This is a genomic window from Bartonella vinsonii subsp. vinsonii, assembly GCF_902825235.1.
GTDB classification, from domain to species: domain Bacteria; phylum Pseudomonadota; class Alphaproteobacteria; order Rhizobiales; family Rhizobiaceae; genus Bartonella; species Bartonella vinsonii.
In genome coordinates this window covers 65,096-122,766 of the sequence record NZ_CADEAJ010000001.1, presented here as the reverse complement: position 1 = coordinate 122,766, position 57,671 = coordinate 65,096, and the positions used below count along the sequence as shown (strand labels likewise).

The 57,671-nt window shown below is 38.7% G+C and carries 47 protein-coding genes and 1 pseudogene (1 of these 48 cut by a window edge); 20 read left to right on the top strand and 28 right to left on the bottom strand.

Annotation, left to right across the window (positions count from 1 at the left end; all coding sequences use genetic code 11):
- Positions 1-51: the beginning of a magnesium transporter gene (gene mgtE, locus J7R12_RS00545; RefSeq protein ID WP_126602400.1), read on the bottom strand. The gene continues 1,326 nt to the left of window position 1, outside the view; the window shows 51 of its 1,377 coding nt (coding positions 1-51); it begins with the start codon at positions 49-51; the stop codon falls past the left edge of the window.
- A 353-nt stretch (positions 52-404) separates the two neighbouring features.
- Here mgtE and J7R12_RS00540 point away from each other — a divergent pair, with 353 nt between their 5' ends.
- Complete coding sequence (locus tag J7R12_RS00540; RefSeq protein WP_126602402.1) at positions 405-2,429, top strand: M3 family metallopeptidase; 2,025 nt, start codon at positions 405-407, stop codon at positions 2,427-2,429.
- 159 nt (positions 2,430-2,588) lie between these two features.
- Here the strand turns inward: J7R12_RS00540 and J7R12_RS00535 are convergent, their stop codons facing one another.
- Complete coding sequence (locus J7R12_RS00535; RefSeq protein ID WP_126602404.1) at positions 2,589-3,656, bottom strand: SGNH/GDSL hydrolase family protein; 1,068 nt, start codon at positions 3,654-3,656, stop codon at positions 2,589-2,591.
- A gap of 15 nt (positions 3,657-3,671) precedes the next feature.
- A complete protein-coding gene (locus J7R12_RS00530) occupies positions 3,672-4,928 on the bottom strand; it encodes a lytic murein transglycosylase (protein ID WP_126602406.1) in 1,257 nt (418 codons plus the stop codon).
- Between the two features lie 273 nt (positions 4,929-5,201).
- Here J7R12_RS00530 and J7R12_RS00525 point away from each other — a divergent pair, with 273 nt between their 5' ends.
- The 3 genes from J7R12_RS00525 to J7R12_RS00520 are packed head-to-tail and all read left to right on the top strand — an operon-like array spanning position 5,202 to position 7,119.
- On the top strand, positions 5,202-5,963 hold the full coding sequence (locus tag J7R12_RS00525) for a UTP--glucose-1-phosphate uridylyltransferase (RefSeq protein WP_370866374.1): 762 nt from the start codon (positions 5,202-5,204) through the stop codon (positions 5,961-5,963).
- On the top strand, positions 5,944-6,087 hold the full coding sequence (locus J7R12_RS09165) for a hypothetical protein (RefSeq protein WP_370866373.1): 144 nt from the start codon (positions 5,944-5,946) through the stop codon (positions 6,085-6,087). The genes J7R12_RS00525 and J7R12_RS09165 overlap by 20 nt, the downstream gene beginning before the upstream one ends.
- Before the next feature lie 39 nt (positions 6,088-6,126).
- On the top strand, positions 6,127-7,119 hold the full coding sequence (locus J7R12_RS00520) for a KpsF/GutQ family sugar-phosphate isomerase (RefSeq protein WP_126602408.1): 993 nt from the start codon (positions 6,127-6,129) through the stop codon (positions 7,117-7,119).
- Positions 7,120-7,642: 523 nt separating this feature from the next.
- On the opposite strand, the gene J7R12_RS00515 is transcribed toward J7R12_RS00520, so the two are convergent.
- On the bottom strand, positions 7,643-8,002 hold the full coding sequence (locus J7R12_RS00515) for a hypothetical protein (protein ID WP_126602410.1): 360 nt from the start codon (positions 8,000-8,002) through the stop codon (positions 7,643-7,645).
- Between the two features lie 250 nt (positions 8,003-8,252).
- On the opposite strand from J7R12_RS00515, the gene J7R12_RS00510 reads away from it, so the two are divergent.
- The 3 genes from J7R12_RS00510 (at position 8,253) to guaB (ending at position 13,233) form a co-directional block, all read left to right on the top strand.
- Complete coding sequence (locus J7R12_RS00510) at positions 8,253-9,638, top strand: sigma-54-dependent transcriptional regulator (RefSeq protein WP_126602411.1); 1,386 nt, start codon at positions 8,253-8,255, stop codon at positions 9,636-9,638.
- A gap of 381 nt (positions 9,639-10,019) precedes the next feature.
- Positions 10,020-11,591 carry a phospholipase D family protein gene (locus J7R12_RS00505; RefSeq protein WP_126602413.1) on the top strand — a complete coding sequence of 524 codons (1,572 nt, stop codon included), beginning with the start codon at positions 10,020-10,022 and terminating at the stop codon, positions 11,589-11,591.
- Between the two features lie 142 nt (positions 11,592-11,733).
- Complete coding sequence (gene guaB, locus J7R12_RS00500; RefSeq protein ID WP_126602415.1) at positions 11,734-13,233, top strand: IMP dehydrogenase; 1,500 nt, start codon at positions 11,734-11,736, stop codon at positions 13,231-13,233.
- Positions 13,234-13,400: 167 nt separating this feature from the next.
- On the opposite strand, the gene J7R12_RS00495 is transcribed toward guaB, so the two are convergent.
- Entirely contained in the window at positions 13,401-13,550 is a 150-nt protein-coding gene (locus J7R12_RS00495) for a hypothetical protein (RefSeq protein ID WP_164713720.1), read from the bottom strand.
- Positions 13,551-14,070: 520 nt separating this feature from the next.
- Between J7R12_RS00495 and J7R12_RS00490 the strand changes: the two genes are divergently transcribed.
- The 3 genes from J7R12_RS00490 (at position 14,071) to J7R12_RS00480 (ending at position 17,944) form a co-directional block, all read left to right on the top strand.
- Positions 14,071-15,357, top strand: coding sequence for an RsmB/NOP family class I SAM-dependent RNA methyltransferase (locus J7R12_RS00490; protein ID WP_126602417.1), 1,287 nt, complete (start codon positions 14,071-14,073; stop codon positions 15,355-15,357).
- A gap of 133 nt (positions 15,358-15,490) precedes the next feature.
- Positions 15,491-17,047, top strand: coding sequence for a glutamine-hydrolyzing GMP synthase (gene guaA / locus J7R12_RS00485; protein ID WP_126602419.1), 1,557 nt, complete (start codon positions 15,491-15,493; stop codon positions 17,045-17,047).
- A gap of 174 nt (positions 17,048-17,221) precedes the next feature.
- Complete coding sequence (locus J7R12_RS00480; protein WP_126602421.1) at positions 17,222-17,944, top strand: glycerophosphodiester phosphodiesterase; 723 nt, start codon at positions 17,222-17,224, stop codon at positions 17,942-17,944.
- A gap of 266 nt (positions 17,945-18,210) precedes the next feature.
- On the opposite strand, the gene J7R12_RS00475 is transcribed toward J7R12_RS00480, so the two are convergent.
- The 7 genes from J7R12_RS00475 to J7R12_RS00445 form a co-directional block, all read right to left on the bottom strand.
- Positions 18,211-19,257, bottom strand: a complete 1,047-nt coding sequence (locus J7R12_RS00475; RefSeq protein ID WP_126602422.1) for a sn-glycerol-3-phosphate import ATP-binding protein UgpC — start codon at positions 19,255-19,257, stop codon at positions 18,211-18,213.
- A 2-nt stretch (positions 19,258-19,259) separates the two neighbouring features.
- The gene (ugpE, locus tag J7R12_RS00470; protein ID WP_126602424.1) at positions 19,260-20,111 is read right to left on the bottom strand and encodes a sn-glycerol-3-phosphate ABC transporter permease UgpE; all 852 of its coding nucleotides are present in this window, start codon (positions 20,109-20,111) and stop codon (positions 19,260-19,262) included.
- 10 nt (positions 20,112-20,121) lie between these two features.
- Complete coding sequence (gene ugpA, locus J7R12_RS00465) at positions 20,122-21,006, bottom strand: sn-glycerol-3-phosphate ABC transporter permease UgpA (RefSeq protein WP_126602426.1); 885 nt, start codon at positions 21,004-21,006, stop codon at positions 20,122-20,124.
- 107 nt (positions 21,007-21,113) lie between these two features.
- Entirely contained in the window at positions 21,114-22,439 is a 1,326-nt protein-coding gene (gene ugpB / locus J7R12_RS00460) for a sn-glycerol-3-phosphate ABC transporter substrate-binding protein UgpB (protein WP_126602428.1), read from the bottom strand.
- A 1,004-nt stretch (positions 22,440-23,443) separates the two neighbouring features.
- Positions 23,444-24,370 carry a metal ABC transporter solute-binding protein, Zn/Mn family gene (locus J7R12_RS00455; protein ID WP_126602429.1) on the bottom strand — a complete coding sequence of 309 codons (927 nt, stop codon included), beginning with the start codon at positions 24,368-24,370 and terminating at the stop codon, positions 23,444-23,446.
- Between the two features lies 1 nt (position 24,371).
- Positions 24,372-25,253, bottom strand: coding sequence for a metal ABC transporter permease (locus J7R12_RS00450; RefSeq protein WP_126602431.1), 882 nt, complete (start codon positions 25,251-25,253; stop codon positions 24,372-24,374).
- 3 nt (positions 25,254-25,256) lie between these two features.
- Positions 25,257-26,009 (bottom strand): ABC transporter ATP-binding protein, encoded by a 753-nt coding sequence (locus J7R12_RS00445; protein WP_126602433.1) that lies wholly within the window; start codon positions 26,007-26,009, stop codon positions 25,257-25,259.
- 695 nt (positions 26,010-26,704) lie between these two features.
- Here J7R12_RS00445 and nrdH point away from each other — a divergent pair.
- From nrdH to nrdF, 4 genes are read left to right on the top strand one after another with little or no spacing between them, the layout of a single operon-like run.
- A complete protein-coding gene (nrdH, locus tag J7R12_RS00440; RefSeq protein WP_004862118.1) occupies positions 26,705-26,929 on the top strand; it encodes a glutaredoxin-like protein NrdH in 225 nt (74 codons plus the stop codon).
- Positions 26,929-27,327, top strand: coding sequence for a class Ib ribonucleoside-diphosphate reductase assembly flavoprotein NrdI (gene nrdI / locus J7R12_RS00435; RefSeq protein ID WP_126602435.1), 399 nt, complete (start codon positions 26,929-26,931; stop codon positions 27,325-27,327). The genes nrdH and nrdI overlap by 1 nt, the downstream gene beginning before the upstream one ends.
- Complete coding sequence (nrdE, locus tag J7R12_RS00430) at positions 27,309-29,459, top strand: class 1b ribonucleoside-diphosphate reductase subunit alpha (protein WP_126602437.1); 2,151 nt, start codon at positions 27,309-27,311, stop codon at positions 29,457-29,459. The genes nrdI and nrdE overlap by 19 nt, the downstream gene beginning before the upstream one ends.
- Positions 29,460-29,471: 12 nt before the next feature.
- Positions 29,472-30,446: a class 1b ribonucleoside-diphosphate reductase subunit beta gene (gene nrdF / locus J7R12_RS00425; protein ID WP_004862111.1), complete on the top strand. Its 975-nt coding sequence runs from the start codon at positions 29,472-29,474 to the stop codon at positions 30,444-30,446.
- Here nrdF and prmC read toward each other — a convergent pair.
- The 4 genes and pseudogenes from prmC to secA all read right to left on the bottom strand — a co-directional run bounded on the left by prmC (position 30,443) and on the right by secA (position 35,710).
- Positions 30,443-31,309 (bottom strand): peptide chain release factor N(5)-glutamine methyltransferase, encoded by an 867-nt coding sequence (prmC, locus tag J7R12_RS00420; protein WP_126602439.1) that lies wholly within the window; start codon positions 31,307-31,309, stop codon positions 30,443-30,445. The two genes, nrdF and prmC, sit on opposite strands and share 4 nt — an antisense overlap.
- Complete coding sequence (prfA, locus tag J7R12_RS00415) at positions 31,306-32,385, bottom strand: peptide chain release factor 1 (RefSeq protein ID WP_126602441.1); 1,080 nt, start codon at positions 32,383-32,385, stop codon at positions 31,306-31,308. Before prfA ends, prmC begins: the two co-directional genes overlap by 4 nt.
- 169 nt (positions 32,386-32,554) lie before the next feature.
- Positions 32,555-33,054, bottom strand: a pseudogene (locus J7R12_RS00410) (Fur family transcriptional regulator).
- Positions 32,993-35,710 carry a preprotein translocase subunit SecA gene (gene secA / locus J7R12_RS00405; RefSeq protein WP_126602445.1) on the bottom strand — a complete coding sequence of 906 codons (2,718 nt, stop codon included), beginning with the start codon at positions 35,708-35,710 and terminating at the stop codon, positions 32,993-32,995. The pseudogene J7R12_RS00410 and the gene secA overlap by 62 nt, the downstream one beginning before the upstream one ends.
- Positions 35,711-36,130: 420 nt before the next feature.
- Between secA and J7R12_RS00400 the strand changes: the two genes are divergently transcribed.
- The 3 genes from J7R12_RS00400 to mutT all read left to right on the top strand — a co-directional run bounded on the left by J7R12_RS00400 (position 36,131) and on the right by mutT (position 38,980).
- Positions 36,131-37,084 carry a peptidylprolyl isomerase gene (locus J7R12_RS00400; RefSeq protein WP_126602447.1) on the top strand — a complete coding sequence of 318 codons (954 nt, stop codon included), beginning with the start codon at positions 36,131-36,133 and terminating at the stop codon, positions 37,082-37,084.
- 114 nt (positions 37,085-37,198) lie between these two features.
- Positions 37,199-38,431 (top strand): bifunctional glutamate N-acetyltransferase/amino-acid acetyltransferase ArgJ, encoded by a 1,233-nt coding sequence (gene argJ, locus J7R12_RS00395; protein ID WP_126602449.1) that lies wholly within the window; start codon positions 37,199-37,201, stop codon positions 38,429-38,431.
- Between the two features lie 135 nt (positions 38,432-38,566).
- Positions 38,567-38,980: an 8-oxo-dGTP diphosphatase MutT gene (gene mutT, locus J7R12_RS00390; protein WP_126602451.1), complete on the top strand. Its 414-nt coding sequence runs from the start codon at positions 38,567-38,569 to the stop codon at positions 38,978-38,980.
- Between the two features lie 332 nt (positions 38,981-39,312).
- Here the strand turns inward: mutT and J7R12_RS00385 are convergent, their stop codons facing one another.
- From J7R12_RS00385 to J7R12_RS00370, 4 genes are all read right to left on the bottom strand, one after another.
- Positions 39,313-40,176 (bottom strand): C40 family peptidase, encoded by an 864-nt coding sequence (locus J7R12_RS00385; protein ID WP_126602453.1) that lies wholly within the window; start codon positions 40,174-40,176, stop codon positions 39,313-39,315.
- A gap of 151 nt (positions 40,177-40,327) precedes the next feature.
- Positions 40,328-41,695, bottom strand: a complete 1,368-nt coding sequence (locus J7R12_RS00380; protein ID WP_126602455.1) for a leucyl aminopeptidase family protein — start codon at positions 41,693-41,695, stop codon at positions 40,328-40,330.
- A 13-nt stretch (positions 41,696-41,708) separates the two neighbouring features.
- Positions 41,709-42,653 (bottom strand): type I pantothenate kinase, encoded by a 945-nt coding sequence (coaA, locus tag J7R12_RS00375; RefSeq protein ID WP_234924823.1) that lies wholly within the window; start codon positions 42,651-42,653, stop codon positions 41,709-41,711.
- Positions 42,654-42,828: 175 nt separating this feature from the next.
- Positions 42,829-43,818: an asparaginase gene (locus J7R12_RS00370; RefSeq protein ID WP_126602459.1), complete on the bottom strand. Its 990-nt coding sequence runs from the start codon at positions 43,816-43,818 to the stop codon at positions 42,829-42,831.
- A 221-nt stretch (positions 43,819-44,039) separates the two neighbouring features.
- Between J7R12_RS00370 and hslV the strand changes: the two genes are divergently transcribed.
- Together hslV and hslU are read left to right on the top strand one after the other, a co-directional pair.
- Complete coding sequence (gene hslV, locus J7R12_RS00365; protein ID WP_126602461.1) at positions 44,040-44,621, top strand: ATP-dependent protease subunit HslV; 582 nt, start codon at positions 44,040-44,042, stop codon at positions 44,619-44,621.
- On the top strand, positions 44,622-45,932 hold the full coding sequence (gene hslU / locus J7R12_RS00360) for an ATP-dependent protease ATPase subunit HslU (protein ID WP_126602463.1): 1,311 nt from the start codon (positions 44,622-44,624) through the stop codon (positions 45,930-45,932).
- A gap of 19 nt (positions 45,933-45,951) precedes the next feature.
- On the opposite strand, the gene J7R12_RS00355 is transcribed toward hslU, so the two are convergent.
- From J7R12_RS00355 to rpsO, 3 genes are all read right to left on the bottom strand, one after another.
- The gene (locus tag J7R12_RS00355; RefSeq protein ID WP_126604009.1) at positions 45,952-46,950 is read right to left on the bottom strand and encodes a class I SAM-dependent methyltransferase; all 999 of its coding nucleotides are present in this window, start codon (positions 46,948-46,950) and stop codon (positions 45,952-45,954) included.
- 72 nt (positions 46,951-47,022) lie between these two features.
- Entirely contained in the window at positions 47,023-49,158 is a 2,136-nt protein-coding gene (gene pnp / locus J7R12_RS00350; RefSeq protein WP_126602465.1) for a polyribonucleotide nucleotidyltransferase, read from the bottom strand.
- A gap of 259 nt (positions 49,159-49,417) precedes the next feature.
- Positions 49,418-49,687: a 30S ribosomal protein S15 gene (rpsO, locus tag J7R12_RS00345; RefSeq protein WP_126602467.1), complete on the bottom strand. Its 270-nt coding sequence runs from the start codon at positions 49,685-49,687 to the stop codon at positions 49,418-49,420.
- Positions 49,688-50,008: 321 nt separating this feature from the next.
- Here rpsO and J7R12_RS00340 point away from each other — a divergent pair, with 321 nt between their 5' ends.
- Positions 50,009-51,637, top strand: a complete 1,629-nt coding sequence (locus J7R12_RS00340) for an MFS transporter (RefSeq protein ID WP_126602469.1) — start codon at positions 50,009-50,011, stop codon at positions 51,635-51,637.
- A 449-nt stretch (positions 51,638-52,086) separates the two neighbouring features.
- Here J7R12_RS00340 and truB read toward each other — a convergent pair whose 3' ends face one another.
- The 5 genes from truB to nusA all read right to left on the bottom strand — a co-directional run.
- Positions 52,087-53,046: a tRNA pseudouridine(55) synthase TruB gene (gene truB, locus J7R12_RS00335; RefSeq protein WP_126602471.1), complete on the bottom strand. Its 960-nt coding sequence runs from the start codon at positions 53,044-53,046 to the stop codon at positions 52,087-52,089.
- 4 nt (positions 53,047-53,050) lie between these two features.
- Entirely contained in the window at positions 53,051-53,458 is a 408-nt protein-coding gene (gene rbfA, locus J7R12_RS00330; protein ID WP_126602473.1) for a 30S ribosome-binding factor RbfA, read from the bottom strand.
- Positions 53,459-53,584: 126 nt separating this feature from the next.
- A complete protein-coding gene (gene infB / locus J7R12_RS00325; RefSeq protein ID WP_126602475.1) occupies positions 53,585-56,107 on the bottom strand; it encodes a translation initiation factor IF-2 in 2,523 nt (840 codons plus the stop codon).
- A complete protein-coding gene (locus tag J7R12_RS00320; protein WP_126602477.1) occupies positions 56,104-56,739 on the bottom strand; it encodes an RNA-binding protein in 636 nt (211 codons plus the stop codon). Before J7R12_RS00320 ends, infB begins: the two co-directional genes overlap by 4 nt.
- Positions 56,740-57,671: transcription termination/antitermination protein NusA (nusA, locus tag J7R12_RS00315; protein WP_208439024.1), on the bottom strand; the 932-nt coding region annotated here is incomplete at its 5' end.

Below are 57,671 nucleotides of genomic sequence, written 5' to 3'. Positions count from 1 at the left end.
AACTTCAGGAGAAGAATTTTTGAAGTCGAAGGTCGTTTTAATTTCAGTCATAATAAAGTACCTTCCGAAGGATTGGAGAATTATAAATTCAAATTATGGATTAGGATAAAACAAAAGTTATGGAAGATTTAAAAAAAGTCCTCCCCGATTGCACTTCTCCAATTGTTAATATTTGAAATAAAGTCAAGGATAGATTGCAGGTTATAAACAATTTCATGAATCGGACATATAAAGCTTCTCATTTTTGTTTATCTCCTAATGATAAAGATATTCTTTATTTCTGTTCTTAAGAGAGAGGTTTGAAAGGCATTTTTGAAATTCACTAAATAGTTTTAGTATATTATCAATTTGTGTCGTAAAGGTAATGATTATACATTAAATTTATAATGGAGATAGAGAGTATTATGACAAAAGCAGCAGTGCTGGACTGGAGAGGATTTTCAGGACTTCCTGATTTTTCTTTAATAAGTGATGAGGATTTTAGACCTGCCTTTGAACAGGCTCTTCAGGAAGCAGAAGAAGAGCTCGAGACGGTTGCAATGGTGCAAGAACTACCAACGTTTGAGAATTTTTTGCAACCTTTTGAGCTTTCTGGCAAAGCGCTTGATCGTATATGTTCAATATTTTTCTTGCGTTCAGGTGCGCATAGTAATCCGTTAATTCAGCAGTTAGAACAAGAATTTGTTGTAAAGCTTTCTCATTATTCTTCGAAAATTATGATGGATGCACGGATATTTGCGAAAATAGATATGCTTTATAAACAGTCGCAGCAAGATATGTATGATAGTGAGACAAAACGTGTACTTGAATTGTGGTGGAAAAAGTTCGTTTGTAATGGTGCAAAACTTGATGAAGATGGTAAAAAACGGCTTGTAGAGATTAATGAGAAGCTTGCTTTTTTAAATGCTACTTTTGGCCAGCATGTCTTAAGAGATGAATCTGAATGGATTTTATTGTTAGAAAAAACAGATTTGTCTGGTTTGCCTGATAATCTTATTGCTTCAATGAAGGAAATTGCGCGCGAAAGGGGGCATGAAGGAGCCTATGCATTAACATTGGCACGTTCAATTGTTGATCCTTTTTTGAAATTTTCTCATCGCCGTGATTTACGTGAAGTCGCATTTCAAGCTTGGTCCAAACGTGGTGAAAATGGTAACGAGAATGATAATCGGTCGATTATTTTAGAGATTGTTGCACTTCGTGATGAAAAGGCTAAATTGCTAGGATATAAATCCTTTGCAGATTTAAAACTTGATAACACTATGGCTAAAACTGTTGATACAGTTATGAATTTGCTCACACCTGTATGGGAACGGGCAAGATCTAAAGCTTTGAGTGAACAAAGTGAATTACAAAATTTTGCACACAATCAAGGAAGCAATGAAACTTTAGAAGCTTGGGATTGGCGTTACTACGCTGAAAAGCTTCGTGCTGAAAAATTTTCTTTCGATGGATCTGAAATTAAATATTATTTTCAACTTGACCGCATGATTGAAGCGGCTTTTGGTGTAGCAAAAAAACTCTTTGGCATTACATTTGAAGAAAAAAGCACTGTGACACTTTGGCATCCTGATGCACGTTTGTGGGAAGTAAAAAAATCCGATGGAAGCTTACTTGGGCATTTTATTGGTGATTATTTTGCGCGTCCTTCAAAACGTTCTGGTGCGTGGATGAGTAGTTTACAATCGCAACATAAATTGAATGGTGGACAGAAGCCCATTATCTACAATGTTTGTAATTTTGCTAAGCCACCAAAAGGGGAGGTTGCTCTTTTATCACTTGATGATGCGCATACGCTTTTCCACGAATTTGGCCATGCATTACATGGTTTGCTTTCTGATGTAACATGGCCTTCTGTCGCGGGAACATCGGTTTCGCGTGATTTTGTTGAACTTCCTTCTCAACTTTATGAACATTGGTTAACTGTACCAGAGGTTTTAAAAACTTATGCTACACATACAAAAACAGGGCTTCCTATGCCACAAGCATTGATGGATAAAGTGATATCGTCACAGACATTTAATGCTGGTTTTTCTGCGGTTGAATTCACCTCGTCTGCTCTAGTAGATATGGCTTTTCATCAGGGAGAAACGATAACGGATTCAACACTCTTTGAGCATCAAGAATTAGAAAAGTTGCAAATGCCCAACACAATTATCATGCGGCATCGTCCTCCACATTTTACGCATATATTTTCAGGAGATGGTTATGCCGCTGGTTACTATTCGTATATGTGGTCAGAAGTACTTGATGCCGATGCTTTTCGGGCTTTTGAAGAAACAGGTGATGTTTTTAATTCAGAACTTGCTAATCGTTTAAAGTGTTTCATTTATTCCGCTGGAGGCAGCCGCGATCCAGAAGAGCTTTATAAAGCATTTCGGGGGCGTTTGCCTTTACCAGAAGCAATGATGAAAAAACGTGGATTGTAATTAAGGGACAACGGTATGGTGTGCGCTATACCGTTGTTATAGTCTTTTCTGCGGGTAAAATTTACGCAATTTTCAACCTATCATGACCTATGAACAAAGGCTTATCATTAGTTTTTAATTTATGAAAAAAATAATGAAGACTCTGTGTTTGAAAAGACATCAGGGAAAAGAAAAATTATCGGCTCGGTCTTTTTGATAACCATTGAGCGGAACCCATGAACTTTTAATGAAGCTTTGATCTATTTTGTTGAGTAAGCCGGTATTTTGTTGTGCGATGTCATCGAGGCTCATTGCGGGTTGGCGTTCAAGAGGATGTGATTTTTGTGTAAGTTTTAGAGTATTGACATTCATTAAAAATGAACTCTCGTCAGAAGATGTCTGAGTATTTAAAATATTTTCCAATTTTTTTTCTAAATAAAAGGCGATTTTTTTCTTTCCTTCAGAGGTAAAATTGATACCATCATGGGTGCGTAATCTAACGACTTTTCCATTTGCATCATAGCTTGAAAAAGAAAATTGGCCTTGTCCGTCAGTAAAACCGTCCAAAATATCGACAAAATATCCTCCTACTCCTTCTATTTCTTGTTTATAGAGTTCATTAAAAATTTTCATTTTTTGTGTCAAATTTTCATTTTTAAAAGCAGGTTGTCCCATCCATATCCATGGTTTTCCAGAAGCATGAAGTATTTCAGCAATTTCGGTAATTCTTTGCTTGTAGTTATTTAACCATTCTGGCTCATTCGTATTAAATATACCCTGAGGTGTTATGATTGGTTGATTATCATTTGCACCTATTACCATGATAATCACATCGGGTTTGTTTTTCTCAATGATTTCAGAAATATTGCTTTTCCAAGAAGTATGATCAGTCCGGACTAAGCCAGAATCTGGGATCGTACTATTTATGATGGTGATATTGCTCTTATCGGTAAAAAACTTCTTAAGTGCATCGGCAACAGCAGAAGCTACAAAATCTCCTAGGATGAGAATGCGTTGTGCATTTTCTTCTTTTAGTTTTTGTACGGATTTTTGTGTTACAGTTTTTTTTTGTGGTTTATATCTCTTTTGTTCTATAATTTGTGGGTGTTGTTGTGTTTTCTCTTGTTTGTTATGTTCTAACAACCATTTAAAAAAGTTCGTTGCTTTGCTTGAAGAAGGTTGCATAACGCTTACAGCGAAGAGAGAAAAAAACAGGAAGATGAAGCGTATCGAGCGGAAATAAGACAAACACTTTGCTCCAGATTATTGTTTGCGCAGAACAGAAAGAACTGCAGGGCTTGGATATCCATCTGCCTCTAAACCATGGCGGAGCTGAAAGGCTTTAAGTGCTTTTCGAGAGACTTTACCGATTTTGCCATCAACTTCTCCTTTATAATAGCCAAGTGCCTTTAAGCGAGATTGCAGTTCTTTACGCTCATGGAAAGTAAGGGGCGGAAAGGGGCGTTGCCAATCTTGAACCAATTTAGGATGTCCAGAAATACGGTTTGCGAGAAGGGCAACAGCGAGAGCATAGCGATCTGCATTATTGTACCGTTTAAGCACAAAGAAATTTTTTGTTACTAAGAATATGGGGCCTTTTGGGCCATCTGGATATTTCAATATTGCTTGTTCAGATGATGAAGGCAAAGGCTGTCCATTTGCCTGTTTTATACCTAGCCTTGTCCATTCTTTAAAGGAATACCAATCTTCAGGAAGATCTTTTCCTTGTGGCAATTTAATCTCTACTCCCCAAAGGAGGTTGGGTTGCCAACCATTCATGTGGAGAAGATTAGCAGCAGTTGCGAGAGCATCTGGAACAGAGGTCCAGATATCACACCGTCCATCCCCATCCATGTCAATGGCATAAGTGAGATAACTGCTTGGAATAAATTGCGTATGTCCCATTGCACCAGCCCAAGATCCAGTAAGTTGTGCGCGTGTAATTTCACCACGTTGGAGAATTTTCATGGCAGCAATAAGTTGCGTCTGTGCGTATTTTGAACGTTTTTGATCAGCATAGGCTAGGGTTGCAAGTGAGCGAATGGTATCACGCATCACACCTTTATGTGCTAAAATTTTTCCATAATTGCTTTCTATTGACCAAATAGCTAAGAGAATATTATGGTCTACACCAAAACGTTTTTCAATTTGAAGAAGCCAGTTTTTCCATTTTTGAGCTTGGTGTTGTCCTTCCAAAATTGCAATATCGTGAACACGATTATCGAAATAGTTCCATGGATGATCGATAAATTCTGGCTGGTAGGCAGCTTTTTCTAAAACTTCTGGATCAATTGCCTTGACGGTTTTAAAAGCCATGTCAAACGTAGAAGGTGAAATATTGTGAGCGAGAGCTGTTTTTTTAAATTCTTTAATCCAATGTTTAAAACCACTATCTGCCTGTAAAAATGATGCAAAAAACATTAAAAAAGCAGAAAGAAAAGCGGCTAAACCTATGATAAGAGTTTTTTGATTTATCAATTTTTTAAAAGAGGAAAAAGTTTTAGATTTTGTTTTTTGCATTTTAAATTCCCCTCAATATTCGAGTATTTTGATGTGCAAGAACTTCACTTTTTTATTTGGTGTTATCGATGATATTATCAAATGAATAAGAAAGGCTGAAACGGATTGTTTATTTTGAAGGAATACTCACAATAAACTATCGTACTCTTGCATCTCTTTCCTGTCCATTATATTAGCAATCAAAAAAATAAGATACCTTTTTTACTATTTAATAAAAAATATGTTAACTGAAATCAGTAAGTTATATGCCTCATGAGGAGCGAGAGGGTGAGAGTGCGTAAAATCCGGAAAGCAGTATTTCCTGTGACTGGTCTTGGTACACGCTTTCTTCCTGCAACAAAAACAATTCTTAAAGAAATGCTAACAGTTGTTGATAAGCCTATTATCCAATATGTTGTTGATGAGGCTCGTGAAGCTGGCATTGAGCATTTTATTTTTGGTACGGGACGCAATAAAGCAGTTATTGAGAATTATTTTGATGCACAAGTTGAGCTATATATAACTCTTGCCGAACGTGGCAAAAGAGAAGAGCTTGAACATTTACACGCTTTACAACCTCTGCCGGGTACAACTTCTTTTACGCGGCAACAGCAGCCTTTAGGGCTCGGTCATGCTCTTTGGTGCGCGTGTGAATTAGTAGGAAAGGAGCCTTTTACTTTGTTGTTACCAGATATGCTTATACAAGCTAAAAAGGGTTGCCTTTCTGAGATAATCAATCTTTATGAAGAAACCGGTGGGAGGAATATTATCGCGGTTCAAGAGTGTGATCTTAGAGAAACGCATAAATATGGTATTGTTGGAAAAGGCAAGCAGATTGCAAATGGTTTTAAAATCACAAAAATAGTAGAAAAACCAACAAAAGGAACAGCGCCATCGAATTTGTATATTAATGGACGTTATATATTGCAACCAGAAATTTTAATATTCTTTCCAATCAAGAACGAGGAGCAGGAAATTCAATTAACAGATGCAATGGTGCAGCTTTCAAATGAACAGGATTTTTTTGGGTTTCCAGTTGGAAGGTCATACCTTTGATTGTGGCTCTAAAGTTGGTTTTATTGAAGCCAACGTTGCATTTTCTTTAGCACGTACTGATATGTATAACCAAGTTTCTCTCTCATTAAAAAATTTACTAGAAACCATTAAAGTTGAAAAATGATGTAGATCTCTTGTTTAATTTCATTTATCAAATTCGATTATGACAATACAAGCTTCTCATATGGCTTTACGAGGTGCCATTTCATCGGCGCTTAAAACACTTGCGAGTGAAAAGCAAGGGCTTGAAGCTCTTGAAGCAGCTCTACTTGGAAATCTCTCTTCATCTTTTGAAACTGCTGTCCAAACAATCAGAAATGCTCGTGGACATGTGGTGATTACTGGTCTTGGGAAGAGTGGTCATATAGGGACAAAAATTGCTGCAACTTTAGCTTCGACGGGGACACCTGCTTTTTTTGTTCACGCTGCAGAAGCCAATCATGGTGATCTTGGTATGATTGGATCTGAGGACGTTATTCTTGCTTTGTCATGGTCAGGTGAAACTTTAGAATTAAGTGGTATTATTAATCATGCTGCGCGTTTTCGTACACCTCTTATTGCCATGACATCGGGTAAGAATTCTGTATTAGGGCGACAAGCTGATATTGTGCTCTTGTTGCCAAAGATAGAAGAGGCTTGTCCCCATGGGCTTGCTCCTACTACTTCAACAGTAATGCAATTGGCAATGGGAGATGCATTAGCTGTTGCTCTTTTAGAAATGCGTGGCTTTACTGCAACGGATTTTAAAATTTATCATCCCGGTGGTTCTCTTGGTGCAAGCCTGAGATATGTACGTGACATTATGCATGAAGGTGATCGTATTCCTTTGGTTGTCCAAGGAACAATGATGATTGAAGCGATGAATGTTTTGGTTGAAAAACATTTTGGTTGTGTTGGTGTTGTGAATCAAAAAGGTGAATTAATTGGGATTGTGACTGATGGAGACCTTGCACGTAACATTCACTTTAATTTATCAAAATTTAGTGTTGATGAGGTAATGACGAAAAATCCTAAAATTGTTGAGCCAAATACACTCGTTGGTGCTGCGACAGCTTTTATTAATGATCATCATATTGGCGCTTTTTTCGTGGTTGAGGATAAGAAACCGGTGGGAATTGTTCATTTTCATGATCTTTTGCGCATTGGTGCTGCGTAATTTGAAGAGTCTATAAAAATAAAATTTTATTTTAGGGTAAAATAAATTCAACAATAAAAAAAGCAAGATTTCATTGGAGTAAGAAGTTGATTTGTTATGATAAACTAATACGTTTCGTTTTAAAACATAACTCCGAATATTGTAGGATTATCTCCTCATAACTCCTCTCATATTGAATCCAAGTAAAATCACTTGTGTGCACGTTATAAGCGGAGTTGGCATGTGGCAAAACTATTTAGAAAGGAATAAATATGCCTCTCATGAATCGCTTTAAGTAAAGACTATCGCAATATTGGGAGCAGGTAAATACAATGATGACGCTGGTCTGTACAGCCATTTTATGAATGTTTCTTAGAAAAGATGGTTATCTTATGTATTCCATGGTATCTACAAGTTTTTCCAGCAAAGGACTGTAGCAGTGTCTTTGCTTAGTTTAAGCAAAACTTCCCTCAAGAGAACAGATTATCACCTCCTGATATGCGTGCACTCACCATTCTAAAAGCAGTTATAGTTTTTCTTTTATTTAAAATTTTCTCGTAAGAGAAAATTGAGTCCCGATATGTGATGTGCAGAGAAGGTGTGTTGCATCACGTGATATCATACAATTTACTCGAGAGATTGTTCCACGGAGAATGGAGCGTATTTCAATTTCTATATGTTGGGCACTGACATAATTATATGTGCCTTCAGATAGTTTTTCTTCTGTATCTGCTGCACGTGTTTCAAAAACTCCATCGCGGAAAGAAGAAATAATACCATTTTCATCAACCCATTTACCATCAATGCCAGTTGGTGTATTTGGGCTATAATATTGCGAAAGACCACAGGCACCTAATACTAAAGCAGTAATTGTAAGACATAAAATACGGTAGGTATGTTTCATTTATTTACTCTATATTTATATTATATTACTTTCTAGCCTTTATAACATTGTGAAATTATTCTCTGAGTCAATATAAAAAATTTGATGAGAATCAATGAAAAAGCAAAAAAATGGAAAAAAATGCCTTAATGTTGTATTTAATTAACAGCTTGGTAAAATTCGTCGATGAGCAAGAGGCAAAATATTTTTTATGATTTACAACAATTTTTACATTAAGCCGTTTAGTAGTTTCAAAGGAGATTATTAAATTATGGTTGGTCCCATTCTTGTTGCGAGTGAAGATTATGGAAGACGTATAGAACTTTCTGCTATGCTCCGAGGTTTTGGTCACCGTGTTATTGAAGCAGAAAATGGTCTCCGTACGATTGATCTTTTACACAGACGTAAAAATATTGTGCTTGCACTCCTTGATGTTGCCATGAGCGATTTGAGTGTAGGTGATTTGATTAAAATGATTAGAGTCGCTGGTGTTTCTGTTCCTATTGTTGTGATAGCACAACAAGAGAACCAACCTTTACTCCAGAAAGCTTTAACAGCTGGAGCTATTGATTATTGGATTCATCCAGTGACATCACTACGGTTGAGAGTGACGTTGGATACTCTTTCTCTTATTTCTGCATTAGAGCGTGAGGTTGGTTATATTCGGCGAAAAAATGAGAATCATTTGCGATTTTCTGACCTCTGTATAAAAAGTAGGGCAATGCAGATAGTTTTGGAACAATCTAGAAAAGCGGCTTCTTCTTTACAGAATCTTTTGATAGAAGGTGAAAGCGGAACTGGTCGTGAAACATTAGCCCGCATTATTCATCATGAGGGTTTATTATCGGAGGGGGATTTTGTTCGCTTTCAATGTTCAGCTATTGTTGATCCAGAGGAAGAAAATCGCCAGTGGTTTCAAGAATTTCTGCCGTTGGTCTCTTCTCTTGAGAAGGGGACACTTTGTCTTTGCGATGTTGATCGGCTTGAGCCCGTACAGCAAAAGCGTTTCGCAAATTATCTTCAAGAGAGGGCAAAAGCAACAAAGAACAATACTCCCTCTTTTCGCATCATGGCCATTTCGACATCGCGGCTTTCAGATCTTGTTAAAGAAGATGGTTTTGCGCGGAATTTATTTGAACAGCTTTCTCAATTATCGATTAGTGTTCCTGCTTTGCGGGAATTGAGGGATGATTTCCCAGAGCTTACACAACGTTTGATTGACCGCATTATTATGGAAACAGGGCGATCACATGTCCATGGTTTAGCTGGATCAGCTCTTTCATTGCTTGTGCAATATGATTGGCCTGGTAACCGTGATGAACTTGAGAATTTTCTCTTTCGAGCGGTTTTACTGAGCGAAGGACCATTGTTAACTGTTCGGGATTTCCCCCAATTAATGGGGAATCCGCTCATAAGTGTTCCCAATATTATTGAGAATAATGTTCAAGAAGATTATGATCAAGAAACGATACAATTTTTAAATGCTGATGGGCATGTGCGCACTTTTGCAGAAATGGAACATGATATTATTGAGAAAGCAGTTCAACATTATAAAGGACATATGAGTGAAATTGCTCGTCGTCTGCATATCGGACGTTCTACGCTTTATCGAAAAACAGAGGCATTAAAAGTACTAAAAAGCCAAGAACGGAAGTAAAATCCACGATAAAGTTTTATTTATAAGAAGCATGAATTGAAAAAGTAGAGTGGTTTTGCCTTTAAAAAGAAATATTATTTATTGCAAGCTTGAATATTAGGGATGATTTTGAAAATGCTTTTATTTGATGGAATTATTTTCAACTCTCTTTTATTGGTTTAGTTTCTTCAACTTTAGCTAAGTTTACATTTACGCTAAAAGAGAGAGCTTACGCTTTTTAGCACTAAAATAAAATTCTATAATCATTTATATTAAGTTTATATTCTCTTAAGCAAGAGATGGCATACTGTCTGTGGTGTGATTAAAATAGGATTATTGATTTTAATGTTGTGTTCGTATCGATGGCGGTGCGATGGCTTAAAAATGGAAAGTTGATCCTCTTTGACTCTGTTACAGCTTGCTATTGGTTTTACCCTATTTTTTTTGGTTGCGTCTCTATTGGCGATTTACACATATGGGCGTTTTGTTAAAAACGCTAGGGGGGAATGTTCTTATGCGTTGGCTGTTAAGAAAGATGAGACCAAGTTTGACCGTATAGTGAGTCAATTAGCAGAAGAAACGGATGGATTAGGAGTTGATAAAGATGCTCTTTCACTTATCATTAGCAATTTGGATGCCTTTTGTGTTCGTGCGATAGGAGCAGCACAGGCTGGGCGTAGCCTTGATCTGATGTATTATATTTGGGATGATGATTTAACAGGGCGCTTGTTGTTAAGTGAAATAGTAGAGGCGGCTGATCGTGGTGTTCGGGTGCGCCTTCTTTTAGATGATATTAATGCTCAAGCACGTGATCCAGCTTATATTGCACTGGATAAGCATCCTCAGATTGAAGTGAGAATGTTTAATCCAGGACGATCACGTAAAGGTGGTCTACGTCGTGGTTTAGAGATTATATTACGGGCAATTACTGTCACGCGCAGAATGCATAATAAAGCCTTTATTGTGGATGGCCGGATCGCTTTTGTTGGAGGACGCAATCTTGCAGATTCTTATTTTGATGCTGGTGAAGAATCACATTTTCGAGATTTAGATCTGATGCTTATCGGTCCCTCGGTTAGAAAAGTGGAAACCATTTTTGATGATTTTTGGAATAGTGCTGTAGTTTTACCGATTCATACTTTGGTTGCTCCTAAAAGTGCAAGTGATCTTGGCTATTGGAAGGATAAATTACGCAATTTTCGTGATTCCAAGATTGCAAAAATTTATTTAGATTATGTCAAGGAGCATATTAATTTTGACTGTTTTATTCAGACAGGCAAGCGATTATTTTTAGCAGATAAAGTTATAGTGCTTTCTGATCCCCCAGAAAAAGCATTGCGCAAAAAAGCAGGCAATTGGCTCATGAAAGTACTCTCACAGGTTATTAGGGATGCCAAAGAAACAGTTCAGATTACATCACCTTATTTTGTTCCTGGTAAGGTTGGTACGCAGAATTTGAGCAATTTGGTTTCAAGGGGAGTTGATGTCAAAATTCTTACGAATTCCTTAGCAGCTACTGATGTGGCATTGGTGCATGGTGGTTATGTACCGTATCGTAAAGCATTATTAAAAAGTGGTGTTAAACTTTATGAGTTAAAACCGGATGGAAACACTTATGGATTGCGGCTCTTTCGATCAAGTAGGGCAAGTTTGCACACCAAAGCTTTTTTAGTTGATCGTAAAACTGCTTTTATCGGATCTTTAAACTTTGATCCGAGATCAGCAGCACTGAATACGGAGATGGGCATTCTTTTTGAGTGTGCACCGATTACAGCGAGGTTAGATTTGCTTTTTTCTGAAGAAACGACGGGTGAAATGAGTTATCATCTTCGTCTTGGTGATAATAACCGTATTTATTGGGATTTTATTGAAAACGAAAAACAGCATAGCATTGATTATGAGCCAGAAAGCAATTTTTGGCGTCGCACATTTGCCAAAATAATAAGTTGGTTACCTATTGAATCACAATTGTAGATTTTATAAACTATAATTGAAAAATTATTTTTCTTTTCATTTTTTTTGTAGCATGGCATAATTCTTTGCCAATCCGCAACTATGAGAACCGCAGTTGTTTTTACAACACCGTGCGGTGTTTTTTTATAAAAGGAATTTGGCTATGGCAAAGATTGTTGAAACAGGGACAGGTGCATTGGCACTGACTTTTGATGATGTGCTTTTACTGCCTGGACATTCTCTTGTTATGCCTAGCCAAGTAGATCTGAGAACGCGTATTGCAGCTGATATTAAGCTAAATTTGCCATTGCTTTCTGCTGCGATGGATACTGTGACAGAATCGCGTTTGGCAATTGCTATGGCTCAAGCTGGTGGTCTTGGTGTTATTCACCGTAATATGTCTCCTGCAGAGCAAGCTGAAGAAGTTCGCCAAGTTAAAAAATTTGAATCTGGTATGGTTGTTAATCCAGTAACAATTGGACCAAATGCAACACTTGAAGAAGCAAAAGCTTTGATGCGCTCTCATGGTATTTCAGGTATTCCAGTTGTTGAAAGTGGTGCCAAAGGCGAGACTGTAGGACGGCTTGTTGGCATTTTGACGAATAGGGATGTGCGTTTTGCATCGGATCCAAAACAAAAAATTTATGAATTAATGACGCATGAAAATCTGATTACAGTGCGTGAAAATGTTCAACTCAATGAAGCAAAATATCTTTTACATCATCACCGTATTGAAAAATTATTGGTTGTGGATGAACAAAATCGCTGTGTTGGCTTGATAACAGTTAAAGATATTGAAAAAGCACAATTGAATCCTAATGCTGCCAAGGATTCCCAAGGGCGTTTGCGTGTTGCAGCTGCCAGCAGTGTGGGGAATGATGGGATGGAGCGGGCTGAACGACTCATTGATGCAGGTGTTGATGTGCTGGTGATTGATACAGCACATGGACATTCTCAACGTGTGCTAGAAACCGTTGAACGAATTAAGAAAATGGCGTTCTCTCCAGCTGTTATTGCTGGTAATGTAGCGACTGCTCAAGCAACACAGGCGTTAATTGATAGTGGTGCAGATGGGGTAAAGGTTGGTATTGGTCCTGGTTCTATTTGCACAACACGAATTGTTGCAGGAGTTGGTGTACCTCAACTTGCAGCTATTATGAATGCAGCAGAAGTTGCTGAAAAAGCGGGTATTCCGGTCATTGCTGATGGCGGGATCAAAGCTTCGGGTGATTTTGCTAAAGCTTTGGCAGGTGGGGCTTGTGCTGCTATGATTGGTTCTCTTTTAGCAGGTACAGATGAAAGTCCGGGTGAAGTATACTTGTATAAAGGGCGGTCTTTTAAAGCCTATCGCGGCATGGGATCAGTGGGAGCTATGGCGAGAGGGTCAGCAGATCGTTATTTTCAGGATGAAGTGCGTGATGAGCTTAAATTGGTCCCTGAAGGAGTAGAGGGGCAAGTGGCTTATAAAGGTCCCATAGCATCGGTTTTACATCAACTTGCTGGTGGACTGCGGGCTTCGATGGGATATGTGGGGGCGGAAAATCTAGTAGAGTTTCGTGAAAAAGCAACATTTGTTCGCATTACCAATGCGGGGCTCCATGAAAGCCATACACATGATGTTGCTATCACAAGGGAGAGTCCAAACTACCGAGGTCCTGTTTGATGCATAAAAGCTTAGAACCATTGTGTATGGTATAAAAGCTTTTGAAAAAATGGAGAGAGACTACCATTTTTCTCTTTGTAATTTGGTTTCATAATTTTAGAAGAAGAGAAAAAGAATTGGAGATTTATACTCCAATTCTTCTCTTGAGTTATATGAAATGAAGTGAATTAGCTTTTTGTAGCCTTCCGCCCCGTCTTTGACGCGCGTTGGCGAGTGTTAGCCTGATCACTTTGGATGGATTTCTTTCCATTGTTTGAGGGTGATGTATTGTTACGGCTTTTAGATGAAGTTGTTTTCTCATTATTATAAGTGTTCATTATTTTCTCCTTTTAAATTACCTAGCTTGAAATGCCAGTACAGTAAAAACGGTCATGCCAAATAGTGGTTCCAAGCGTTTTCTAAAAAGTTAATATTTTGTAGAGGATAAGATGGATGTTCTAGCCTTAGGAGAAGTATTTTTCACCTTTTTAGAAAGAGAATCTTTTCAAGATGTGAAATATTTGTTGGCGCCTGCTGTTTATAGAGAGCTATGAAAACTTAATTTACCAAAGAATAAGGGGATGATGATTTTTACGGACACATATTGAAAGAGAACTTTAAGGATACAAGCTGTTTTGTAGTATCAAATAAGGCATATGTATTTTGGAATGATGGGAATGTAAGTGGAGAGACCATGCAATAATGAATTTGAAATGTTATAAAAAAGTGAGGCCAGAATCATTCAACTTCCAATGAAAGTTTTGCATGATTTTAAAAAAATTCATTAACATGGAGAAAGATAATTTTGTTTTTGCTTATATTGCTTAGAGTCTTGTAAAACTTCAATGGGAGAAATGAATGCGCTTAGGTGGGCGTTTGTGCGCAGCGATAGATATTCTACAAGAGATAGAAACACGGCGTTGCTCAGCAGGTGAAGTTTTAAAATCTTGGGGGCTTTCTCATCGCTTTGCGGGAGCAAGTGATCGTGCAGCAATTGGTACAATTGTTTATGATGTCTTGAGAAGGCGTTATTCTTTACAATGGCGGATGGAGAGTGATGATGTGCGGGATATTGTTTTCGGGACTTTATTAGATACTGGAAAAATGACAATTGCACAAATTGATGGTGAGTTAGAGGGGGATCGATTTGCTCCACAGCCATTAGGAGATAGGCAGCGTCAATCATGGCAAAAGCAGCAATTAATTGATGCACCAGATTATATTCGTGGTGATATTCCCCAATGGTGTCAAGCGCATCTTATGCCTTTATTTGCTGATAATTGGGTCATTGAGGCTGCTGCATTAGCAACACGCCCTTCTTTAGATTTACGTGTGAATAGCTTGAAGGCAACGCCAGAGCAGGTGCTTAAAGAACTCGTAAAAACTAAAGCTCAACCGTTTTTATGGTTTCAGCAAGCTTTAAGAATTGCGCCACTTGAAAAGTTTGAGCGTCATCCCAATGTTCAGAAGGAGTTTTCTTTTCAAAAGGGATACTTTGAAATACAGGATTTGGGGTCTCAGATTGTTGCTGATCTTGTTGAGGCAAAAGCAAATATGCAGGTCTTGGATTATTGTGCTGGGGCTGGTGGAAAAACGTTGGCGTTAGCTGCTAGTATGAAGAATCAGGGGCAAATTTATGCTTATGATTCAGATAAAGCGCGTTTGGCTCCTCTTTTTGACCGTCTTCGACGTGCTGGTGTTCGTAATGTAGCGCTACGATGGCATGGAGCAGAATTAAAGCCGTTAATAGGTCAGATGGATATCGTTTTACTAGACGCACCATGCAGTGGTACAGGAACATGGCGGCGGCGACCAGATACGAAGTGGCGTTTGACATTAGAACAGGTAAGACAACGCCAAACAGAACAGAAGGCGATTTTGAATGAAGCTATAGATTATCTTAAACCAAATGGGCGTGTAGTCTATATTACATGCTCTCTTTTTGTGGATGAAAATGAGGAACAAATTTCCCATTTTCTTCAACAACATTCGAATTTTTGTCCCATAAATATGCGTGCACTTTGGCAGAAACATTTTAGTTTTTCGCCTGTGCAGCCGATTTTTTCAAATTATGGACTTACCTTATCGCCAGCAACAACAAAAACAGATGGTTTCTTTTTGTCTGTGTTGCAAAAAAAACATTAATACATATTTTTCGCGTTTTTTATCTTAAATTTTACGAGAAAAATATTTTTCTCAAGTGAACAGGCTTGTGAAAAGAGAAAGATTGAATAATAAATCATATTAGTTCTTTTTTACAATTATTGATTGGTTTTCTATGAACATCTCACATCCAGACACTGTTCTTATCATTGATTTTGGTTCACAAGTTACACAACTTATTGCACGGCGGGTGCGAGTAATGGGCATCTATTGTGAAATTGTTCCTTTTCAATTGGCTTTAGAAGGCATAAAAAGAACAAGGCCTAAAGCTATTATTTTATCAGGGAGTCCTCATTCAGTTATTGATGATGGTTCGCCGCGTGCTCCGATGGAAGTTTTTGAAATTGGTATGCCAGTGCTTGGTATTTGTTATGGTGAACAAGTCATGTGTGTTCAGCTTGGGGGAAAAGTTGAAGCTGGATATGAGCGTGAATTTGGGCGCGCTTTTTTGGAAGTGCAAGAAGAGAGTGCACTTTTTGATGGTGTGTGGGAAAAAGGCTCGTCTTATCAAGTATGGATGAGTCACGGTGACCGTGTGACCGTTTTACCAGAAGGATTTCATGTAATAGGAACCTCACAAGGTGCTCCCTATGCTGCTATTGCCGATGAAAAAAGACGCCTTTACGCAGTGCAGTTTCATCCTGAAGTTGTTCATACACCAGATGGTGCAAAGCTTTTGCAAAATTTTGTTTTTAAAATCTCTGGTCTTAAAGGTGATTGGTCAATGGCTTCTTATCGTGAGCAGGCAATTGCTACAATACGACAAAAAGTAGGAAAAAACCGTGTAATCTGTGGTCTTTCAGGTGGTGTGGACTCATCAGTCGTGGCGGTGCTCCTGCATGAAGCAATAGGAGATCAACTCACATGTATTTTAGTAGACCATGGGTTGATGCGCAAAAATGAGGCCGAAGAAGTTCTTACATTATTCCGAGATCACTACAACATAGAGCTTATTCATGTAAATGCCGCCAATATGTTTATCGATGCTCTAGAAGGGGAAACAGATCCAGAGAAAAAGCGCAAAACGATTGGTCGCCTTTTTATTGAAGTTTTTGAAGAGGAGACCAAAAAGATCGGAGGCGCAGAATTTTTAGCACAGGGCACACTTTATCCAGATGTTATTGAGAGTATTTCAGCGATTGGCGAATCGGTAACAATTAAAAGTCATCATAATGTAGGCGGATTACCGGAACGGATGAATATGAAACTTGTAGAGCCGTTGCGTGAACTCTTTAAGGATGAGGTTCGCTTGCTAGGGCGAGAATTAGGATTACCTGAGCAGTTTATTGGCCGTCATCCTTTCCCAGGTCCCGGTCTTGCAATTCGGTGTCCAGGTGCAGTGACACGTGAAAAATTAGAAATTTTACGTGAGGCAGATGCCATTTACCTTGATGAAATCCGTAAAGCTGGTCTTTATGATGAAATTTGGCAAGCTTTTGCCGTTCTTCTTCCTGTTCAGACTGTCGGTGTGATGGGTGATGGGCGCACTTATGAATTTGTTTGTGCTCTTCGTGCGGTCACATCTGTAGACGGAATGACCGCTGACTTTTATCCCTATAATATGGAGTTTTTAGGCAAAACAGCGGCACGCATCATTAATGAAGTAAGGGGGATTAATCGTGTCGTGTATGATGTAACTTCAAAACCTCCTGGTACGATTGAATGGGAATAATTGAAATAAAGTTCAAACCTTTTAAAGAGAGTATTGTTTAAAATTTGATATTCGAGCAAATATGCAGGAGAAGAATTTTTTTTAAAAAATTATTGTTTAGTGTGATTTTTAGAAATCATGATCTGATTTTGTATAAGCCAATATTGTTTAAAAGTAACAAGTGTGAAGTTTTATATGTCTGAGAAAAAAATTGTTGCACATCGTGGTGGAGCCCATCTTTATCCTGAGAATACACTTTCAGCATTTCGTCATGCAATTGCATTGGGAGTTGATGAGATTGAATGTGATGTTCATCTGCTTAAAAGTGGTGAAGTGGTTGTCTTTCATGATTTTCGTCTAGAACAATTGGTTGGCAAACCAGGATATATTCATGATATTGATAACGAAACACGCAAACAACTTTGCATCAAAGGAAGTAGAGAAGCTCCTCCTTTATTAGAAGAGTTGCTTGATCTTTTAGTACCAACCAATGTTGCATTGCATCTTGAAATCAAAACATGTGGTGAAATTGAGCGTGAAACGATTTTATCCCAAAAAGCGCTTGCGTTGATAAAAAGTCGAAATTTAGCAAAACGGGTTTCTGCAATTAGTTTTGATCCTGCAAGTCTTCATCCCTTTATTGAAGCAGGAATCACATCTGGCCCATGTATTGATAGCTTTGAAGGTGATATGTACCATCATTTTTCTGAGTGGAAAAAAAGGGGGTATTCTGACCTGAGTTTAGATGGCTCCATTGTCTCACGGGACTTTATTGAAGCTGCGCTTGATGTTGGTTTTACTGTGGGGGTATGGACAATCAATGGGAAGGCTCGGTTATCGCATTGGCTTGATATGCCTGTACATTATATTACAACAGATCAACCCGATTTGGCTTTACAATTGCGTACACAACGATAAAAGGCATGCCTCTTATAGTTTGTCACCGACTCTTGGGTCTCAAAATCCATTTTGACGAAATTCTCACTGAATGGTAAAAATGTGTATAAAAACAATAAATTATTGCGTATTTCTTCTTAATCCCTCTTCTTCTCACTGAGTACAAATCTTTCTATCAAAATACACCTCTATCATACAAAAGAGCTCTTCTTCCTAACAAATGAGGTTAAGAGGAGAACAGCAGTATTTACTGAATGTGGCTTATAAGATCAAAGCTTTCATTATATTTACTGATCATTTGTGCGTTTTCCAGTGGTTTTATTAAAAGTATGAAAGTTTTGATAAGCAACAGTGAAGTTTAGCTTGTTACCGTAGTCATTTGTAAGACGCTCTTTTATTTCAGTGGTAAAAATGTTGCCATTCCATCGCGTTACAACATGGCATCCTGTTCCTACAGGCTTGATAAGTTCAATTTGTGTGTGAAAGACAGGTCCTTTATCTGGATATTCTCCCAGCAAGATGATTTCTGGTCTGAAGGCCAAAAGATCAGTTTCTTTACTATAAGATAATGAATGACCTAAGTGCTGTTCTAAGATGTGGCGATCAAGAAAGTTCATAGGAGGAGAACCAATAAAATCAGCAACAAATGTTGTTGCTGGACAGTCATAAATCTCCATTGGCGTTCCAATTTGCTCGATAGCTCCTTTATTCATAACAACGATTCTATCGGCCAGTGTCATCGCTTCTAGTTGATCATGGGTAACATAGAGGCTCGTTGTACCCAATGAACGTTGAAGTGTTTTAATCTCAATGCACATTTGTGCACGCAATTTTGCATCAAGATTTGAGAGAGGTTCATCAAAAAGAAAGACACGTGGTTGACGAACAATCACACGCCCCATAGCAACACGCTGTCTTTGCCCTCCTGATAATTGTCGTGGTTTACGATCAAGAAATGGCTCTATTTGCAAAAGTTTTGCAGCGTGTGTGATACGTCTACTAATTTCATCTTTAGGTGTTTTACGATTTTTAAGACCATATTCTAAGTTTCCACGAACTGTCATATGGGGATAAAGTGCATAATTTTGAAAAACCATAGCAATGTCGCGATCGGCTGGCTCACGTCCATTAATACACTCGTTATCAATAGAGAGTTCACCTGAAGTGACTTGCTCAAGCCCTGCAATGATGCGTAACAGAGTTGATTTTCCACATCCTGAAGGACCAACAAGGACAAGGAGCTCACTATCGGCAACAGTTAAGTTTAAATCGTCAATGACCAGAATGCCGTTTTCATACTGTTTTTTTATATTTGATAACCGGATTGTGGCCACAATTATTTCTCCGTTTCAATAAGGCCTTTGATAAAAAGCCGCTGCATGCAGATGACGACAAGGACAGGCGGCACCATGGCAACGACCGATACTGCCATGAGGATATTCCATTGAGGATTATGTTGAAGTGATTCTACGATCAGTTGTTTTAGAATAATAAGGATAGTTTGATGATTCTGATCAGTTGTAACGATAAGAGGCCAGAGATACTGTATCCATCCATAAATAAACATAATGATAAATAAAGCGGCGATATTGCTTTTGCTGAGAGGGAGAAGAATATCTTTAAAAAATTTAAATGGTCCTGCACCATCAACACGAGCAGCTTCTAAGAGTTCATCAGGGACAGTTAAAAAAAACTGGCGAAATAAAAATGTAGCAGTTGCAGATGCAATAAGTGGAATAATCATTCCACCATAGGTGTTTATCATACCTAATTGTGCGACGACTGCATATGTTGGAATAATACGAACTTCAACGGGGAGCATCAGAGTGATAAAGATGAGGGCAAAAGCAGTTTTTCGGAAAGGGAAACGCATATAAACAATTGCATAAGCAGAGAAGAGGGAAATAATAATTTTTCCAATACTAATACCAAGCGCCATAATGAGCGAATTCATTAAAAGAGGCCAGAGATTGGGAAGTCCGCGCTGCACAAGCCCATCACCAAAGATTGTTTTATAATTTTCTAGAGCATATTTTCCCGGTAAAAGAGGAAGTGTTCCAGAGCTAAATGCTGCCGAACTATGGGTTGATGCAATAATAGCAACATAAACTGGAAAGCAAATAATAATAATACCAACAATAAGAACGAGGTGGGTTAGAAATTTTAAAATAGGGCGATTTTCAACCATAATTCGCTTCCTAATATTGTACGCGACGTTCAATCCAGCGAAACTGAATAAACGTTAAAACAATAACCATCAACATCAACATTGTTGATTGTGCTGCTGATGCACCGATTATTTGATTTTTAAAACCATCATCATACACTTTGTAAACAAGAGTGCTTGTTGCACGCGCAGGACCTCCAGAGGTGATATTATCAATAATACCGAATGTATCAAACATAACATAATGAATATTGACGATGAGAAGAAAAAATGTAGTCGGTGAAATTTGCGGAAAAACCACGGTCCAAAATCGTTTAAAAGGACCAGCACCATCAATCGCTGCTGCTTCTATTTGGGAACGTGGAACAGATTGGAGGCCCGCGAGAAAAAAGAGAAAATTATAGGAGATCTGTTTCCAACTGGCTGCAATCACGATAAGGATCATTGCTTGAATGCCATTAATACGATAATTCCATATAATACCTATTTTCTCTAAAAGAAACGGGATAACGCCAATGGTTGGATGAAAAATAAACAACCATAAAATACCCGCCAATACTGGAGCAATAGCATAAGGCCAAAGTAAAAGTGTTGTGTAGGCTTTTTTGGCACGGATGACGCGATCAACACAGACCGCTAAAAGAAGTGATATTGACATGGAAACGACAGTGACAGAAATAGAAAAGACTGCAGTTGTGAGAAGTGATTTCAAATAAGCAGGATCAGAGAGAATTGTCACATAATTTTCAAAACCAATAAAAGTTGTCGTAAATCCAAAAGGATCTTCACGCTCGAAAGAGGATTTTATTGCTTGGGCAGCAGGCCAAAAGAAAAACAAAAAAGTCACAAGGAGCTGAGGAAAAAGCAGCCCATAAGGGAGCAGAGTATTTTTGAAATATGCGTGTTTTTCTTGCATTCGTTTGGCTCTTTAAATACAGAGACTTTAGGAAGGCGAACAAAAAAGAACTAAAAGGACTTAACTGTTTGGTTAAAATTTTGATATTTAATAATAATAGTGAAACCTTAACGATTGGCTTTTTCAAATTCACGTAAAAGTTTGTTACCACGTTCAACGGTTGCATCTAATCCATCTTTTGGTGTTTTTGATCCGCTAAGGACAGCTTCTAATTCTTGATCAAGAATAGAACGAATTTGTGGTAAATTACCAAATCTTATACCCTTTGAGTTAACAGTTGGTGGGTTGAGAGTGATCTGTTTAATAGCAATATCCGCACCAGCATTTTTATCATAATAATGCTGTTTTTTGCTTAATTCATAAGCAGCCTTTGTTGTGGGAAGATAACCTGTCATTTGGTGCCATTTAGCTTGATTATCTGCTCTCGAGAGATATTTAAGGAAAGCGGCTGCACCAGCATATTCTTCAGGGGTATGACCTCTCAAAACCCAAATAGAAGCACCACCAATAATTGAATTCTGTGGAGCACCTTCTACATCATCATAATAAGGGAGCTGACCAAATCCAACATTGAATTGTGCTTCGGAAAGGATTCCTGCACGAGATCCTGAAGATTCCATAAAGATAGCGCAATTTTGCGTCATAAACATTGGTGTTGCATCTAATGCTCCAGCTGGACCTCCATAGCGAAAAACGCCTTGATCAGACCATTTTTTAAGGTCTGTCCACATACGCACTTGGAGAGGCCCGTTAAAGGTGAGTTTTGAATCAAGCCCATTAAAACCATTTTCTTTTGTTCCAAAAGGCACATTGTGCAATGCTGAAAAATTTTCTATACCAATCCATTGAGATGCATAAGACATTGTAAAGCCACAACTCGCCGCTTTAGTTTCAAGAATTTTCTTGGAGAAGTCTTCTATATCTTGCCATGTTTTAGGTGGTTGGTCTGGGTTAAGTCCTGCTTTTTTAAAGATATCTTTATTATAATAAAGGATTGGTGTTGAAGCGTTGAATGGCATAGAAAGCATCTGCCCCTGCACATCAGAATAATAACCACTGATAGCAGGCAAATAATCAGCGGAATCAAATTCTTGTTTTGTATCAGCCATAAGTTGATAAATCGGATAAACGGCACCTTTGGCAGCCATCATAGTTCCAGTACCAATTTCATAGATTTGGGCAAGGACTGGTTGTTGCTTGCCACGAAATGCTGAAATGAGCGCAACCATACCTTCTTCATACTCACCACGAAATGAAGGAACAACTTTGTAATCAGACTGACTGGCATTAAAGTCGTTAATGAGACGCTCTGTTTGTTTTCCTAACTCACCGCTCATAGAATGCCAAAAGCTAATTTTTGTTTGCGCAAAACTCGCTGTTGTCATGCTGATAGCAGCCATAAATGCTGTTATAGAAAGATAAAAACGACTCATGGTCCCCCCTTTCTGAAGTGATGGAACACAGCTTTCACCTAGATTTATAGTATTACACATGAACACGCCACGACAGTTTTATTTCAAAAATATGTTGATCCATTTAAACAGGAACCATCAAAAGGTCAAACGAATTTGTTGAAAGCTGCATATTTCCTTTGTAAGGTTGTACTGAGTTAACGGGATCTGTCTTGTAAATATCTGATAAAAAACCAAAATGTCTCCAATGAGCAAAACAGAAGAGAAGAGTGAAGGATACAGACAATAAATGTCATTCAGTTATAGCTAGTGCGGTATTTGAATTTACTCCTTTCTTTAGAGTTTTTTACCCACACACCAGCCCCGCTTATGACGTGCAAATAAATGATTATGATTGATACAAAATGAGAGGATTTAAGATGAGAGAATCTTACAATATTCGGGGATCTAATTCAACATGCAAAACGATGAATTGTCGTTATAAATCAATATCTTATATTTATAACGCGATAATTTTGAGGGATTTGTTTGTATTCCAATTGTGTGAATGTTTCCTAAAGCAGATTTTTCATTTATTGAAAAATTATTGTGTTCTTACACTCTTTATAGGATTCACAAAATTATCCTTTGAATTTATGTTTTAGAAGCTGCCTAGCAAGTTTATCCTTGGTCTATAATCAAAGTGACTTTCACGATTTATGAAGAGTTTCTATAGGCATCAAAATGGAGAAATTATTCATGCAGGTGACGTTAGTTTTAGGGATAAAAACAATTTTAAAATAGAATCTATCATTACGCTAATTTTTTTGTTAGCGCTTGTTTGACGGATAATTCATAAATTTTTCAAATCAAGATGAGAAGTTAAAATAACAGACGTTTTATGATGATATCATTTCAATTATTTTCCATTAATACTGCCATAGCATGTTGAACTGTTATGTTTTTCCGACTTCATTATAAGTACAACAGCGCGACAAAATCGTCCATAATCTCGTTTATTTGATTATTTCTTTTGTAGCTTTATCTTAATGTTTTATGATTGCCTCAATAATGGTATTTACATTATGTTCCATCATATTGAGATAAGTTGCAGCAGGTCCATTTTCGTCCGACAATGCATCAGAATACAGTGTTCCGCCAATTTTCAAACCTGTTTCTTTTGAAATTTGTTTTATAAGACGAGAATTAGAAATGTTTTCCACAAACAGTGCGGCTGCTTTATTCGCTTTAATTTGTTTAATAAGTTTGGCAACATCAGTTGCTGTGGCTTCAGTTTCTGTTGAAGCACTTTGAGGTGCAAGTATAATGAAGCCGTATTCTTGAGCAAAATAGCCAAAGGCATCATGAGACGTGATAATAACACGCTTATCTTTGGGGATAGTGGCAATCTTTGCTTTAAGTATTTTTTGTGTTGCTTTTAACTTTTTGATGTAGGCTTCAGAATTCTTTCTATAGCTCGTACAGGATTGTTGATCGATTGTACAAAAAGCAGTAGCAATATTTTTGATATAGATTTCAACATTAGGGATAGTTTGCCAAGCATGTGGATCTATATCGCTGTGGTGGTGATGTTGTTGGTCACTTTGTTCTTGATTTTTAATTTCGAGGGCAGAAATGTTATCACTCACTTCGATAAGAAGTGCTTTTGTATCACTTGCTGTGATGAGACGGTTGATGAAACCTTCTAAATGAAGCCCATTGATGAAAATAATATGGGCATTTTTAAGAATTTTTGCATCATGGGGGGTAGGTTCATAAGTATGGGTGTTCGCATTAGGGCCGATAAGAGTGGTCATAGAAATATGATCACCTCCTACATTTTTCACCAAATCTGCAAGAATAGAAAAACTCACGACAACTTTAATCTTATTATGGGCGGAAGCAGAAAATGGAAAAATGGTAAATACGAAGAGAGTTTCGAGAAGGACCAATTTTTGAATAAATTTAAGCACGTTATTTCCTTAAGGTGAAGAGAGATGTATGAAAGAGATGGGGAAACCATGCTACAATAAAACCGCGTGGACTTACTAAGCAGGAAAGAAGGTACATAAACCCTGCGGCAATAATGATAGAAGGACCAGAGGGAAGCGACAGGTGAAAAGAAAGCAGTAGTCCACAGATGCTCGCCAGGATTCCTAAGAAAATAGAGAGTATGCAGATGGCCCCCAGACGGGAAAGCCAAAAACGAGCTGTAATAGCGGGAATCATCATAATGCCAACAGAAAGTAATGTTCCTAGTGATTGGAAACCGCCAACCAAATTCAATACGACAAGTCCGAGCAGTAATATATGAACATATTTACTCAGTGGAGAAAGTGACTTAAAAAAGAGAGGGTCAAAGCTTTCTAATACAAATGCGCGCCAGAAAATACACAGACTGCACATTGTAATGAGCATTATAACGGTGATGAGCAAAAGAGCTTGTGTATCAAGTGCAAGCACTGAACCAAATAAGAGGTGGAGCAGATCAATCGCTGAATTTTTTAGTGAAACAAGAATGACGCCTGCTGCGAGTGCAATAAGATAAAAGACAGTCATCGATGCGTCTTCTTTTTGAAAGCTATTTCGTGAAATTAAGGCGGTTGCTAAAGCAACAATAATGCCAGCTAAGATACCGCCAAGTGTCATAGATATGAGCGAGAAACCACAAATGAGAAAAGCAGCTGCAACACCAGGAAGAATGGCATGGGATATAGCATCTCCTATTAAACTCATTCCGCGTAACATCAAAAATACACCAACAGGACAAGCACTGGTAGATAGCAGGACAGAACCAAGAAGGGCGCTTTGCATAAAATGAAAATCAACGAAGGGAGCAAGAAAAAATTCGTACACGTCTTATACCCTAACAGAGCAAGAATCATTGAAAGGAAAATGTGGCTTTAGAGCGCTAAGACGTAAAGAGCTGGATGTGAGAGAGGGTATAACGTGATGAATGTTGTCATCGAAAAACTGTGTTGTCTCTCCATAAAAGGCGTTTTGTCTGTTAATTTGAATCATTTGTGGAAAATATTCTTGCACAACGAGGGGGTCATGGAGTGCTGTAAGAACTGTCCGCCCTTGTTTTTGCCAATGTGTGATCAAGGTAAGAAGGTCTTTTTGGGTATTACGATCTACACCATTGAAAGGTTCATCAAGCAATATAATATCAGCATCTTGAATAATAATACGTGCAAAAAGGGCACGTTGTAATTGTCCACTTGAGAGTGTATCCAGTGAACGGGATGCAAGTGTCTTGAGTCCAACCATTTCAAGTGCATTCTGAATTTTAGCGTAATAAGGGCGCTGGTTTTTCCATAATCCACAAAAAGACCATAATCCCGTTTTGATAAGTGCTTCTACATCAATTGGAAATGTTTGATCTATATCACATTGTTGTGCAAGATAAGCAATCTGGCTTTTCTTCTGTTTTGTGATTTTACCTTTGAGAGGTTTAATCAATCCGGCGATGGCTTTCAGTAATGTAGATTTTCCGGCACCGTTATCACCCATTATTGCTACCAACGAGCCAGCTTTTAACTTTGCGGAAAAGTTTTTTATAGCTATCCTGCTCCCATAACCTAATGTTGCACTATCGAAATACAGCCCCATAATTTATACCACCTTTGATTATTGATCTTCGAAAGTTATGTAATAATATAACGTCTGTCAACAAAATGTTATATTATTACATATATTTTTTAGAGTCGAAAATTTCAGTGGGAAGATCGTGGAAAATTCAAAATAATGATTGAATTTTCCTTGACGAAAGAGAGAGTGTGTATACTACATATAGTATCAAAATGATTGGTGATTCTAAATAAGCACAAGTGAGGGTATAGTGTTTCGTTTGGTGTCTAAGTTATTTCCATAATGTGATTGTAAAGAGTTTATTGACCAAGAAGAGGGTTGTGTTTCTGTGGGCATGTCTCTCTCGGGGGAATTTCCTTTCGTTTTTGTAATTGATTTTTGTCGTGAAAGAGTAAAGCTGAGCTATGAGGAAATGGCTGCTGGGGCTTTATTTTTTGAGGCATTAGGAGGGAATTGTAATGCAAGCAAAAGATTGTTTTATAACTGAGGGGGGGTACCATTTAAGTTGTAGAATAATCATTTATTTTCATCATAATTTTTTGAATGTTTGATGGGAATTTTCGTTATGTTCAGGAAGCTATGTGTTATTGAACAAGAGTCGAGTCCTATATGTTTGTGTACAATTTCTGTTTTTTATTATTCTTGAGTTATCTATAAAATTGCCAGAATTAACCCTTTGAGGGGTGATTTTTTTGAAATTGTGAAAGTTGAAGAAAATGCCTATCACTATTTATAGTAAACCATCTTGCGTCCAATGTGATGCTACGCGCCGTGCCCTTGATGCTAAAGGCATTCATTATCGGGTTGTAGATATTTCCCGTGATGAACAAGCATATATTTTTGTTCAATCTCTAGGATATCGTCAAGTTCCTGTCGTAGTTTGTGGTGAAAATCATTGGTCTGGATTTAGACCAGATATGATTAGCGGTCTTTGTGTTTAATGGGACTTATTGTTTATTATTCGAGTGCAACGGGTAATACTGAACATTTTGTCTCTCAGCTTGGTCAACGACTTTTCAAGATTGATAAAAGAAAAACGTCTGTGTTAGTTGATGAGCCTTATGTATTAGTTGTTCCTACATATGCAGATGGTGAAGGGAGAATGGCTGTTCCAAAAGCAGTTATTCGTTTTCTCAATGAGGTAGAGAATCGCAAATTAATTCGTGGTGTTATTGGTGGTGGGAATCGCAATTTTGGTCGCTATTATAATTTAGCGAGTAAGATCATTTCTGAAAAATGTTTTGTACCTTGCCTTTATCGTTTTGAGCTACGTGGAACTGATGAAGACGTTATTTGTGTAAAGAAGGGATTGGAAAGATTTTGGAAACAATCGATATAGAACAATCGCAGAAATCAGGACAAATCATGGATTATCACGCATTGAATGCAATGCTTAATCTTTATGATGAAAATGGTCATATCCAATTTGATATGGATCGGCTTGCCGCGCGGCAATATTTTCTCCAGCATGTTAATCAAAACACGGTTTTTTTTCACAATCTTAAGGAAAAAATAGACTATTTGATAGAGGAAGGTTACTATGAAAAGGCTTTGTTTGAGCTTTATGATTTTTCTTTTATCAAAAAACTTTTCAAACGTGCTTATGCATTTAAGTTTCGTTTTCCTACTTTTTTGGGCGCATTTAAGTACTATACCAGCTACACACTGAAGACTTTTGATGGGAAGCGTTATCTTGAGCGTTATGAGGATCGTGTTTGCCTTGTTGCTTTATATTTAGCACAAGGGAATAAAGCTCTTGCTGAGATTTTTGTAGATGAGATTATTACAGGTCGGTTCCAACCAGCGACCCCGACATTTTTGAATGCAGGAAAAAAACAACGGGGCGAATTGGTTTCGTGTTTTTTATTGCGTGTTGAAGACAATATGGAATCGATAGGTCGTTCGGTCAATTCTGCTTTACAGCTTTCAAAACGTGGTGGAGGTGTGGCGCTTTGTTTAACTAATTTGCGGGAGGCGGGGGCGCCAATCAAGCAAATAGAAAATCAATCTTCAGGTGTATTACCTGTGATGAAACTTTTAGAAGATTCTTTTTCTTATGCCAATCAACTTGGTGCACGGCAAGGGGCTGGTGCTGTTTATTTACATGCACATCATTTAGATATTATGAAGTTTTTGGATACAAAGCGCGAGAACGCTGATGAAAAAGTCAGAATTAAAACTCTTTCACTTGGTGTGGTAATACCTGATATTACTTTTGAACTTGCACGTAATAATGAGGATATGTATCTGTTCTCACCTTATGATATTGAGCGTGTTACAGGGAAACCCTTTAGCGATATTTCTGTGACGGAACATTATCGCTCTTTTGTTGATAATGCAAAGATTCGTAAAAAGAAAATAAGTGCGCGTGTTTTTTTCCAGACATTAGCGGAAATTCAATTTGAATCAGGTTATCCTTATATTTTATTTGAGGATACTGCCAATCGAACGAACCCGATTGCAGGTCGCATTAGTATGAGCAATTTATGTTCAGAAATTTTGCAGGTGAGTGAGGCGAGTGAATTAGAGACGGATTTAACTTATCGCACTATCGGAAGTGATATATCCTGTAATCTTGGTTCAATGAATATTGCCAAAGCAATGGAAAGTCATGATTTTGGGCGGACAGTGGAAGCTGCTGTTCGTGCTCTTACGGCTGTTTCTGATATGAGTGATATTGCGTGTGTGCCTTCTATTGCGAAAGGCAATGCCGAAAGTCATGCGATTGGTTTAGGACAGATGAATTTGCATGGTTTTTTAGCGCGTGAACAGATTTATTATGGCTCTCCAGAAGCGATTGATTTCACCAATATCTATTTTTATATTGTGACGTATCATGCAATACGTTCCTCCAATTTAATTGCACGCGAACGTCAGCAGGTATTTGCGGGATTTGAGAAGTCGGCTTATGCAGATGGCCGTTTTTTTGCAAAATATCTTGAGAAAGAATGGAAACCGCAATTTGCGATTGTACAGGAGCTTTTTGCGCGTAATAATATTGTTATACCAGACCAAAAGGATTGGCAGGAACTCAAGAATTTAGTGGTTGAATATGGGCTTTATAATCGCAATTTGCAGGCTGTTCCTCCCACGGGCTCGATTTCTTATATTAATCATGCGACATCTTCTATTCATCCGATTGCTTCAAAGATTGAGATTCGTAAAGAGGGAAAAATTGGGCGCGTTTATTATCCTGCTCCTTATATGGATAATACGAATTTGAATTTCTATCAGGATGCTTATGAGATTGGTCCTGAAAAAATTATTGATACCTATGCTGCTGCCACACAGCATGTGGATCAAGGTCTTTCGTTAACGTTGTTTTTTCCTGATACTGCCACCACGCGTGATATTAATCGTGCACAAATTTATGCTTGGAAAAAAGGCATAAAAAGTATTTATTATGTACGATTACGGCAAGTGGCGTTGAGTGGAACGCAAGTGGATGGCTGTGTTTCATGTAGTCTATAGGGAGATAATCATATGACAAAGATTACAACAAAAAATCCTGTTGTTTGTGCTGTCAATTGGAATAGATTGCATGATGAGAAAGATCTTGAAGTATGGAATCGCTTAACTGGAAATTTTTGGTTGCCTGAAAAAGTTCCACTTTCTAATGATATTCCCTCGTGGTCAAGTTTGACGGAGGAAGAACGCAAGCTAACGATTCGTGTTTTTACAGGGTTAACGCTCTTAGATACGATTCAAAATACTGTAGGAGCCATTTCACTGCTGGCTGATGCGATAACAGAGCATGAGGAGGCTGTTTTAACGAATATTGCCTTCATGGAAGCAGTTCATGCGCGTTCTTATTCTTCTATTTTTTCAACCCTCTGTTCGACAGTAGAAGTTGATGATGCGTTTAGGTGGTCAGAAGAAAATGTTCATTTGCAGAAAAAAGCAAGATTAGTACTTGAGCGTTATGAAGCAAATGATCCACTCAAGAAAAAAATTGCTTCGACTTTATTGGAAAGCTTTTTATTTTATTCTGGTTTTTATTTACCCATGTATTGGGCAAGTCGCGCTAAATTAACAAATACAGCGGATCTTATTCGGCTTATCATTCGTGATGAAGCTGTCCATGGTTATTATATAGGCTATAAATTCCAGTTAGGATTTGCAAAACTTGATGAAGCCAAAAAGCAAGAAATTAAAGATTTTGCTTTTAATTTACTCTTTGATCTTTACAATATTGAATGCAAATATACTGAAGATCTTTATGATGCACTTGGATTGACAGAAGACGTTAAAGTTTTTCTTCATTATAATGCAAACAAAGCCTTAATGAATTTAGGTTTTGAAGCTCTTTTTCCCCCTGAGGTTTGTCGTGTTAATCCTGCTATTTTAGCAGCTTTATCACCAAGCTCTGACGAAAATCATGATTTTTTTTCAGGAGCTGGCTCTTCTTATGTTATTGGCAAGGCGGTTGCTACCACGGATGACGATTGGGAGTTTTAAGGATTGCGTGTAAAAAGAAGTGCGCGGGGTATATCATTGAGATCTCTACGCATTTCTAAACACTGAAAGCCATTTTGTTTAAATAAATTGCAAACTTCTTTTTCTTGAGAATGACCAATTTCGACAGCAACAAAACCCTTTGCGTTTAAGTAATTTGCGGCTTCATGAGAAAGTTTTCGATAAAAATCAAGACCATCTTTTCCACCAATCAAAGCGCGCAATGGATCATAAAGACGCACTTCCTTTGCAAGGTATTGAATATCTGCTTCTGGAATATAAGGTGGGTTAGAAATAATAAGATCAAATTGATCTGTGACAGAATGAAACCAATCGCTGAGTAGGGGGGTAAAGCGGTTTATCACTTCTGCATTTTTTGCGTTGTTTGTGGCTGTTTTGAGCGCATCTTCAGAAATATCGACGGCTGTCGCATAGGATTGGGGAATTTGTTTAAGAATCGCAATGGCAATGGCACCACTGCCTGTTCCCATATCAAGGAGTGTTATTTTTTTTGATTTTTCTCCCTGTTTTTTGAGAAGTGGTAAAACGAGATCCACGAGTGTTTCTGTATCGGGGCGTGGTTCTAATGTATCTTGGGATAATGCAAAAGATATGCCATAAAATTCGCGTTTTCCGATAATACGATGAACAGGTTCTCCAGCAATACGTCGTTGTACAGCGCTCTCTAAGTGTATTCTTTGCTCAAAAGAGAGAGAGAGATCTGGTTGGGAAATTCTATCAAATGCATTTGTGCCTGTCACCCATTCAACAAGTATTTTGGCATCAAGATCGGCTTCAGAGATTCCTTGAGTGCGCAATTTTTCTTGAGTTTTCCGGATGATATTGTGGAGAGAATGATCCTTCATTCATGATTATCCATTTCCGCTAGGAGCGCTGTTTGATGATTGGATATAAGTGCATGAATAAGTTCATCGAGATCTCCTTCCAAAATACGATCAAGTTTATACAAAGTCAGATTAATACGATGATCAGTGACACGCCCTTGAGGGAAATTATAGGTACGGATACGTTCTGATCTGTCACCAGAGCCAACTTGGTTTTTACGGGATGCTGATCGCTCACTTTCCGCTTTTTGTCGTTCGATATCGAATAAGCGCGCACGTAAAATTTGCAGTGCCCGTGCACGGTTTTGGTGCTGAGATTTTTCTGCTTGTACAACCATGATTCCTGTTGGAATATGTGTGATACGAACAGCTGAATCGGTTGTATTGACGTGTTGTCCTCCTGCCCCAGATGCGCGCATTGTATCAATACGAAGATCTTCCGAACGAATTTCAATATCAATTTCTTCAGCCTCTGGAAGCACTGCAACAGTAGCAGCAGATGTATGGATACGTCCACTTGTTTCTGTTTCAGGGATGCGTTGCACACGATGAACACCTGATTCAAATTTCAATTTAGAAAAGACACCTTTTCCTGAAATGGTTGCAATAATTTCTTTATATCCACCAACTTCTCCCTCACTAAGTGAAACGACTTCAACTTTCCAGTTATGAGAAGCAGCATACCGTTCATACATGCGAAAAAGATCACCAGCAAAAAGCGCTGCTTCTGATCCTCCTGTTCCTGCTCGAATTTCAACAATGGCACTTTTTTCATCAGCAACATCTTTAGGTAAAAGAAGAATCTGGAGTTCTTGCTCAAATTGTTCCATTTTCTGATATAATAATGGTATCTCTTCTTGGGCGAGGTTACGCATTTCTATATCTGTTAGCTTATCACTGATGAGAGTCTCCAATTCTGTAATCTCTCTGTAAAGGGCATTTAATGCGCGTATGGAATGAACAATTGGCTGTAATTCTGCATATTCAGAAGCTAATTTTACATATGTCTCAGCATTTGGGCTTTGGGCCATTTGGCTTTCAATTATTTCAAAGCGCTTTTCAAGCTGTGTCATACGATCTTTTGGCAGAGAAACCATGATAATATTGGCCTAATTTGTTATAATATTGGTAATTGATGACTTTATAGCATCAGCTAAAAGAGGGTAATAAAGCAGAAAAACTTTCTTGCCAATGAAAACTAGATAAACTTGTATAAAATCCCATTTGTATGAAGTGCTTTTTAATGACACATACGAAATTAGCTCTTTAAGAGTTGCGTTTTTTCCCATAAAGTTCAAGACGATGGTGAATAATATCATAGCCAAGGGATTTGGCGATTTCTTCTTGCAGCTTTTCAATGATATCAGAGTGAAATTCGATAACTTGCCCTGTTTCTACATCAATGAGATGATCATGATGATGCCCATCTGCTTGTTCAAAACGAGACGGTCCGCCACTAAAGGTATGGCGATGAATAGCACCATTTCCTTCTAATGTTTTCATGGTTCGGTAAACAGTCGATAGCGAAATACTCGAATCGATTTTGTGAGCGCGCTGAAAAATTTCAAACGCGTTCGGATGGTCATTTGTATCAGTCAAAATATCCAGAATAATACGCCTTTGACGTGTTACTCTTAGACCCGCAGTACGTAATTCCTGTTCATAATTTCGCTTCTCATTCATCTTCTTCATTGTATTGGTTGTTCAAACAAAAGCTCCATGACAGTGTTTGTATTTTTTCTCTGAACCACAAGGACAACGTTCATTACGTCCAACTTTTCCCCATGTCGTAAAATCGTTAGGGTCACGGTCTTTCGGATCAACAAACCTATTTTCTTGTGATCGCGTCCACAAAGTTGAGCCACTTTCCTTACCTTGTTCGTTAAAAACAGAAGAATCAGTATTGCTTTGTTCCTCTATGAATGGTTCTGTGGGTTGTTGAACGATTTCGAAACGCATGAGTTTAGAAGTCACGACTCTGCGCAAATTCCTAAGCATGGTCTGAAAGAGTTCAAATGACTCTGTTTTATACTCATTGAGTGGATCTCGTTGTGCATAACCTCGAAAACCAACAGCGGAACGCAAATGATCTAAATTTACCAGATGTTCACGCCATAACGTATCAATAGTTTCAAGTAACATGGCTTTGTGAAAGTAAGCCATCACTTCTGGAGTGTAGCGTTCAGTACGTTCATTTTCAAGTTTGGTGACAGCATCTGATATGCGTTCTAAAATTTGTTCCTCAGCAATTCCATCTTCCTTTGCCCATTCTTCTACTGGAAGCTCAAGATTGAAGAGTTGGTGAATTTCCTCTTGGAGGGCGTTCACATTCCATTTTTCAGAATATGTTCCAGATGGGATATAGGCTTCTACGAGATCATCAATCACTTCATTGCGCATTTCAAGGATCATATCTGTTAAATTATCTGCATTCATGACTTCCATACGCTGTTCAAAAATAACTTTGCGTTGGTCATTCATGACATCATCATATTTTAACAAATTTTTACGGATTTCAAAATTGCGTGCCTCGACTTTTTTTTGCGCTTTTTCGAGGGCTTTATTAATCCACGGATGGGTAATGGCTTCATTTTCTTTCAATCCAAGTTTCTGCAGCATGCCATCCATACGGTTTGAGCCGAAGATACGCATAAGATCATCTTGAAGAGAGAGAAAGAATTTTGAGCGACCAGGATCACCTTGGCGACCAGAACGGCCACGCAGCTGATTATCAATACGGCGGCTTTCGTGGCGTTCAGTAGCAATGACGTAAAGACCACCAGCAGCGAGTGCTTTTTCTTTGAGCTGCTTAACATCTTTTTTAATTTCTTCAATTTTAGCCGTCCGCTCTGCTCCATCAGGCATATCCTGTAATTCTTGTCGGATACGCATTTCGACATTACCACCAAGTTGTATATCAGTACCACGACCAGCCATGTTGGTTGCAATTGTTAAAGCTCCAGGAACACCTGCTTGCGCAATGATGTATGCTTCTTGCTCATGATAGCGGGCGTTTAAGACTCTAAAATCAGAAATACCTTCTTTTCGCAAACGCTCTGCTAATTGTTCTGACTTTTCAATAGAAGTTGTACCAACAAGAATAGGTTGCCCTTTTTCGTGTGCTTGACGGATATCACGCACAATAGCACGATATTTTTCTTCTTCTGTTCGATAAATTTCATCATCTTCGTCAAGACGCTGTACTGGTAAGTTGGTGGGAACTTCTACAACTTCAAGACCATAAATATTACTGAATTCTTCGGCTTCTGTTATGGCAGTTCCCGTCATTCCAGACAGTTTTCTGTACATACGAAAATAATTTTGAAAAGTGATGGAAGCCAATGTCTGATTTTCTGGTTGAATAGCAACATGCTCTTTAGCTTCTAGGGCTTGATGAAGTCCTTCAGAATAACGCCGTCCTGGCATCATACGACCTGTAAATTCGTCGATAATAACAATTTCATTATTGCGAACAATGTAATCCTTATCACGAACAAACAGCTTATGGGCTTTTAGCGCGTTATTGACATGGTGGACGATAGCAACATTTTCTATATCGTAAAGACTTTCACCTTTAAGATGCCCAGCTTGTTCAAGCATTTTTTCAATTTTTTCAGTACCAACTTCAGTAAAAGTTGTTGTTTTTTGTTTTTCATCTATTTCATAGTCTTCTGGAGTTAAGTCTGGAATAAATGTATCAATAAGATTGTAAAAGTCGGTGCGATCTTCTAGAGGACCAGAAATGATAAGGGGAGTACGCGCTTCATCAATAAGGATTGAATCAACTTCATCAACAATTGCGTAATGATGACCACGCTGAACCATTTGATTACGATCAAAGGCCATATTATCACGCAGATAATCAAAGCCCAATTCGTTATTTGTTGCATAGGTAATGTCACATGCATAGGCTGCTCGGCGGGCATCATTATCGAGATCATGCAGAATCACGCCCGTTGTTAATCCTAGAAAACTGAAAATTTCCCCCATTGTTTCTGCATCACGACTAGCAAGATAATCATTTACCGTGACGACATGGACACCTTTTCCTTCCAAGGCATTGAGATAAATTGGCAGAGTTGCCATTAATGTTTTACCTTCACCTGTGCGCATTTCAGCAATGCCACAATCATGGAGCACCATTCCACCAATGAGCTGTACATCAAAAGGACGCATATCATAAACACGTTTTGCTGCTTCACGGGCAGTTGCAAAAGCTTCTGGTAGGAGCTGGTCAATGCTTTCATTTTCGGCAAGGCGTTTACGAAACGCGTCAGTTTTTTGACGCAGTTGTGCGTCGCTTAATTTCACGAATTGTTCTTCCAAAACATTAATTTGTACAACTTTTTGGCGAAGAACCTTGAGACGTCTCTCCTGAGCTGAACCAAAAAATTTACGTGCAAAGACACCTAAACCGACCATCTCTGGTCCTTTCTTTTAATTGTTATTACTCTCATTGGGTTATTCATATACCATCCCCGTGTTTGCAACCCACAAGACATTTCATATAACTGGATGTAAATGGTACCATTATACTTGTTGGTGTGCAATTTTTCACTTTAATTGTCAAAGTAGAGATAAGAGGCGAAGCGCACCGTGTCAACTTCAGTAATGCTGTTTATTTGACACAATACAAAGTAATTTAGGATACAATACGTCATTTCTTTTATATTATCATATTTTGCATGCGCATGAGATGGGGTAGGATAAACTGAGATAAAAGGGCAAGTTTATGCTTTTTAAAATAAAATTACTCATTTATTTATCTGTATTTAGAGGTTAAAATGTTACAGTAAAAAAAATGAGAATCTTAATCTACCTTCATTCCTAAGGAGTCTATTTATGAAATTCAACTTTATCACGCTGTTTTTGACATCAACTTTATTGACGAGTACGAGTTTAGGGGTGGTAGCCCAAGAAAGTTCGAATTCATCGTCAAGTGATTTAAAGACTTTGGAGAAAGCTTCTGAAAAAACAGTTTCTCCCTCTCATGTTATGGCGGTTGTTGATGGGAAGAATATTACAGTAGGGCAATTGGATGAATTAGCATTTGAGATAAATCCTAATTTAGCGCGTTTTTCTGATGAACAACGCCGTATAATGGTTTTAAAAGCTTACTTGGATATGCAGGCGCTTGCTAAAGCAGCAATAAGCAAGGGTATTGATAAGACTGAAGCTTACGATAAACGTATGGCAGTTATGCGTGACAATGTTCTTCAACAGCTTTATTTTAAACAGACAGTTGTTGACCAGATTTCGGATACTGATTTGGAAACCCTTTATAATAAAGAAGTGGCTGCTTTACCCAAAGAGGATGAAGTGAAAGCGCGTCATATTTTAGTGAAAACAAAAAAAGAAGCAGAAACTGTTATTAAGCGTTTAAATAAAGGGGAAAATTTTGAAGAGATAGCTAAAAAGAGTTCAACAGATGGTTCCGCCGCTGTTGGGGGTGACCTTGGTTATTTCAGCCATGGTCAAATGGTCAAGCCTTTTGAAGATGCTGCGTTTGCCTTGAAAGTTGGCGAATACACTAAAAATCCTGTTGAAAGCCCTTTTGGTTGGCATGTTATTAAGGTGGAAGATCGTCGTTTGAAACAGCCTCCTGTATTTGATGATGTTAAAGAAATGTTGCGTACACAGTTAATAAAAGAGCGCTACCAAAAACTGATTGTTGATTTGCGCAGTAAGATAGATGTGAAATATCCTGATCCTAATGTTATAAAACTTATGCAATCGCTTAATCAGAATGGGACACCGTTTCCAAATGAAACATCTGATGAGGAAGACACGGAATAGCGAGGAAGAAGAAGCAGATAGTATCTTTGCTGGGTGATTTAATAGATTTGTTCCATTCAAAAGCTTAGCAGTTTTTTGTGAGAGATCATTATCTGTTTTTATGGAAAGCGTACTGTGATTTTTAAAATATCTCCTTTGTCTCCCCAAAACATACAGGAGCTTCCGCCGTTATCTGGTGTTCGAATAGCAACAGCTGAAGCTGGGATTAAATATAAAGGTCGTGCAGATCTTCTTTTTATCATATTCGATGAGCCAGCAAGTGTGGCAGGTGTTTTTACACGTTCAAAATGCCCGTCTGCCCCTGTGGAACATTGCCGCGCATCGCTTCCTCATGGCGTTGCTAGGGGGGTTGTTGTTAATGCGGGGAATGCAAATGCCTTTACCGGACGCAAAGGAAGGCATACCACAAATGAAATCATGTATGCAGCCGCAAGCGCTTTGAAGGCTAAAGAAAATGAAATTTTTATAGCTTCTACAGGTGTTATCGGTGAGCCCATGGATGCATCGGCGATTGTAAATCTTTTACCAAGTATGACGGAGACAGCAGAAAAAGGGAACTGGTTGGCAGCTGCAAAAGCGATTATGACAACCGATACATTTCCAAAACTTGCTACACGCAGATTTGATTGTGGAGGAGAGACCGTTACTCTTAATGGGATTGCAAAAGGTGCTGGTATGATTGCACCAGATATGGCAACAATGCTCTCGTTTGTTGTAACTGATGCAGGTATTTCCTCAGATATACTTCAATCGATGTTATCAGAGGCAGTTCAGGACTCTTTCAATTCGATCACTGTCGATAGTGATACCTCAACATCAGATACACTCATGATGTTTGCAACAGGAAAAGGAAATTTTCCCTCCCTTATATGTAAAACCGATCCACGTTATGGTCTCTTTATGAGACAATTAAGTGCACTGTTGCATGAGCTCGCATTACAAGTTGTTTGTGATGGTGAAGGTGCTCGTCATTTAATTGAAGTTAATGTGATTGGTGCTACAACAGATAATGCTGCGAAGACGATTGCCTTCTCAATTGCAAATTCACCACTTGTAAAAACGGCTATTGCCGGTGAAGATGCTAATTGGGGAAGGGTGGTTATGGCTGTTGGTAAAGCAGGTGTTGAAGCCGATCGTGATCTCTTAACAATTTGGTTTGGTGAACATCGTTTAGCTGTCAATGGCGAACGTGATCCTGAGTATTGTGAAGAGACAATAGGTGCTTATATGCAAGGCAAACACATTACAATTCGTGTTGATATTGGCTTGGGTAGAGGTAAAGCGACAGTTTGGTCTTGTGATTTGACAAAAGAGTACGTTATGATTAATGGCGATTACAGAAGTTAACGGATGCACCATAAATTTGACATTGGATATTTGTATATTTCTTCAGAGAGAATTAGGTATTGAAATTCTTCCATCTTGGAGTAGAAGGCGTTATAGAAAAGATGGTTATCCTTACTATTCCTAGTGGAGAGTGATATGCATATAAAAAGTTCACTTCTTCTTGTCGTTGCATGCGCATTATTGGATCAAGATAAGCGTGTTTTGCTTACAGAACGCCCTCAAGGAAAATCATTAGCTGGTTTATGGGAGTTTCCTGGTGGAAAGGTTGAAAAAGGTGAAACTCCAGAAGAGTCATTGATCCGTGAGTTAAAAGAAGAACTTGGTATTTATGTTCAGGAAAATAACTTATTACCCTTAACATTTGCAAGTCATACTTATGAGACATTTCATCTCTTAATGCCATTGTATCTCTGTTATCATTATGAAGGCCTTGCGCAAGGACGAGAAGGGCAAAACTTACAATGGGTTTTTATTGGTGAACTTGATCAATATCCTATGCCGGCTGCTGACAAACCATTGATTCAGCTCTTGAAAAAATTTCTTCTTTAATGGAGCAGTGAGAAGACAATACTGCTTAATCAAATCCTTATCTATAATATACGGTAATTTCATGAAAGTTAGTAAGCCGGCTGATAATCTTTTACAATATCTCCAAAACGCATGAATAATGTTAATAAAGATTTTTAAATGAGTTCTGATGAGCTTTAGGAAAAGAGTAAATAATGAGCTCTTCGATATAAATAAACTTGTGAAAGTGTTTATTTATTGAGGGGTTAGTAAATCACTCCAATCTACAGGATGATTTTCAGGTTCGAAGTAGAATCATGGGGGAATGTAACAATGTAAGTATTATTTTTTGATTGGGGTTATAAGAGCACATATTATGTTTTCTGCATTGGGCGGCGCTTTTCTATGGGATATTGATGTTTTTGAGCGATACGCATAATAGCTTTTTCCAGAGGTTCAATCATAACATCCATAGAGAAACCATTTGCATGAATAATATTTTCCTGATCAATCATAATGGCGACATGACCTTTCCAAAAAATCAAATCACCTCGTTGAAGTTTATCATGATCTGTAAGTTGTTTGCCTATCGTTTTCTGCTGCATGTCAGTATCGCGTAAAACCATTTGGCCGGACATTATCATGGAGAGTTGGACGAGTCCCGAGCAATCAATTCCAAAACCACTAACACCACCCCAAAGATAAGGTGTACGTATAAAAGTTTCGGCAACCGTAACATAATCTTCATACACGCGCCCAATGGGACTGAGATGATGGGTAAAGATTGCTTTTCCATTTTCAAGTATAGAATACATTGTGCCATGGACTTCAATTTCATCAACAACACTTACTTTGCTGCCCATGGATAAAGAACACTCCATTGGTCCACGTAAATCAGCCTGTAAATATTGGAAAGTGCGTGGTACTGAAACGATATGTGTTTGTTTTATGTCTGATGTACAAAGAACTGTTGTGTCAATATAACCGACATAACCATCTTTGAGAGATTGTCCCCATGACATGTTTTCTCCTTGTTCAAAGATAAGGAGCTCTTCTCCTAATAAGCACTCTGTTTGTCTTTCGCTTTTTTTATTGTTTTCTTTAAAAAGTCCAGCGACAGCTGTATTAACACGTTTTTTTTCACCTTGAACGAAACGCTGTGCTGTAATTTCTGTTTCAAGACGTTTATCTGCTAAATCATCTCTGAATGCATATAATCGGGGATCTTTAAGAACCATCTGTTGACCTTTCATTTTTCTTTAAAGGTAAGATCATGACAACTATATTGGTAGGATTTTTCATCCTCAAATAAAGCACAAACGTAATCTAAAGCAATAAATAAAGAGCTCCTAAATTTCCAGAATTATTCAACTTTGTGAATATTTTGTGTCAATTTTTAAAGAGGTTATAAAGAGCACGAATAACTTGTGCAGAACCGCCGACAGGGAAACCTGGTTTTTCTTTTGAAACCCACCCATAAAGATCAAAATGCGCAAAATATTTAGCTTTTTCAACAAAAGAGTTCAGAAATAAAGCGGCAACTGTGGAACCTGCAAAGTTATTTCCACTTATATTATTAAGATCAGCAATTGGTGATGATAACATTTCCTGATAAGGTTTCCAAAGTGGCATTTGCCAAACAGGATCTGAAACAGAATAAGCAGATTGAGCAATTTGTTGGGCCCATTCTGAATCATTGCAATAAAATGCGGCAAGATCTGGTCCTAATGCTATATGTGCAGCTCCTGTTAAAGTTGCCATACAAAGCATGAATTGTGGACTTTCTTCATCACCATAGGTAAGCGCATCAGCAAGGACAAGCCGGCCTTCTGCATCTGTATTACCAACTTCTACACTTAAACCCTTACGACTTTGGAGGATATCGCTTGGTCTGTAAGCATTGGCAGAAATTGCATTTTCAACGGCCGGAATCAAAACACGTAGACGAAAAGGTAATTTGGCATCCATAATAAGTTGAGCCAATCCCAAAACATGTGCCCCCCCTCCCATGTCTTTTTTCATGAGTGACATGTTATTGGCTGATTTAATATTGAGACCTCCAGTATCGAAGGTTACACCTTTACCAACCAACGTTATTTTAGGATGTTTTTCTTGTCCCCAGTGTAGATCAATGAGTCGTGGTGCAGTGCTGCTGGCTCGTCCTACGGCATGGATCATTGGAAAATTATGTGTTAAAAGCGCATCTCCACAAATGCTTTGAACATTCGCACCATAAGTTTTCCCCAATTGGCGTGCTTCTTTCTCGAGGGTGTCAGGATTCATATCATTGGCTGGAATATTGATGAGATCACGCACAAAAAAGACGGTTTTATAAATCCGTTGAAGTTCATCAAAATCAACCCTATCGCTGACATAGAACGATAACATTTTGGAGAAAGAGTTTTGACGATAGCGGTTGAATTGATAACTTCCAAATGCCAATCCAAGATAGCTCTTTATTTCATGGGAGGCTGTTCCTTCTAAATGCCAATGTCCAGCAGGAAGATTTTTAACAAGAAGCCCTGTGATAAAAGGTTCATCACCGTTGCCAAGTCCAAATAAAACTTTTTTTAACTGCCCATTTTCGTGAGGAATGAAGAGTATTTGTCCTGCTTTGCCAGTAAAATCATTAACTTTCATCCATGTTGTTGTTGATGCATCAAGCGATAATTCAGCAAGATCTTTTTGGTTTACCAAAAGTATGGGACAGCTATTATCAACACGTGTTGCGCTAAAATGAATGTGATGTAAGTCCATATTGATGAAATCCTCATAATCGTCGAAGTGCGACATATTCAACCAAATGGTCTTTTCCTTTACGGAGAATGAGATTAGACCGTGGTCGTGTTGGCAATATATTTTCTTGTAAATTTTTCAAATTAATGGTTTTCCAAAGGTCTTCAGCGATTTTTAAAGCTTCTTTTTCGGTAAGATGTGCATACCGATGAAAGTAGGATTCAGGATTTTGAAAAGTTGTTTTACGCAAACGTTTGAAACGTTCCAAGTACCAGTGACGAATGATTTCTGTTTCAGCATCTACATAGATTGAAAAATCAAAAAAGTCTGAAACAAAAGGAATGATTTTCCCATCTTTAGGAAGATCACTGACCTGTAGCACATTAATTCCTTCAACAATTAAAATATCGGGGCGATCAATGATAATTGTTTGATTTTTCAGAACATCATAGGTCATATGTGAATAAAGTGGGGCGCTAACATTACCTATACCGGCTTTTATAGCAGAAAGAAAGCAGAGTAATTTTTTAATGTCATAGGAATCAGGAAATCCTTTACGATTCATACGATTTTTTTGCTGTAAAACAGCATTAGGGTAGAGAAAACCATCCGTTGTAATCAAATCAACTTTAAGACTAGATGTCCAACGTTTCAAAAGTTCCTGAAGAATGCGAGCGGTGGTTGATTTTCCTACCGCAACAGAGCCAGCAATCCCAATGATAAAAGGCGTTTTTTTTGTTCCTTTTTGATGTAGAAATTGTTGACGCTTATGAAAAAGTTGCTGTACTGCTTCAACATGGCATAAGAGCAGACGTGATAAGGAAAGATAAATACGTTGTACTTCTTCAAGATCAATGGGATCATCGATTGAGCGCAAACGTTTAATTTCATCAAAAGTCAAGGTTAGCGGTGTATCTGCACGAAATTGGGACCACTCCTGTGCAGTAAAGACACGGTAAGGCGAATATTGATCAGAAATAGATTTGACCAAGTTATCTTCTTGATCAATTTTTGAGAGAAGCGTATCAATCATTTGTGTTGGTCGAGAATTCTTTTGCTTAGTAATTAATGAGAGATAAACAGGTAAATTATTTCCTATTCAAATGCGCTTTATTGTGCATGTTCTCTTCTTTAAAATAACAGATAGTCTTTCGTTAGCTTATAGTCCAGTTATTCCATTGTGCATTGATTTGTGCCAATGAGTATCCTTGTGCCAAAAAAGTCCACAAAAGTAAACGTGCTTTTACTGCTGATAAATAACCAGACATAAGGGCACCAGAAGCAATCATATCAACTTCTGAACCTTTATAGCCATAAGTTTTGCGGGTTGTTGATCCAGTGCAGGTACGGCTAGCGATAATGATTGGCATTTTTGGTGTATATTGTCGTATGATGTCTGCTTCTTCAAAACTGCAGTGTCCTGATCCAAAACCGGCAATGACAAGTCCAGCATAATGCCCACTTTCAAGGCAGAATTTCATTAATTGTGTGTCAGAGGATAACGAGGAGTATAAGAGTGCAACTTGATGATCATAGTTTTGTGGAAGATCAAATGTTTTTGGAAAAAATTTTTGATCATTAAAATAAACTAGGTTTCCTTCTAAAATAGTGCCTAAAATACCAACGAGGCCTGACTGAAATGTCTCAATTTTGACGGTATGGCTTTTTTGGACCCAATAAGGTGAATGAATGGTATCATTGATAACAACGAGAACGCCTCTGTTTCGACTTTGTGGATGAGCAGCAACGCGGGTTGCTGCTAAAAGATTAGCTGGTCCATCAGCGCCTGCTTCACAGGGTATACGCATAGCACCAGTTATAACGAGCGGTTCCGCTTTATCCCAATAAAGGGAAAGAAAAAAAGCAGTTTCCTCCAGTGTATCGGTACCTTGGGTTAAAACAATACCTTCTGCACCAGCTTTTATTTGTTGTGTTGCCCACTCTATGATTTCAAAAAGAATCTTAAAAGATAAAGATCCGCTCGGTAATTGTGTTAATGTTTGCGCGTGAATATGAGCAACTTTATTTAAATCGGGAACACTTTTGATAAGAATATCTGAGGTTAATGTTGGTTGCATTTGGCCAAAATTGTCCGCCGCCATTGCAATTGTTCCTCCCAATGTTCCTATGGCTATTTTTTTCATCATTTTTCCTTTAAAAGACGCAAACTATTTACAAAAACTATTTAGCAACAATTTGCATTGATAACAATGATATCATTTTTTTTATTCCAATAAATTGAATTGTGCTGAAACATTGTGTTTTGCAGTGTATGTTCTTAAATAAAGGCAATAGTGATTGGATTTTACATTTGATGAAAAGAAAACAATATTAAGAATAGAGGTCAATATTAATGAGTTTCCTTATGGAAGAACATAAACCAGACATAATGTATGGTACGACTATTATTACTGTGCGAAAAGGTGGCAAAGTTGTGATGGCTGGTGATGGACAGGTGTCACTTGGGCAAACGATTATGAAAGGTAATGCACGCAAAGTTCGTCGTATTGGGAAGGGCGGAACAGTTATTGCTGGTTTTGCAGGTGCTACAGCGGATGCTTTCACTTTATTGGAAAGATTGGAAACGAAGCTTGAGCAATATCCTGATCAGCTTATGCGTGCATGTGTAGAACTTGCAAAAGATTGGCGAACAGACCGCTATTTGCGTCGTCTCGAAGCAATGATGCTGGTAGCTGATAAGAAAATAACTTTAGCTTTAACAGGGCTGGGCGATGTTTTAGAGCCAGAAGATGGCGTTATGGCAATTGGTTCTGGAGGCAATTTTGCTTTTTCGGCTGCTCGAGTACTCATGGATATGGACTTGGATGCAGAAACCATTGCTCGTAAAGCTATGGATATTGCCGCTAAAATTTGTGTTTACACCAATGATCATTTTACGATTGAAACATTGGATGCAGAATTATCATCTTTAGAGAAAGCTATTTGAATGTGTGTTGTATTTTCCCCTCGTGAGACTGTTTCTGAACTTGATCGTTTTATTATTGGCCAAGATGATGCCAAACGTTCTGTTGCTATTGCATTGCGTAATCGGTGGCGTAGACAGCAGCTTGATGGTCCTATGCGTGAAGAGGTTATGCCAAAAAATATCTTGATGATAGGGCCAACAGGTGTTGGTAAAACAGGTATAGCGCGTCGATTAGCAAAACTTTCTGGAGCGCCTTTTGTTAAAGTAGAAGCGACTAAATTTACTGAAGTTGGTTATGTAGGACGTGATGTTGAGCAAATTATTCGCGACCTTGTTGAGATTGCCATTTCTCTTGTACGTGAAAAAAAACGAGAGGAAGTCAAAGTAAAGGCGCACGTTAATGCTGAAGAGCGCGTTTTAGATGCCCTTGTTGGAAAGACAGCAAGTCCCGCTACCCGTGATAGTTTTCGCAAAAAATTGCGTGAAGGTGAATTAGATGAGAAAGAGATTGAAATTGAAGTAGCCGATAATAACAGCAATAGCGCTTCGACTTTTGATATTCCGGGGATTCCTGGTGCGCAAATGGGAATTATGAATTTGTCAGATATTTTTGGCAAAATGGGAGGGCGTACAAAGGTCCGCAAAACGACAGTAAAGGATGCTTTTAAACCCCTCATGGATGATGAATCTGAAAAGCTTCTTGATCAAGATCAAATTATACAAGAAGCACTCCGTGTTACGGAAAATGATGGAATTGTTTTTATCGATGAGATTGATAAAATCGCAACCAGAGATGGTGGGGCAAGTGCTGCCATTTCACGTGAGGGTGTTCAACGGGACCTTTTGCCTCTGGTTGAAGGAACAACAATTGCTACAAAGTATGGTCAAGTCAAAACAGATCATATTCTTTTTATTGCATCAGGCGCGTTTCATGTTTCTAAGCCATCTGATTTATTGCCAGAACTTCAAGGGCGTTTGCCCATTCGCGTAGAGTTAAATGCTCTCACAAGGGAAGATTTACGACGTATTCTAACCGAACCTGAAGCTAGTCTGATTAAGCAATATATTGCTTTAATGGCAACGGAAGAGGTTCATTTAGAAATTACCGATGATGCGATTGATGCTTTAGCGGATATTGCTGTAGATTTAAATGCAAGGATTGAAAATATCGGGGCACGCCGTTTGCAAACGGTGATGGAACGTGTTTTGGATGAGATTTCCTTTACAGCGCCAGATAAAGCTGGAACATCCTTTACAGTTGACGCTGCTTATGTGAGACAATCTATAGGTGAGCTTGCTGCTGATATAGATCTTTCACGTTTTATTCTTTAGAGTTATTGCTTGTTTTCGTCTAGCGGCGTGCTTCTATAACTTTGAAACCATGGGCTTTTTCATGTATCAATACTGTGCGAAAAATATCTTTTAACAATGTCTCATAAGGCAGGTGGCGGTTAGCAACAAGAAGCAGATTGCCACCTGGCTTTAGGTATTTTGCTGCCTTTATAATAAAATGCTGTCCTAATGAAATGTCTGTTGTTTGCTGCGTGTGAAATGGTGGATTTGAAATGATGGTATCATACAAATCTGTGATCGGTTCGTGCACGAGATCATGCCAATAAAAATGAATCGGACAAGACGCTGTTTTGTGTTTAAGGTGTTGTTTGGCTGCTCTCAAAGCGTTGTAGTCGGCTTCATAGAGGTCAAGAGCTGTTAGTTTTTCACTTTGTTCAAGAGCCGCGAAAGAAAGAAAACCCCAACCAGCACCAAAATCAGCAGTTTTTCCGCAAATAATTGTGCGCATATGGAAAGCAAGAGCGGCAGATCCCGGATCAATACGACCGTGTGAAAACATGCCCGAAGTGGTCTGAAACTTATTTTCAAAAGTCAGCGGTGGTGAGCGCAATTGAGCAATATTCTGTCTTTCTATTTGTTGTGGAACTTGAAGCCAGAATACCAGTCCATGATTTTTAGACAATTTATCAGTAACGGGAACAAATGTTTTGATCCATTTCATCATTGAGGCAGCGCCTACAGTTTTATTTCCAGCGATAACAATCCACCCACCAGGCTTAACGCATTCTAATAAATCAAGAAAACTATTTTGGTTAAAACCACGATATTTGCTCAAACGTAAAAGTGCACCATCATAGGTGAAAGTTTTATCTATTTGAGGAGTGCAGTGAAACTGAGCATTGGCAAATTTTAAAAAATCTGGTCGCCAAGGCGTTATAACTTTTAAATTTTGTGCCCATTCTGGATCAGGAACTTCTGTTAAACCAAAACCCAACCAAGATTGACTTGGACTGGGAAGAGGGAGGCTATGGTTTTTAAAAGGTAAAAACAGCAACACATATGGCTCTTTCAAAGAAAAAATGCCATTCTGATATGAGAATGGCATTTTATTTTATGACAAGAAGGCAAATTACCCTTCTTTTACTGGCCGATCATTTGTAATTTCTTTACCGGTTTGTTGATCGATGATTTTCATTGATAACCGAACTTTACCACGTTCATCAAAGCCCATTAATTTAACCCAAACTTTATCACCCTCTTTAACAACATCTGTTGTTTTTGTAACACGTTCTGATGCGAGTTGAGAGATGTGAACGAGTCCATCACGTGAACCAAAGAAGTTTACAAATGCACCGAATTCTGCAGTTTTCACAACTGTTCCTTGGTAGATAGCACCAACTTCAGGTTCATCAACAATGGAATGAATCCAGCGTTTTGCTGCTTCAATGGTTTTAGCGTCGGCAGAAGCAATTTTAATTGTTCCATCATCTTCAATATTGATTTTTGCTCCAGTTTGTTCAACGATTTCTCGAATAACTTTACCACCAGAGCCTATGACATCCCGAATTTTATCAACAGGAATGTTCATAACTTCAATACGTGGAGAAAATTCGCTGAGTTCAGCACGTGCACTGGTTAAAGCTTTAGCCATTTCGTTAAGGATATGGATTCGACCCTCCTTGGCTTGTTCAAGTGCGATTTTCATAATTTCTTCGGTAATACCATCAATCTTGATATCCATTTGTAAAGCAGTAATACCATTTTCTGTTCCTGCTACTTTAAAATCCATATCCCCAAGATGATCTTCATCTCCTAAAATATCGGACAGAACAGCAAAGCGTTCCCCTTCTTTAATCAAGCCCATAGCAATACCTGCAACAGGGCGTGCCAGAGGAACACCAGCATCCATGAGAGCGAGTGAAGTTCCGCAAACAGTTGCCATGGAAGATGATCCATTGGACTCAGTAATTTCTGAGACAGCACGAATGGTATAGGGGAAGGATTCCTTAGATGGCAACATAGGATGAAGAGCACGCCACGCTAATTTACCATGTCCAATTTCACGGCGACCAGGAGAGCCAAGCCGTCCTGTTTCACCTACTGAAAATGGCGGGAAATTATAATGAAGAAGGAACGTCTCCTTATACATTCCCGTTAAGGAGTCAACATATTGTTCATCTTCACCAGTTCCGAGTGTTGCAACGACAATAGCTTGTGTTTCTCCGCGGGTAAAGAGTGCTGATCCATGTGTACGGGGTAAAATACTCACTTCTGATTGAATGGGACGTACTTTTGAAAGGTTTCGCCCATCAATACGCTTTTGGGTATCAAGAATGTTCCAGCGGACAATTTTTGCTTGTAACTGTTTAAAAACGGTTGCGATTTGATCTGTGCTAAATTTACATTCCTCGTCCGTCTCTGGCATAAATTTGTTGGTAATTTCCGTTTTTATGGCATCAATTGCAGCATAACGTTCTTGTTTATCTGTAATAGTGTAAGCCTTTCGTATATCTTGTTCAGCCATTTCCCGCATGGCTTTTTCAAGATCAGAAAGATCTTCGGGAACAAAATCGCGTGGGTCTTTTGCAGCAACTTCGGCAAGCTTGATGATCGCATCAAGAACAGGTTGAAGGCCTTTATGCCCAAACATAACAGCACCCAACATGATGTCTTCCGGCAATTCATGCGCTTCCGATTCAACCATCAACACAGCACTTTCTGTTCCGGCTACAACAAGATCAAGTTTTGATTCCGGCATTTCATCGATATGAGGATTGAGAACATATTGTCCGTTACAATATCCGACACGGGCACCAGCAATGGGGCCCATGAAAGGAACACCTGATAAGGTTAATGCGGCAGAAGATGCAATCATCGCGAGGATATCGGGATTATTCTCGAGATCATGTTGTATAACGGAAACAATGACTTGTGTATCATTTTTATATCCATCGGCGAAGAGGGGGCGAATTGGACGATCAATCAAGCGTGAAACCAAAGTTTCATTTTCAGTTGGTCTGCTTTCCCGTTTTAAATAACCGCCGGGGATTTTTCCAACAGCATAAGATTTTTCTTGATAATTAACGGTGAGTGGAAAAAAGTCTTGGTCTGGTTTTGGACTTTTTGCTGATACAACGGTTGCTAAGACAATAGTTTCTCCGTAGGTAGCAATCACGGCACCATCAGCTTGACGGGCTATTTTTCCTGTTTCGATGGTGAGTGGCCGCCCAGCCCATTCAATTTCTATCTTGTGCGTTTTGAACATTTTTTATCCTTAATGACCAGTGTTCATATTTTTAAGTGCTCACATTCTGGTTTTGCGGAGCATATTTTAAAGCTATGGGTAGCATAACAAGACACTTCTGTTTATTCGCGAGAAGAGAGAAGTAAATCGCAATTTAAAGACGAAGCAACGAGCAATCCTGCCCCATGATGATTATTCGCCAGTTTTTAAGTTTTTAACTAAAAGCAGCAAGCTGAAAAAATGGGCGGCTTTTTAGAAAGACCACCCACCCATTTTTCTTTTAGCGGCGCAAACCTAACTTTTTGATAAGTGTCTGATAACGATTTTGGTCAATTCCTTTCAGGTAATCAAGAAGACGACGACGTTGAGAGACCATCTTCAAAAGACCACGACGAGAATGGTTATCCTTTTTATGAGATTTAAAATGGTTAGTTAAATTAGAAATGCGTTCAGAAAGTACAGCAACCTGTACTTCTGGTGATCCTGTATCACCGGCTTTATTGGCGTATTCTGCAACAAGAGCTTGTTTACGTTCAGCTGTAATCGACATCGTATTATCCTTTCAAAAAATAAAGAAACAAAAGTCACCCATAGCCGAGATGTCGTTCAGCAAGGGTCTATGAAAAAACAAGAAGAGTTGAAAACTCTCACCTGCTTTAGCATTTATATAGGAAAGGAGGTTAAAATACTAGTCCTTAAAAGCATCTTGAAGACCTTCTTTAGAGGAAAGGATTTTGTTTTGAAATATTGATTTTAAGAGGGTTTTATGAGAATTTTTAAAGAATTATGCATCCTTTTGATACAAAGATGACTGCTTTACAGAGTGCGTGTGTGGTAAGAAAAGCGATAAATATCGATTGGGAGGCAAAAGATGCAAAGCATTTCAACATTAAAACTTTTTCGTAATTCGGTATTTCGAAATTTGTGGTCATCCACTCTTATTTCTAATTTAGGGGGGCTTATCCAAGCTGTAGGAGCAGGGTGGTTAATGGCGTTGATAAGTTCTTCGCACTCCATGGTCGGACTTGTTCAAAGCGCTACCACATTACCACTTGTGGTATTTTCTCTGATGGCAGGGGCATTAGCTGACAATTTTAATCGGCGCCAAATTATGTTGTGTGCCCAGATTATAATGATGGTTATATCCATGAGTTTAGCTATTTTATCCTATATTGGCTTTTTAACACCAGGGATTCTTTTATGCTTTACGTTTTTGATTGGATGTGGAACAGCCTTTTATAATCCTTCTTGGCAGGCAACAATAGGAGACATTGTGAGCAGGGAAAATATTCCTGCTGCTGTGAGTTTAAACAGTGTTGGCTTTAATTTGATGCGTAGTGTTGGTCCTGCTATTGGTGGTGCTATTATTGCAACTCTGGGGGCAGCCGCAGCCTTCTTATTTAATGCAATAAGTTACATTCCTTTAATTGGTGCTTTGTTTTTCTGGAAACCGAGCTATGAAAATAACAGATTGCCACGCGAAAGGCTTTTAGGAGCTGTTTCAGATGGTTTGCGTTATGTTGCGATGTCGCCTAATCTTCTCAGTATTATGGTTAGGGCATTCCTTTTTGGTATTGGAGCGATTTCGATTTTGGCGCTCTTACCAATTGTTGTACATAAAATTCTCGGAGGAAGTGCTCTTCTTTATGGGACATTACTTGGGTGTTTTGGTCTTGGAGCTATGACGGCTGGTATGATTAATTCATCTGTACGACGTTTTTTTCGTTTAGAGACGATTATTGCAAGTTCATTTATTGGTTTTGCCTTTTCTTGCTTTTTTTTAGCAATGAGCCGTTCATTAATTGTAAGCCATATTGCTTTGTTTCCTGCAGGCTTATGTTGGGTTTTGGCATTATCTTTATTTAATACATCTGTACAGCTTTCTACACCACGTTGGGTTGTTGCACGTGCTTTAGCGCTTTATCAAACAGCATCTTATGGAGGAATGGCAATTGGAAGCGTAATTTGGGGTGTTTTGGCTGATGGTTATTCCCCTACCGTTGCTTTGAGTGTTTGTTCTCTTTTCTTGGTTTTTGGAGCCCTTGCGGGGATAAAGTTTAGAATTCAGGAAATACCCCAAATAGATTTGGATCCGCTTGATCATTTCAGAGAACCAGAGCTTTTACTTGATTTAAAAGCACAAAGTGGTCCGATTATGATTATGATCGATTATCAAATTCATGAAAATGATCTCGAAGAATTTCTCAAAGTGATGACACGTCGTCGTCATATTCGTTTACGTGATGGCGCTCGCCAATGGGTTCTCTTACGAGACCTTGAAAGACCTGAATATTGGACAGAAGTTTATCATATGCCAACATGGGTAGATTATTTACGCCATAATCACCGTCGCATAAAAGCAGACGCAGAGGTGAATAAGCTTCTGCGTCATTTAAATCGTGCACCTGACGGTATAAGAGTTCACCGCATGATTGAACGGCAGACAATACCACAAGCCAATGAGATGCTTTTAAAATCCTCTGCTGATCAATTACCTTAAAGATAAGAGGAGGATTATACAGCTTTTTATAAACTATTATGCAGGCAATTTATTTTTATGGAATGAATTTGTTAGTATGAATAGAACAGCAGAAAAATGAGATATTGCAATGAGCACTTATGCTGTTGGTAAATTGAGGATAGATTTCTACTGAATAAACAGTGAGAGATTATAAGTATTGTACTTTTTTTAAGCTCAAGCCTTTCTCATTCTACAAAATTTTCTGAACACTAAGGATATGTGCGTATATCCAGTAATGATCAGAAATGATGTAAAACAACAAAGACAAATTATTGTGCTTTTTTATTTATACCAGAGAAGGTTGGATTTATGAAAGCCTCGCTCATTGAGGTTCTGATATGAATGATCATAAAAGGGTAAAGCAATGAAAAAAACCTTCTTCTCTTTAATTGATATAAAAAATATCTTTTTTAAGAGACTATTATGAATCAAATTGTGAAAATCCGCTTTGGTTTGAACAATCTTTTATCGAGGGAGCCTATAGCAAGAAGTTGGCCTTTGTAGATGACACAAACCTCATCTTCATCAAGAGGTACCTCGTGATTACAAAGAGGTACAGGAATACCCATCATGACCCGCTGTGCTTGGGTTTCACTAAGGGTATAATGAGAGAGGCAATCCAGTGCAGCGCCTGTTTCAATTAAAAGTGCATCAAGTGTTGAAAAGTTTATTTTGGAAGAAGTATCATTCTCATTTGTTGCATTTTTATCCAGTGCGCCCGCTTTTAATTCGTCCCATGTGATAAGATCATCTTCGCCAAAGGGAGCCACTGCGATACGCCTTAAATCAGCAATATATCCATAACAACCAAGATCACGTCCCATATCACGCGCTAAGGAACGCACATAGGTTCCTTTTCCACAGGTTATTTCAAAGAGTGAACAATCTTTGCTAAGAGTTTCTATTAATTTAAAAGTTTCTATTTCCACTTGGCGCGGTGGAATGTCAACAATCTCACCTTCTCGGGCTAGATCATAGGCGCGGTTACCAGAAATTTTAATTGCCGAAAATTGTGGAGGTGTTTGCAAAATAACACCTGTATATTGAGGAAGAAGGGCGAGTATCTCTTCTTGTGTTGGACGTTTGAGAGATGTTTTTGTTATTTCCCCCTCGAGATCGTCTGTTGAACGCTCTTCTCCCCAAGCGATTTGAAAACGGTAGGTTTTGGTACCTTGCATCACATAAGGTACGGTTTTGGTTGCTTCCCCCAATGCAACTGGTAGGAGACCAGAAGCAAGAGGATCCAGTGTCCCCGCATGTCCTGCTTTTTGTGCATGAAAGAGCCATTTGATTTGTGAAACAGCTTCTGTTGATCTCATTCCTTTTGGTTTATCAAATATGACCCAGCCAGAAACAGAACGGCCTTTTCTTTTATGTTGCCGTGCCATATTTCTAATCCTCAAGCTTATTACTATGGTGAAGATCGCGGGCTACTTCAGGTGAGCGAAGCAGGGTATCAATTTTTAAAAAATTATCAAAACTACTATCAAGTCGAAAACGCAGTTCAGGCATATATTTCATTTGACGCAACGCATGACTAATTTCTCCACGGATAAAACGGCTATGTTTATTAAGGATATCAACGACACAATCATAAGACGCATTTTTGAGAGTGCTGAGAGGAGAAATAAAGCAGGTAGCAATTTTTAAATCTGGTGACATGCGTACTTCAGAGACAGAAATCACCATATTTTTCAAGACATCATCAAGTAAAACACCGCGCTGTAGTACATGGGATACTGCGTGGCGCACTTGTTCTCCTACTCTGAGTTGCCGTTGTGATGGTCCTGCATTTTTCATCGAAATTTTATCCTTGTTACAATTACTTTTCTTTTGATCATCTTAAAAGATTTAAAAAGAACAAAGCATTTGCACATAACCTCCAATAACTTTTTTCACTTTTAGGAATAAAGCCATTGGATTATTTTATAATGTGCGATTAATATGTTCGATGCGGAAAGTTTCAATGATGTCTCCTGCGCGCATGTCCTCATAGTTTTCAAATGCTATTCCACATTCTTGACCACTTTGCACTTCATTGACTTCATCTTTAAAGCGTTTGAGTGTTTTCAGTTTCCCTTCGTGAATAACAATATTATCACGGATAAGGCGAACACCAGCACCCCGTTCTATTTTACCTTCTGTAACACGACAACCAGCAACTTTTCCGATTTTGGTGATATTAAAGACTTCTAGAATTTCAGCATTACCAAGGAAAGTCTCACGCTGTTCTGGTGAGAGTAACCCTGACATAGCGGCTTTTATATCGTCAACAAGATCGTAGATGATGTTGTAATAGCGGATTTCAATTCCTTGTGTTTTAGCACAATCACGCGCTTGTTTATTGGCACGAACATTAAAGCCAATCACAGCTGAGTGAGAGGCTTCTGCAAGAGAAATATCACTTTCAGTGATACCTCCAGCACCAGAATGCACAATGCGTGCACGGACTTCTTCATTTCCTAGCTTTTCTAATGCTGAAGCAATCGCTTCAATTGACCCTTGTACATCGCCTTTAATAATAAGAGGAAACTCTTTAACACCAGTGGTTTGTAACCTCGTCATCATCTGTTCAAGAGAACCGCGAGAACCCGTTTGTCGAGCTACAGCTTTATCACGTGCTAACCGCTGACGGTATTCCGCAATTTCGCGTGCTTTTGCTTCATGCGTGACAACAGCAAACCTGTCACCAGCTTGTGGTGTTCCCTGCATACCTAGAATCTCAATGGGTGTAGAGGGAACTGCTTCTTTAATATGACGTCCATGGTCATCAATCAGAGCGCGCACGCGTCCCCATTCATTGCCGGCAACAATAATATCAGAAGGATGCAACGTTCCTTTTTGAACGAGAACCGTTGCAACAGATCCACGTCCTCGATCCAGTTTAGCTTCAATGACGACGCCCTCTGCTGTTCGTTGAGGATCTGCTTTTAAATCAAGAATTTCAGCTTGAAGAAGAATAGCTTCGAGAAGTTTATCAAGATTTTGACCGGTTTTAGCAGAAACTTCGACTTCTAAAGTTTCTCCACCCATGGTTTCAACAAACACTTCATGTTGTAGAAGTTCTGTACGTACTTTTTGAGCATCAGCAGCGGGTTTATCAATTTTGTTGATAGCAACAATAATGGGCACACCAGCTGCTTTAGCATGATTGATTGATTCAATTGTTTGCGGCATGACACTATCGTCAGCAGCTACAACGAGAACAGCAATATCTGTAACACGCGCTCCACGAGCACGCATCGCTGTGAAGGCGGCATGTCCAGGTGTATCAATAAAGGTAATTTTTTGACCATTTTGTTCCACCTGATAAGCACCGATATGCTGTGTGATTCCACCTGCTTCACCAGAAACAACATTTGCTTTTCGAATAGCATCAAGAAGAGAAGTTTTTCCGTGGTCGACATGGCCCATAATTGTTACGACAGGCGGACGCTGCTGCATTTTCTGAGGATTATCAGCTATATTAAAGATGCCTTCTTCTACGTCAGATTCTAAAACACGTTTGACAGTATGTCCGAATTCAACAGCGATGAGCTCAGCAACATCGGCATCAATAACATCGCCCGGTTTCATCATTTGTCCCTGTTTCATGAGGAATTTAATCACATCAACAGAGCGTTCAGTCATACGCTGTGCAAGTTCTTGAATCGTAATAGTTTCAGGAAGAACAACCTCACGAGAAATTTTTTCCCTCGGTTCTTGGTTTTGCGCACGTTTAAATTTCTCCTGTCTGCGACGCATTGCAGCCATTGAACGCCCACGCGCGCTCCCTTCTTCGTCCAGAGCACTATTAAGGGTTAGCTTTCCACGGCGTCGTTCATCAGCACCTTTTACAACTTTAGGTGCACGCACTTCTAATTTAGCAGGGTTCGCACGTCGGTTATGTCGATCCTCTTCTTTGTTTTCATCTATTTTACGTTTTTCGATGACAGTTGTATTTTTAGGTGGAATAGGGATATCAATTGGCTCTACCAAAGAGAGAGTAGAAGGAGGAGGTGGAGTCTGTTCTTGTAGACTTTCTTCTTCTTGATGTATTTCTGTTTCTTGAATTGACTGTTGCAAACTTTCTTCACGTTCTTTTGCTCGTCTTGCTTCTTCTTCGGCTTGTTCACGTGTTATTTTTTCTTGGATATGCGCTTCTTCTAATGCACGAAGTCTCGCTTGCATTTCAGCAGATGAGAGATTGCTTTTAGCGATGGGCTCTTGGGGTTTTGCTTCTTCGAATCGTGGTTTAGAACGTTGAGAAGCCACATGAGGTTTGGTAATTGGCTGTTGTATTTCAACTTTTTCATCAGGACGCGTGATTTTGCGCCGTTTGGTTTCGACAACCACAGCTTTTGTACGGCCATGGCTGAAATTTTGTTTGACCGTACCTGTTTCTAGAACTGACCGCTTTAAGGTTAGTGTCCTCTTGACTGTTATCTTGTCGTTATTCTTTTCACTCATTGTACTTCCTTCACGGCTTGTGCCGTTCTTTCACCAGGCTTGCTGTGCGTGTCATCACGATAGGCGAGTAGTTTATGTATCGTTTTGAGAAATCCTTCAGCAGCTTTGGTATCCAATAAGGCCGCATGCATGACAGGATTAGCACCAAAAGCCACCCGCATTTCATCACTTGTAAATAAAGATATGTTTTTTATATTCCGACCTGTTTGTTGTTGTATTGTATAGATGGCTTGTGCAATTTTGCGTTTTCCATCTTCTGTAGCTTCTTTAGCATGAAGTACAAGAATAACTTGACCAGAACGGATAGCTGCATCAACTTTTGTTGCCCCCATGACAATGGCACCTGCTTTTCGCGCCATGGAAAGGCTTGAAAGAGCGGCCTTTAGCAAAAGTGTATCAACAATATGTGCAAGATTTTGTGCAACCTCAACATCTGTTTTAAATTTTTTCTTAAAAGCGTTTTGTTTGATTGCTGTTTCAATGGCAGAATGGCGAGCAGAAACCCAAACGCCACGCCCAGGCAAATTGGATTTAAGATCAGGGACAATTTGATTATTGGGACCAATAACAAAACGGATCAGCGTTTCTGCTGAAGCATTTTTTCTTGTCACAATGCAGGTCCGTTCATTCATTTAAACTGTATCCACGTTCAAATTATCACTTTTTTCATCTTTTACAGAACTTTCATTTTCTGCAGGAGTTTCTGTAACAAGATCAGCTTGGTCTATCCAACCTGCTTGCACACGTGCAGCTAAAATCATAGCTTCTGCATCAGCACGTGTAATATCAAATGGGGTCAGGATACCAGAAAAACTCTGTGTTTGACCTTCTTTACGTTCTCTCCAGCCAACCAAATCATCGACTGCATAACCAGCAAAATCTTCGATTGTTTTTACACCATCTTCGCCAATAGCAACCAACATAGCACTTGTCAGACCAGGAATTGTTCGCAATTCATTAGAAACACCGAGTTCTTTGCGTTTTTCATCAAGTTCTTTTTCTTTATGTTCAAGATATTCACGTGCACGGCTTTGGATTTCAGCAGCAGTCTCATGATCAAAACCATCAATGGAGGCAATTTCTTCGAGATCAATATAGGCGATTTCCTCAATGGAAGAAAAACCCTCTGATGCCATAACCTGCCCAATCATCTCATCAACGTCTAAGGATTCCATAAACAGTTTACTGCGTTCGGTAAATTCTTTTTGACGGTTTTCAGATTCTTCCTGTTCCGTTAAAATATCAATATTCCATCCTGTTAATTGAGAAGCTAAGCGAACATTTTGTCCACGACGACCAATGGCAAGACTAAGTTGATCATCAGGTACGACGACTTCAATACGTTCTGCATCTTCATCGAGAACAACTTTCGAAACTTCAGCGGGTTGTAGTGCATTGACAATAAATGTTGCAGCATCAGGAGACCAAGGAATAATATCAATTTTTTCACCTTGTAATTCTGCAACAACAGCCTGAACACGGCTTCCTCGCATTCCAACACATGCTCCAACAGGATCAATGGAACCATCGCGTGAGACAACAGCAATTTTAGCACGTGAACCTG

Coding starts and splice junctions, on each gene's coding strand:
- J7R12_RS00540 (WP_126602402.1), top strand. CDS start 405: ATGACAAAAGCAGCAGTGCTGGACTGGAGAGGATTTTCAGGACTTCCT.
- J7R12_RS00530 (WP_126602406.1), bottom strand. CDS start 4,928: ATGCAAAAAACAAAATCTAAAACTTTTTCCTCTTTTAAAAAATTGATA.
- J7R12_RS00520 (WP_126602408.1), top strand. CDS start 6,127: ATGACAATACAAGCTTCTCATATGGCTTTACGAGGTGCCATTTCATCG.
- J7R12_RS00515 (WP_126602410.1), bottom strand. CDS start 8,002: ATGAAACATACCTACCGTATTTTATGTCTTACAATTACTGCTTTAGTA.
- J7R12_RS00510 (WP_126602411.1), top strand. CDS start 8,253: ATGGTTGGTCCCATTCTTGTTGCGAGTGAAGATTATGGAAGACGTATA.
- guaB (WP_126602415.1), top strand. CDS start 11,734: ATGGCAAAGATTGTTGAAACAGGGACAGGTGCATTGGCACTGACTTTT.
- J7R12_RS00495 (WP_164713720.1), bottom strand. CDS start 13,550: ATGAACACTTATAATAATGAGAAAACAACTTCATCTAAAAGCCGTAAC.
- J7R12_RS00490 (WP_126602417.1), top strand. CDS start 14,071: ATGCGCTTAGGTGGGCGTTTGTGCGCAGCGATAGATATTCTACAAGAG.
- guaA (WP_126602419.1), top strand. CDS start 15,491: ATGAACATCTCACATCCAGACACTGTTCTTATCATTGATTTTGGTTCA.
- J7R12_RS00480 (WP_126602421.1), top strand. CDS start 17,222: ATGTCTGAGAAAAAAATTGTTGCACATCGTGGTGGAGCCCATCTTTAT.
- ugpE (WP_126602424.1), bottom strand. CDS start 20,111: ATGGTTGAAAATCGCCCTATTTTAAAATTTCTAACCCACCTCGTTCTT.
- ugpA (WP_126602426.1), bottom strand. CDS start 21,006: ATGCAAGAAAAACACGCATATTTCAAAAATACTCTGCTCCCTTATGGG.
- ugpB (WP_126602428.1), bottom strand. CDS start 22,439: ATGAGTCGTTTTTATCTTTCTATAACAGCATTTATGGCTGCTATCAGC.
- J7R12_RS00445 (WP_126602433.1), bottom strand. CDS start 26,009: ATGGGGCTGTATTTCGATAGTGCAACATTAGGTTATGGGAGCAGGATA.
- nrdH (WP_004862118.1), top strand. CDS start 26,705: ATGCCTATCACTATTTATAGTAAACCATCTTGCGTCCAATGTGATGCT.
- nrdI (WP_126602435.1), top strand. CDS start 26,929: ATGGGACTTATTGTTTATTATTCGAGTGCAACGGGTAATACTGAACAT.
- nrdF (WP_004862111.1), top strand. CDS start 29,472: ATGACAAAGATTACAACAAAAAATCCTGTTGTTTGTGCTGTCAATTGG.
- prmC (WP_126602439.1), bottom strand. CDS start 31,309: ATGAAGGATCATTCTCTCCACAATATCATCCGGAAAACTCAAGAAAAA.
- prfA (WP_126602441.1), bottom strand. CDS start 32,385: ATGGTTTCTCTGCCAAAAGATCGTATGACACAGCTTGAAAAGCGCTTT.
- secA (WP_126602445.1), bottom strand. CDS start 35,710: ATGGTCGGTTTAGGTGTCTTTGCACGTAAATTTTTTGGTTCAGCTCAG.
- J7R12_RS00400 (WP_126602447.1), top strand. CDS start 36,131: ATGAAATTCAACTTTATCACGCTGTTTTTGACATCAACTTTATTGACG.
- mutT (WP_126602451.1), top strand. CDS start 38,567: ATGCATATAAAAAGTTCACTTCTTCTTGTCGTTGCATGCGCATTATTG.
- J7R12_RS00385 (WP_126602453.1), bottom strand. CDS start 40,176: ATGGTTCTTAAAGATCCCCGATTATATGCATTCAGAGATGATTTAGCA.
- J7R12_RS00380 (WP_126602455.1), bottom strand. CDS start 41,695: ATGGACTTACATCACATTCATTTTAGCGCAACACGTGTTGATAATAGC.
- J7R12_RS00370 (WP_126602459.1), bottom strand. CDS start 43,818: ATGAAAAAAATAGCCATAGGAACATTGGGAGGAACAATTGCAATGGCG.
- hslV (WP_126602461.1), top strand. CDS start 44,040: ATGGAAGAACATAAACCAGACATAATGTATGGTACGACTATTATTACT.
- hslU (WP_126602463.1), top strand. CDS start 44,622: ATGTGTGTTGTATTTTCCCCTCGTGAGACTGTTTCTGAACTTGATCGT.
- pnp (WP_126602465.1), bottom strand. CDS start 49,158: ATGTTCAAAACGCACAAGATAGAAATTGAATGGGCTGGGCGGCCACTC.
- rpsO (WP_126602467.1), bottom strand. CDS start 49,687: ATGTCGATTACAGCTGAACGTAAACAAGCTCTTGTTGCAGAATACGCC.
- J7R12_RS00340 (WP_126602469.1), top strand. CDS start 50,009: ATGCAAAGCATTTCAACATTAAAACTTTTTCGTAATTCGGTATTTCGA.
- truB (WP_126602471.1), bottom strand. CDS start 53,046: ATGGCACGGCAACATAAAAGAAAAGGCCGTTCTGTTTCTGGCTGGGTC.
- rbfA (WP_126602473.1), bottom strand. CDS start 53,458: ATGAAAAATGCAGGACCATCACAACGGCAACTCAGAGTAGGAGAACAA.
- infB (WP_126602475.1), bottom strand. CDS start 56,107: ATGAGTGAAAAGAATAACGACAAGATAACAGTCAAGAGGACACTAACC.
- J7R12_RS00320 (WP_126602477.1), bottom strand. CDS start 56,739: ATGAATGAACGGACCTGCATTGTGACAAGAAAAAATGCTTCAGCAGAA.